Origin of the sequence: Streptomyces sp. NPDC053069, from assembly GCF_044546895.1 — a bacterium.
GTDB lineage: Bacteria > Actinomycetota > Actinomycetes > Streptomycetales > Streptomycetaceae > Streptomyces.
On sequence record NZ_JBITZN010000016.1, the window covers coordinates 113,952 to 170,395 of the forward strand.

Annotated in this window: 52 protein-coding genes and 1 tRNA gene (2 of these 53 cut by a window edge); 26 read left to right on the forward strand and 27 right to left on the reverse strand. The window is 71.5% G+C overall.

Annotated features, from left to right (window positions below; all coding sequences use genetic code 11):
- From mfd to ACIGXP_RS31455, 3 genes are all read right to left on the reverse strand, one after another.
- Positions 1-2 carry a 2-nt sliver of a transcription-repair coupling factor gene (gene mfd, locus ACIGXP_RS31445; protein WP_399774091.1) on the reverse strand. It extends 3,532 nt beyond the left edge of the window, so a 2-nt sliver of its 3,534-nt coding sequence is all that appears in the window; the start codon is cut by the window's left edge — 2 of its three bases fall inside, at positions 1-2; the stop codon falls past the left edge of the window.
- Positions 3-303: 301 nt separating this feature from the next.
- On the reverse strand, positions 304-2,886 hold the full coding sequence (locus tag ACIGXP_RS31450; protein ID WP_399774094.1) for an ABC transporter permease: 2,583 nt from the start codon (positions 2,884-2,886) through the stop codon (positions 304-306).
- Complete coding sequence (locus ACIGXP_RS31455) at positions 2,883-3,671, reverse strand: ABC transporter ATP-binding protein (RefSeq protein WP_363215462.1); 789 nt, start codon at positions 3,669-3,671, stop codon at positions 2,883-2,885. The genes ACIGXP_RS31450 and ACIGXP_RS31455 overlap by 4 nt, the downstream gene beginning before the upstream one ends.
- A 414-nt stretch (positions 3,672-4,085) precedes the next feature.
- Between ACIGXP_RS31455 and ACIGXP_RS31460 the strand changes: the two genes are divergently transcribed.
- Entirely contained in the window at positions 4,086-5,600 is a 1,515-nt protein-coding gene (locus ACIGXP_RS31460) for an MFS transporter (protein ID WP_399774097.1), read from the forward strand.
- Positions 5,601-5,806: 206 nt separating this feature from the next.
- Here the strand turns inward: ACIGXP_RS31460 and ACIGXP_RS31465 are convergent, their stop codons facing one another.
- The 4 genes from ACIGXP_RS31465 to ACIGXP_RS31480 all read right to left on the reverse strand — a co-directional run bounded on the left by ACIGXP_RS31465 (position 5,807) and on the right by ACIGXP_RS31480 (position 10,451).
- Positions 5,807-6,778: a TauD/TfdA family dioxygenase gene (locus tag ACIGXP_RS31465; protein WP_363215460.1), complete on the reverse strand. Its 972-nt coding sequence runs from the start codon at positions 6,776-6,778 to the stop codon at positions 5,807-5,809.
- Positions 6,779-6,848: 70 nt separating this feature from the next.
- Positions 6,849-8,555, reverse strand: coding sequence for an AMP-binding protein (locus ACIGXP_RS31470; protein WP_399774099.1), 1,707 nt, complete (start codon positions 8,553-8,555; stop codon positions 6,849-6,851).
- Positions 8,542-9,216: a thermostable hemolysin gene (locus ACIGXP_RS31475; RefSeq protein WP_363215458.1), complete on the reverse strand. Its 675-nt coding sequence runs from the start codon at positions 9,214-9,216 to the stop codon at positions 8,542-8,544. Before ACIGXP_RS31475 ends, ACIGXP_RS31470 begins: the two co-directional genes overlap by 14 nt.
- Before the next feature lie 227 nt (positions 9,217-9,443).
- Positions 9,444-10,451, reverse strand: a complete 1,008-nt coding sequence (locus tag ACIGXP_RS31480) for a LuxR C-terminal-related transcriptional regulator (protein WP_399774102.1) — start codon at positions 10,449-10,451, stop codon at positions 9,444-9,446.
- Between the two features lie 195 nt (positions 10,452-10,646).
- Between ACIGXP_RS31480 and ACIGXP_RS31485 the strand changes: the two genes are divergently transcribed.
- From ACIGXP_RS31485 to ACIGXP_RS31520, 8 genes are all read left to right on the forward strand, one after another.
- Entirely contained in the window at positions 10,647-10,817 is a 171-nt protein-coding gene (locus ACIGXP_RS31485) for a hypothetical protein (protein WP_363215456.1), read from the forward strand.
- Between the two features lie 55 nt (positions 10,818-10,872).
- Positions 10,873-11,106 (forward strand): helix-turn-helix transcriptional regulator, encoded by a 234-nt coding sequence (locus tag ACIGXP_RS31490; protein WP_351247724.1) that lies wholly within the window; start codon positions 10,873-10,875, stop codon positions 11,104-11,106.
- Between the two features lie 43 nt (positions 11,107-11,149).
- A complete protein-coding gene (locus ACIGXP_RS31495; RefSeq protein WP_399774106.1) occupies positions 11,150-11,497 on the forward strand; it encodes a darcynin family protein in 348 nt (115 codons plus the stop codon).
- Complete coding sequence (locus ACIGXP_RS31500; protein ID WP_363215455.1) at positions 11,478-12,398, forward strand: hypothetical protein; 921 nt, start codon at positions 11,478-11,480, stop codon at positions 12,396-12,398. The genes ACIGXP_RS31495 and ACIGXP_RS31500 overlap by 20 nt, the downstream gene beginning before the upstream one ends.
- Before the next feature lie 42 nt (positions 12,399-12,440).
- Complete coding sequence (locus ACIGXP_RS31505; RefSeq protein ID WP_399774110.1) at positions 12,441-13,742, forward strand: aminotransferase class III-fold pyridoxal phosphate-dependent enzyme; 1,302 nt, start codon at positions 12,441-12,443, stop codon at positions 13,740-13,742.
- A gap of 29 nt (positions 13,743-13,771) precedes the next feature.
- Positions 13,772-15,184: an MFS transporter gene (locus tag ACIGXP_RS31510; protein ID WP_399774112.1), complete on the forward strand. Its 1,413-nt coding sequence runs from the start codon at positions 13,772-13,774 to the stop codon at positions 15,182-15,184.
- 350 nt (positions 15,185-15,534) lie between these two features.
- Positions 15,535-16,035 (forward strand): DUF485 domain-containing protein, encoded by a 501-nt coding sequence (locus tag ACIGXP_RS31515; protein ID WP_363215452.1) that lies wholly within the window; start codon positions 15,535-15,537, stop codon positions 16,033-16,035.
- Complete coding sequence (locus ACIGXP_RS31520; RefSeq protein ID WP_399774116.1) at positions 16,032-17,678, forward strand: cation acetate symporter; 1,647 nt, start codon at positions 16,032-16,034, stop codon at positions 17,676-17,678. Before ACIGXP_RS31515 ends, ACIGXP_RS31520 begins: the two co-directional genes overlap by 4 nt.
- 78 nt (positions 17,679-17,756) lie before the next feature.
- On the opposite strand, the gene ACIGXP_RS31525 is transcribed toward ACIGXP_RS31520, so the two are convergent.
- From ACIGXP_RS31525 to ACIGXP_RS31535, 3 genes are all read right to left on the reverse strand, one after another.
- On the reverse strand, positions 17,757-18,644 hold the full coding sequence (locus ACIGXP_RS31525) for a cellulose-binding protein (protein WP_399774120.1): 888 nt from the start codon (positions 18,642-18,644) through the stop codon (positions 17,757-17,759).
- A 285-nt stretch (positions 18,645-18,929) separates the two neighbouring features.
- The gene (locus tag ACIGXP_RS31530; protein WP_399774123.1) at positions 18,930-22,139 is read right to left on the reverse strand and encodes an SUKH-4 family immunity protein; all 3,210 of its coding nucleotides are present in this window, start codon (positions 22,137-22,139) and stop codon (positions 18,930-18,932) included.
- A 10-nt stretch (positions 22,140-22,149) separates the two neighbouring features.
- Positions 22,150-23,190 (reverse strand): SMI1/KNR4 family protein, encoded by a 1,041-nt coding sequence (locus ACIGXP_RS31535; protein WP_363219559.1) that lies wholly within the window; start codon positions 23,188-23,190, stop codon positions 22,150-22,152.
- Between the two features lie 274 nt (positions 23,191-23,464).
- Here ACIGXP_RS31535 and ACIGXP_RS31540 point away from each other — a divergent pair, with 274 nt between their 5' ends.
- Positions 23,465-23,980, forward strand: a complete 516-nt coding sequence (locus tag ACIGXP_RS31540) for a YwqJ-related putative deaminase (RefSeq protein ID WP_363219560.1) — start codon at positions 23,465-23,467, stop codon at positions 23,978-23,980.
- 82 nt (positions 23,981-24,062) lie between these two features.
- On the forward strand, positions 24,063-24,596 hold the full coding sequence (locus ACIGXP_RS31545) for an SUKH-3 domain-containing protein (RefSeq protein WP_399774127.1): 534 nt from the start codon (positions 24,063-24,065) through the stop codon (positions 24,594-24,596).
- Positions 24,597-24,656: 60 nt separating this feature from the next.
- Here ACIGXP_RS31545 and ACIGXP_RS31550 read toward each other — a convergent pair whose 3' ends face one another.
- Entirely contained in the window at positions 24,657-25,958 is a 1,302-nt protein-coding gene (locus ACIGXP_RS31550) for a histidine kinase (RefSeq protein ID WP_363219562.1), read from the reverse strand.
- A 166-nt stretch (positions 25,959-26,124) separates the two neighbouring features.
- Here ACIGXP_RS31550 and ACIGXP_RS31555 point away from each other — a divergent pair, with 166 nt between their 5' ends.
- From ACIGXP_RS31555 to ACIGXP_RS31590, 8 genes are all read left to right on the forward strand, one after another.
- A complete protein-coding gene (locus tag ACIGXP_RS31555) occupies positions 26,125-26,997 on the forward strand; it encodes a hypothetical protein (protein WP_399774130.1) in 873 nt (290 codons plus the stop codon).
- 6 nt (positions 26,998-27,003) lie between these two features.
- Positions 27,004-27,077 (forward strand) — tRNA-Gln (locus ACIGXP_RS31560).
- A 130-nt stretch (positions 27,078-27,207) separates the two neighbouring features.
- Positions 27,208-28,659: a bifunctional UDP-N-acetylglucosamine diphosphorylase/glucosamine-1-phosphate N-acetyltransferase GlmU gene (gene glmU / locus ACIGXP_RS31565; protein ID WP_399774134.1), complete on the forward strand. Its 1,452-nt coding sequence runs from the start codon at positions 27,208-27,210 to the stop codon at positions 28,657-28,659.
- A 154-nt stretch (positions 28,660-28,813) separates the two neighbouring features.
- Positions 28,814-29,794: a ribose-phosphate diphosphokinase gene (locus ACIGXP_RS31570; protein WP_351247694.1), complete on the forward strand. Its 981-nt coding sequence runs from the start codon at positions 28,814-28,816 to the stop codon at positions 29,792-29,794.
- Between the two features lie 211 nt (positions 29,795-30,005).
- Positions 30,006-30,599 (forward strand): 50S ribosomal protein L25/general stress protein Ctc, encoded by a 594-nt coding sequence (locus ACIGXP_RS31575; RefSeq protein WP_363219565.1) that lies wholly within the window; start codon positions 30,006-30,008, stop codon positions 30,597-30,599.
- Between the two features lie 75 nt (positions 30,600-30,674).
- The gene (pth, locus tag ACIGXP_RS31580; RefSeq protein WP_399774138.1) at positions 30,675-31,280 is read left to right on the forward strand and encodes an aminoacyl-tRNA hydrolase; all 606 of its coding nucleotides are present in this window, start codon (positions 30,675-30,677) and stop codon (positions 31,278-31,280) included.
- A gap of 142 nt (positions 31,281-31,422) precedes the next feature.
- A complete protein-coding gene (locus ACIGXP_RS31585; protein WP_399774141.1) occupies positions 31,423-31,926 on the forward strand; it encodes a hypothetical protein in 504 nt (167 codons plus the stop codon).
- 136 nt (positions 31,927-32,062) lie between these two features.
- On the forward strand, positions 32,063-32,773 hold the full coding sequence (locus ACIGXP_RS31590; protein WP_399774144.1) for an LPXTG cell wall anchor domain-containing protein: 711 nt from the start codon (positions 32,063-32,065) through the stop codon (positions 32,771-32,773).
- A gap of 67 nt (positions 32,774-32,840) precedes the next feature.
- Here the strand turns inward: ACIGXP_RS31590 and ppc are convergent, their stop codons facing one another.
- Positions 32,841-35,573: a phosphoenolpyruvate carboxylase gene (gene ppc, locus ACIGXP_RS31595; protein ID WP_399774147.1), complete on the reverse strand. Its 2,733-nt coding sequence runs from the start codon at positions 35,571-35,573 to the stop codon at positions 32,841-32,843.
- A 302-nt stretch (positions 35,574-35,875) separates the two neighbouring features.
- Between ppc and ACIGXP_RS31600 the strand changes: the two genes are divergently transcribed.
- Positions 35,876-36,883, forward strand: coding sequence for an acyl-CoA desaturase (locus ACIGXP_RS31600; protein ID WP_399774149.1), 1,008 nt, complete (start codon positions 35,876-35,878; stop codon positions 36,881-36,883).
- Entirely contained in the window at positions 36,880-37,557 is a 678-nt protein-coding gene (locus ACIGXP_RS31605) for a TetR/AcrR family transcriptional regulator (protein WP_351206000.1), read from the forward strand. Before ACIGXP_RS31600 ends, ACIGXP_RS31605 begins: the two co-directional genes overlap by 4 nt.
- A 62-nt stretch (positions 37,558-37,619) precedes the next feature.
- Here ACIGXP_RS31605 and ACIGXP_RS31610 read toward each other — a convergent pair whose 3' ends face one another.
- Genes ACIGXP_RS31610 through ACIGXP_RS31630 form a run of 5 tightly spaced genes read right to left on the reverse strand, consistent with a single transcriptional unit; the run spans position 37,620 to position 42,232 of the window.
- Positions 37,620-38,276: an ABC transporter gene (locus ACIGXP_RS31610; RefSeq protein ID WP_399774152.1), complete on the reverse strand. Its 657-nt coding sequence runs from the start codon at positions 38,274-38,276 to the stop codon at positions 37,620-37,622.
- Positions 38,277-38,281: 5 nt separating this feature from the next.
- The gene (locus tag ACIGXP_RS31615) at positions 38,282-39,901 is read right to left on the reverse strand and encodes an ABC transporter permease (protein WP_399774155.1); all 1,620 of its coding nucleotides are present in this window, start codon (positions 39,899-39,901) and stop codon (positions 38,282-38,284) included.
- Complete coding sequence (locus ACIGXP_RS31620) at positions 39,898-40,767, reverse strand: ABC transporter ATP-binding protein (RefSeq protein ID WP_399774157.1); 870 nt, start codon at positions 40,765-40,767, stop codon at positions 39,898-39,900. Before ACIGXP_RS31620 ends, ACIGXP_RS31615 begins: the two co-directional genes overlap by 4 nt.
- A 47-nt stretch (positions 40,768-40,814) precedes the next feature.
- Positions 40,815-41,642 carry a zf-HC2 domain-containing protein gene (locus ACIGXP_RS31625; RefSeq protein ID WP_363219931.1) on the reverse strand — a complete coding sequence of 276 codons (828 nt, stop codon included), beginning with the start codon at positions 41,640-41,642 and terminating at the stop codon, positions 40,815-40,817.
- Positions 41,643-41,674: 32 nt separating this feature from the next.
- Positions 41,675-42,232 (reverse strand): RNA polymerase sigma factor, encoded by a 558-nt coding sequence (locus tag ACIGXP_RS31630; RefSeq protein ID WP_399774276.1) that lies wholly within the window; start codon positions 42,230-42,232, stop codon positions 41,675-41,677.
- Between the two features lie 318 nt (positions 42,233-42,550).
- Here ACIGXP_RS31630 and ACIGXP_RS31635 point away from each other — a divergent pair, with 318 nt between their 5' ends.
- On the forward strand, positions 42,551-42,853 hold the full coding sequence (locus tag ACIGXP_RS31635; RefSeq protein ID WP_399774161.1) for a hypothetical protein: 303 nt from the start codon (positions 42,551-42,553) through the stop codon (positions 42,851-42,853).
- A 90-nt stretch (positions 42,854-42,943) separates the two neighbouring features.
- On the opposite strand, the gene ACIGXP_RS31640 is transcribed toward ACIGXP_RS31635, so the two are convergent.
- A complete protein-coding gene (locus tag ACIGXP_RS31640) occupies positions 42,944-43,309 on the reverse strand; it encodes a VOC family protein (protein ID WP_363216747.1) in 366 nt (121 codons plus the stop codon).
- Between the two features lie 2 nt (positions 43,310-43,311).
- The gene (locus ACIGXP_RS31645) at positions 43,312-44,124 is read right to left on the reverse strand and encodes a trans-aconitate 2-methyltransferase (protein ID WP_399774163.1); all 813 of its coding nucleotides are present in this window, start codon (positions 44,122-44,124) and stop codon (positions 43,312-43,314) included.
- 89 nt (positions 44,125-44,213) lie between these two features.
- Here ACIGXP_RS31645 and tamR point away from each other — a divergent pair, with 89 nt between their 5' ends.
- Positions 44,214-44,711 carry a MarR family transcriptional regulator TamR gene (gene tamR / locus ACIGXP_RS31650; protein WP_363216749.1) on the forward strand — a complete coding sequence of 166 codons (498 nt, stop codon included), beginning with the start codon at positions 44,214-44,216 and terminating at the stop codon, positions 44,709-44,711.
- On the opposite strand, the gene ACIGXP_RS31655 is transcribed toward tamR, so the two are convergent.
- On the reverse strand, positions 44,670-45,437 hold the full coding sequence (locus ACIGXP_RS31655) for a response regulator transcription factor (RefSeq protein ID WP_363216750.1): 768 nt from the start codon (positions 45,435-45,437) through the stop codon (positions 44,670-44,672). The two genes, tamR and ACIGXP_RS31655, sit on opposite strands and share 42 nt — an antisense overlap.
- A gap of 469 nt (positions 45,438-45,906) precedes the next feature.
- Here ACIGXP_RS31655 and ACIGXP_RS31660 point away from each other — a divergent pair, with 469 nt between their 5' ends.
- Positions 45,907-46,326, forward strand: a complete 420-nt coding sequence (locus ACIGXP_RS31660) for a hypothetical protein (protein WP_399774168.1) — start codon at positions 45,907-45,909, stop codon at positions 46,324-46,326.
- 31 nt (positions 46,327-46,357) lie between these two features.
- On the opposite strand, the gene ACIGXP_RS31665 is transcribed toward ACIGXP_RS31660, so the two are convergent.
- The 4 genes from ACIGXP_RS31665 to galT form a co-directional block, all read right to left on the reverse strand.
- The gene (locus tag ACIGXP_RS31665; protein WP_399774170.1) at positions 46,358-46,618 is read right to left on the reverse strand and encodes a hypothetical protein; all 261 of its coding nucleotides are present in this window, start codon (positions 46,616-46,618) and stop codon (positions 46,358-46,360) included.
- 194 nt (positions 46,619-46,812) lie between these two features.
- Entirely contained in the window at positions 46,813-47,967 is a 1,155-nt protein-coding gene (gene galK, locus ACIGXP_RS31670) for a galactokinase (protein ID WP_399774173.1), read from the reverse strand.
- A complete protein-coding gene (gene galE / locus ACIGXP_RS31675) occupies positions 47,967-48,929 on the reverse strand; it encodes a UDP-glucose 4-epimerase GalE (RefSeq protein WP_363216754.1) in 963 nt (320 codons plus the stop codon). The genes galK and galE overlap by 1 nt, the downstream gene beginning before the upstream one ends.
- Positions 48,926-50,011: a galactose-1-phosphate uridylyltransferase gene (gene galT / locus ACIGXP_RS31680; protein ID WP_399774177.1), complete on the reverse strand. Its 1,086-nt coding sequence runs from the start codon at positions 50,009-50,011 to the stop codon at positions 48,926-48,928. The genes galE and galT overlap by 4 nt, the downstream gene beginning before the upstream one ends.
- A 180-nt stretch (positions 50,012-50,191) precedes the next feature.
- Here galT and ACIGXP_RS31685 point away from each other — a divergent pair, with 180 nt between their 5' ends.
- Both ACIGXP_RS31685 and ACIGXP_RS31690 read left to right on the forward strand, forming a co-directional pair.
- Entirely contained in the window at positions 50,192-51,883 is a 1,692-nt protein-coding gene (locus ACIGXP_RS31685) for a sodium:solute symporter family protein (protein WP_363216756.1), read from the forward strand.
- Positions 51,884-51,904: 21 nt separating this feature from the next.
- Positions 51,905-52,249 (forward strand): hypothetical protein, encoded by a 345-nt coding sequence (locus ACIGXP_RS31690; RefSeq protein WP_399774180.1) that lies wholly within the window; start codon positions 51,905-51,907, stop codon positions 52,247-52,249.
- A 249-nt stretch (positions 52,250-52,498) separates the two neighbouring features.
- Here ACIGXP_RS31690 and ACIGXP_RS31695 read toward each other — a convergent pair whose 3' ends face one another.
- The 3 genes from ACIGXP_RS31695 to ACIGXP_RS31705 all read right to left on the reverse strand — a co-directional run.
- On the reverse strand, positions 52,499-53,182 hold the full coding sequence (locus tag ACIGXP_RS31695) for a response regulator transcription factor (RefSeq protein ID WP_363216758.1): 684 nt from the start codon (positions 53,180-53,182) through the stop codon (positions 52,499-52,501).
- A 230-nt stretch (positions 53,183-53,412) separates the two neighbouring features.
- Positions 53,413-55,185 (reverse strand): PQQ-binding-like beta-propeller repeat protein, encoded by a 1,773-nt coding sequence (locus tag ACIGXP_RS31700; RefSeq protein WP_399774185.1) that lies wholly within the window; start codon positions 55,183-55,185, stop codon positions 53,413-53,415.
- 80 nt (positions 55,186-55,265) lie between these two features.
- On the reverse strand, positions 55,266-56,444 hold the 3' portion of the coding sequence (locus ACIGXP_RS31705; RefSeq protein WP_399774188.1) for a PQQ-binding-like beta-propeller repeat protein. Its footprint extends 618 nt past the window's final position; only the last 1,179 of its 1,797 coding nucleotides appear in the window; its start codon lies beyond the right edge, outside the window — the gene reads right to left on this strand; it ends in the stop codon at positions 55,266-55,268.

A 56,444-nucleotide genomic window follows, 5' to 3' on the forward strand; every position in this document is an offset into this window, starting at 1 on the left:
ATGGGGGCTTTCCGTCCGGGGTGGGCAACGCAAGTAGCCCGGCGCGGGTGGCAGCCGGGGCTGTCCAGCCTACGACGCCGGCGGCGTTGCCGTCGGGGGCTGTGGACAACCCTCCCGTTGTGCACCGGCCGAACGGCCCGGCAGAAACAACCCGGCAGAAACAACCCGGTGCCGGGAAGTCTCCAGGACTCCCCGGCACCGGGTCTTCCCCCGCAACCCCCGTATGCGGTGGTCATCGGTCCGGCCTGCGCAGCCGGTCCGTCGCACGGCCGGCCCGGCTGCACGGCCGGCCCGGCTGCGCGGCTAGTCCGTCGCGATGGCGTTCAGTACGTTCATCCGGCCCGCACGGAACGCCGGGACCAGCGCGGCGAACAGACCCACGAAGGCCGAGGCGGCGAAGACCGTGATGATCGTCGGCCAGGGGATGTCCAGGATGGTCAGGCCCTTCAGGGCGAGGAGCTTCTGGGCGGTCGCGCCCCAGCCCATGCCCAGGCCGAGGCCGAGCAGGGCGCCGAAGACGGCGATCACCACGGACTCCAGGCGGATCATGCGGCGCAGCTGGCGGCGGGAGAGACCGATGGCCCGCATGAGGCCGATCTCCCGGGTCCGCTCGACCACCGACAGCGCCAGGGTGTTCACGACACCCAGGACCGCGACGATGATCGCGAGTGCCAGCAGGCCGTAGATCATGTTCAGCAGCTGGCCGATCTGGTCCTTCAGCTCCTTCTTGTAGTCGGTCTGGTCGCGCACGGTCACGTCGGGGTTGTCGTGCAGGGCCGCCTTCAGCGCCTGGTAGGCGGCTGCCTGCTGCCCGTCCTCGGCCATGGCGAAGAGGAGCTGGTCCTGCGGCATCCTGTCGGCGGGGACGTACGTGGCCATCGTCCGGATGGACGTGTACTTCGCGCCCGCGTCGATGAGCCCGTCGCTGCTGGTGATCGCCCGTACGGTCAGGCGGCCCGTGGAACCGTCCGCGAAGGCCACGGCGATCCTGGAGCCGAGCCGGATGCCGTGCTCCTCGGCGAACTTCTCGGGTACCGACATCGAGTCGGGCCGGTAGGCGTCCTTCAGCTCGCCGGCGACCGTCTTGGTCCGCACGTCGCTCGCGAAGGCCGGGTCGGCGGCCATGATCGTGGTGTTCTTGAGGGTGTGGCCGTCCGGCATGGTGAAGTCCGCGTCGGTCCACTTGTACTCGGTGACCCGCTTGAGGCCGGCCGTCTCCTTGACGGCCTTGACCGCCTGCGGGGTGAGGAGCCCGCCCGGGGTGTCGCTCTGGATGATGAAGTCCGTGCCGACGGTCTTGTCGAGCTGGTCGGTGGCCGAGGCGACCATGGAGGAGCCGACCACCGACAGGCAGGCCACCAGGGCCAGACCGATCATCAGGGCCGCGCCGGTGGCGCCGGTGCGGCGCGGGTTGCGCAGCGCGTTGCGCTCGGCCATCCGGCCCACGGGGCCGAAGACCCGCAGGATGACGGCGCCGAGGACCCGGACCAGTCCGCCGGCGAGCAGCGGTCCGATGACGACGAAGCCGACCAGCGTGGCCACCACACCCAGGCCCAGCCATCCCGAGCCGGCCGTGGCCTTGTCGGCGGTGGCGGCGGCGTACAGGCTCCAGCCGCCGGCGGCGGTGAGGACCAGGCCGATGGCGGCCCGGACGGTGCCGGCCCTGGCGTCGGCCGGGGCACCGGCGTCGCGCAGCGCGGCCATCGGGGAGACCTTGCCGGCGCGCCGGGCGGGCAGATAGGCGGCCAGGACGGTGACCACGACGCCCAGGAGCAGGCCGACGCCGGGGGTCGTCCAGGCGACGGTGAGGTCGTCGGTGGACAGGTGCATGCCCATCCTGCCCATGAGCTTCATCAGGCCGACGGCGATGCCGATGCCCGCGCCGACACCGAGCAGGGAGCCGATCACGCCGAGCAGCAGCGCCTCGATCAGCACCGACCGGTTGACCTGCTTGCGGGAGGAGCCGATGGCGCGCATCAGGCCGATCTCGCGGGTGCGCTGGGCGACCAGCATGGAGAAGGTGTTGATGATCAGGAAGATGCCGACCAGGAAGGCGATCCCGGCGAAGCCGAGCATCGCGTACTTCATGACGTTCAGGAAGCTCTTGACGCTCTTCTGGTTGGCGTCGGCGACCTCCTTGGCGGTCTGCACCTTGTAGGCGTGACCGAGGGCCGCGCTCACGTTCTTCTTCAGCTGCGCGTCGGTCACCCCCTGGGCGGCGGTGACGTTGACGTCGGTGTAGACGCCGGTCCTTCCGACCAGGGTCTGCTGGGCGGTCCTCGTGTCCAGGTAGAAGATCGCCGCGCCCGGGTTGGTGACCTTGAAGGCGGCGATGCCGGACACGCGCGCGTGGTGGGTGCCCACGACCGAGATCACGCCGATCTCGTCACCGAGCTTCAGGTGGTGCTTGTCGGCGGTGTCCTCGTCGACCATGACCTGGTCAGGGCCCTTGGGCGCCGTACCGGTGGTGATCTCCATGGTGCGGGCGTCGTTGCCGTTCCAGCTGCCGACGATGGTGGGCGCACCGCTGCTGGGCGACAGCTTGTCCTTCTTGGCGTCGACGACGGTCACCGAGGTGGAGAACACCGTCCCCTCGGCCTTCCGCACGCCCTCGGCACCCCGGACCGTGCCGAGCACGGAGGCCGGCATGACCGGCGGCCTGCCGGTACGGGAGGTCGTCTGACCGGTGTCGGAGGAGCCCTTCGCGCTGACCGTCACGTCCGAGGCCGTGGCCTGGAAGAGCTTGTCGAAGGTGGTGTTCATCGTGTCGGTGAACACGAGGGTGCCGCACACGAAGGCGACGGACAGCAGGACCGCGACCGCCGACAGCGCCATCCGGCCCTTGTGCGCGAAGAAGTTGCGCATCGAGGTCTTGAGCACGGTCATGACGTGCGGCCCCGGGCGTCGAAGTCCTTCATGCGGTCCAGGACCTGATCGGCCGTCGGCTGGTACATCTCGTCGACGATCCGGCCGTCGGCGAGGTAGAGCACACGGTCGGCGTAGGAGGCGGCCACCGGGTCGTGGGTGACCATCACGATGGTCTGGCCGAGTTCGTCCACCGAGCGGCGCAGGAAGCCCAGGACCTCCGCGCCCGCGCGCGAGTCGAGGTTTCCGGTCGGCTCGTCCCCGAAGATGATCTCCGGGCGGGCGGCGAGCGCACGGGCCACGGCGACCCGCTGCTGCTGGCCGCCGGAGAGCTGGGCCGGCCGGTGCTTGAGGCGTCCGGCGAGCCCGACGGTCTCCACCACACGGTCCAGCCACTCCCGGTCCGGCTTGCGCCCTGCGATGTCCATGGGCAGCGTGATGTTCTCCAGCGCGTTCAGCGTCGGCAGCAGGTTGAACGCCTGGAAGATGAACCCGATCCGGTCCCGTCGCAGCTGGGTGAGCTTCTTGTCCTTCAGGCCGGTGATCTCGGTCTCGTCCAGGAAGATCTGACCGCCGGTCACGGTGTCGAGTCCGGCGAGGCAGTGCATCAGCGTGGACTTGCCGGACCCCGAGGGGCCCATGATCGCGGTGAACTGGCCGCGCATGATGTCCACGTCGACGTGATCGAGGGCGACGACACGGGTCTCCCCGGACCCGTACGCCTTCACGACCTGCCGCGCCCGCGCGGCAACGGCCGTAGGCCCTCCAGTGCCCCCGTGCCTGGGAATGGTCACAGCCGATGTCACGGTATGTCTCCTATATCGGTTGGCAAGTCGTGTGGTGCGTCAGGGATGCCCCGGTGCGCCGGGGCGTCGTTCCGGTACGCCGTCGAGTCTCGCGGCCGGCGGGGCCCTCGCGCGCTGGTGCGAAGCCCCCTGTCTTCTGGGGGAAAACCCCACCCCGCCGGTGCGGGTCGCCCCCCCAGCGGCGTAAAGCCAGGTTAAGGACCGGACCCGGCCCGTCTCGTCCTCCGCCGGAACGAACCCTCCCCGAGCCGTAGTACGGAGATACCCCTAGGGGTGCTCCACCCCCGGGCGGAGTCGTTCTCGGGGTCGTCTCCACCCTTCGGCCCGGCAAGCCTCCACCCTCCCGTTGCGTGAGGGTCAATGGGAAGCTGTCGTACCGGAGACAGGTGCAAGGGGCACGGGGAGGGGCTTCCGGTGGGGCGTACGACACCCGCGATACGCGGCGGAACGGTCCGGCGGCGGGACACCGGGCGGCGGGGCGCGGTGGTCGCCGCGCTGATGCTGGCGATGGCGCTGGCCGCGCTGGACGCCACCATCGTCTCCACGGCCGTACCGCAGATCGTCGGCGATCTCGGCGGGTTCTCCGTCTTCTCCTGGCTCTTCTCCGGCTATCTGCTCGCCGTGACCGTCACGCTCCCCGTCTACGGCAAGCTCTCCGACACCTTCGGCCGCAAGCCGGTGCTGGTGGCGGGCGCGGCCGTGTTCCTGCTGGGCTCGCTGCTGTGCGCGGGCGCCTGGAACATGGCGGCGCTGATCGCGTTCCGGATCGTGCAGGGCCTGGGCGGCGGGGCCCTGCAGGGCACCGTGCAGACGCTGGCCGCCGATCTGTATCCGCTGGCGGAACGCCCGAAGATCCAGTCCAAGCTGTCCACGGTGTGGGCGGTGTCGGCGGTGGCCGGACCGGGCCTCGGCGGGGTGCTCGCCGCGTACGCCGACTGGCGCTGGATCTTCCTGGTCAACCTGCCGATCGGTTGCGCCGCGCTCTGGCTGATCGTCCGTCATCTGCACGAGCCGGAGCGGGAGACGCCGCAGAACCCGGACAGCACGGCACGCGCGCGTGTGGACTGGGCCGGCGCGCTCGCGGTGTTCGCGTGCGGCGGGGTGCTGCTGACCGCGCTGGTGCAGGGCGGGGTGGCCTGGGCGTGGCTGTCGGCGCCCTCGCTGGCGCTGTTCGGCACGGGGCTCGCCCTGGCCGGGGTCGTGGTGTGGGTGGAGCGGCGGGCGACCGAACCGATCATCCCCGGGTGGGTGTGGCGCCGCCGTACGATCGCGGCCGTCAATCTGGCGCTCGGCGCGCTGGGGCTGCTGATGGTGGCGCCGAGCGTGTTCCTGCCGACGTACGCGCAGTCGGTGCTCGGGCTCGGTCCGGCGGCCGCCGGTCTGGTGCTGTGCGTGTGGACGTTGACCTGGTCGGGGTCGGCTGCGCTCAGCCAGCACGTGTACCGGCGCATCGGCTTCCGCGACACCGCGCTGCTCGGTATCGGGCTGGGCGCGCTGATCCTGCTCGCCTTCCCGTTGCTGCCGTATCCCGGTTCCTGGTGGCAGCCGATGCTCCTGATGCTGCTGCTCGGCGGCGCGCTGGGGCTTTTCCAGCTGCCGCTGATCATCGGGGTGCAGTCGACGGTGGGCTGGTCGGAGCGGGGCACGACGACCGCGTCGGTGCTGTTCTGCCGGCAGACCGGGCAGACCGTGGGCGCTTCCGTCTTCGGTGCCGTCGCCAACGGGGTGCTGGCGGCGCGGCTGGGCGGAGCGGGCGACCTGGAGTCCGTCACGCGCGCGTTGGCCGCCGGTACGGCCCCGGAGGCGACCCGGCGGGCGATCGCCGACGCGGTGCACGCGGTGTACCTCGGTGCGGCGGGCGCGGCGGCGCTGGCCTTCGTGGTGCTGCTGGTGGTGGCGCCGCGGCGGTTTCCGGTGCGGCAGGAGTAGCCGTACGGCGCCGCTCCCGGTACGGCGACGCGCCCCGGGCGGGACCGTGGGGGATGTCGGTCCCGCCCGGGGCGGTGTCGAGGGATACCGGAGTCAGTCCAGCCGGCCCTCCCTTCTCGCGGCCCGCGCCCGGCCCTGGTACGGGCCCGGCGGGGGCGGGTGGTGCGGGCCCGGCACGGGCGGGTGGCGCGGGCCGGGCGGCCCTGCTAGGCGGGCACGGCGGACAGGACCTCCGTGGTGCACGCGCCGAACTGGTTGCCGAGGGCGTTCAGCAGGTGCGCGGCCGCGTAGCTCTGGGAGTTGTAGATGCTGCGGTCGGTGTCCAGCACCGCCCTGCGGCCGTGCATGGCCCGGGTGTTGTCGACCAGGACGACGTCGCCGTCGACCCAGTTGATCTCCTCGGTCACCGACTCGGTGACGTCGCGCACCTCGTCCCACAGCCACTCGGGCAGCTCACTGCCGTCCGCGAAGGTGATCTTCGGCGGTTCGTAGTTGTACGACGGGCCGAGCATGCTGTTGGCGAAGGACTGGCGGCGGCCGAACAGCGTGGAGTGCACGGCCGGGGTGCGGTAGGCGTAGGTGAGGTAGCCGTCCTCGTCGACGTGGAAGGTGGTGTGGCCGGGGCCGGTGGCCAGGCTCTGCACGTCGTGAACGGTGATGTCCTCGACGTCTTTGACCCCCTCCAGCTGGAACTGGGTGAACGCCTTCCACATCGCCTCGCTGACCCTGCGGGTGTAGACGATGTCCTGCTCCTTGAAGGCACGCTTGGCCTGCGGGCTGAACCGCTCCCAGGCCGCGTACCCGTCGCACACGGTGGTCTGCGAGCCGGACTTGGCGGCCTTCTCGCACAGGAACCAGGTGAGCGTCGGCACGAACGGGCTGTTGCCGTTCTCGATGTGCAGACCGAGCGCCTCGGTTCCGGCGTCGACCTTCTGGGCGACGTTGCCGCCGAAGAAGGTGCGGGCCGGGTCGAGGGTGACCTTGTCGGAGTGGGCGCGGACGAAGTCGGAGAACTCCTCCAGGCTCGGGTCGAAGCCGCGGAAGAGCAGGAAGCCGGTCTCCGCGAGGACGTTCATCACCTGCTTGGGCTGCAGATCGGCGAGGTTCCCGCCGGGGCGGGCCATGGCGATCCTGCCGAGGCCGTTTCCGTAGCGTATGAGGTCGACGCCGGCGATCATGGTGTGGGTGTCTCCTTTGTGCACAGGCGAAGCCGGTGCTTCGCGACAGTGGTGAATCGGTCGGTGCGGTTCACACGGCCACCGGCATCCGGTCAGGCACGGCCGGCTCCGCGAGGAACGCGGCGATGACCGGGCGGCGCGGGCGGCCCGTGACGGTGAAGAACCGCAGGTACAGGTCCTCGTCGGCGACGAACACCGTGGGCTCCTGGACCCGTTCGACGATCGAGAGGTGACGCTCGCCGTGCGCGGCGATCTCCCGTTCGGCCTCGGCCGGGTCGGTGCCCGGTTCCACCAGGAACAGGCCCTGCAGGGCGGTCAGTCCGTCGCCGCTGACGGCGACCGCCCGGACGAAGGGCAGCGTGGTGTACGACGCCTCCACCCATTCCGGTGCGACATTGCGGCCGGAGGCGGTGATGATGACGTTCTTCTTGCGGCCGACGATGCGGACGAACCCGTCGTCGTCGATGGTCGCGAGGTCCCCGGTGTGCAGCCAGCCGTCCTCGTCCAGCGCGCAGCTGGAGGGGTCGGTGCGGCTGTAGCCGGCGAACAGGGAGGCGCTGCGCACCAGCAGCTCCCCGTCGTGGGCCAGGCGTACGGTCACGTGCGGCAGCGGGCGGCCGACGGTGCCGATACGGCGGGCGGTGGGGGTGTTCCAGCAGACCACCGAGCTGTTCTCGCTGAGCCCGTAGCCCTCGTGCACGGGCATGCCGTGCGCCTCCAGGCGGTGCAGCACCTGCGGGGTGACCGGGGCGCCGCCGCAGCAGATCAGCGGGGCCGGTGAGCGGCCGAACAGGGCCTCGGCGGCGGCCCGTTGTCCGGCTCCCTGGTCCACGGCGAGCCGTTCGGCCTCCGCGGCGAGCACCTCGGCCAGGGCGGGGGTGACCACCAGGGCGCTGGGCGCGGCGGCCGCCAGGTAGGGCAGGACGCGCTGAGGTGCGGTCGCGGAGGTGCCGACCAGGGGTGCCGACGGGGGCAGCAGGACCACCGTGCCGCGGTCGGCGAGGACCAGGTAGACGGCGGTGACCTGCTCGATCAGCAGACTGAAGGGGACCAGGGAGAGATAGCGGGTGTAGGAGCCGGCGGGCATCTCCTGGTGCAGCGAGTCCACCAGGGCGTTCACCCCGGCCGAGCGGATCCGCACGCCCTTGGGGCGGGAGGTGGTGCCGGAGGTGTGGATGACCTTGCAGATCCAGTCCGGCCGGGCGGCCGGGGGCGCGGCGTGCGCGGGCACGGCGGACTCGGGTGCCGGGGACGCGGGTGCCGCGGGTGCCGCGGGTGCCGCGGGCAGGAAGTGCGCCGGTGCCGGGGCGTCCAGCAACTCCTCGATGTCGACCAGGAGATGACCGCAGTCGGCAGGGATGACGGGCGTCTCTGCGGACCACTGGGCGAGCCGCTCCCAGCCGGCCTGGTCGGTCAGGACGACGTCGATGTCCTCCAGCAGCCCGGCGGCCTGCTCGGGCGAGAAGGCCAGCGGTACGGGCACCTCGGTGGCCCGGTGCTGCAACAGCGCCAGGTCGGCGACGAGGAACTCGGGGGTGTTGCCCATGGCCACGCCCACCTTGAGGCGTTCGCCGCGGGCCGGCCAGCGGTCCAGCAGGGAGCGCAGCGCGGCTGTGGCGCAGCCCATCTGGCGGTAGGTGTAGCGGGCCGCGGTCCGCCCGTCCTCACCGAGCACCTCCACCAGGGGCAGGTCCTGTGCGGCGGGGTCGGCCAGCGCGGCGGCGGTGCGCTCCTCCAGCAGAGCGCCGTACTTGTCGTGGGCGTCAGGCAGCGGCATCGGCGAGCACCTTCTCCCGGCGGTCGGCGGTGAGTTCGATGTCCAGGCCGCTGAAGCGGTAGCGGCCGGTGGTGGAGGACAGCAGGGCGCCGATGGCGTGCAGGGGGATGACGCCGGTGCGCGGGGTCTGCTGGTAGTACGTCCCCCAGCGCTCCCGCTCGAAGTCGTCCAGGGTGGAGGCGTCGGCGGAGACGATCGGCTTGAAGGGGATGCCGAGCCGGTCCAGAGTGCGGGCGAGCTGGCCGGTGGCCGTGCACAGGATGTAGCGCAGGCCCTGGCACCAGGCGATGATCGGGGTGAGCCGGATCAGTTCCAGGCCGGAGCGGTCGCCGCCGCCGGCGAGGGAGCCGATCTCCACGATGGAGTCACGGGTGCAGGTGGCGCCGGTGACCCGGGCGACGGCCTCCTCGACGGGTTCGCCGCCGAGATAGCGCTCGGAGAAGAAGCCCCGCTCCGAGTCGAACGTCATGCCGACGCAGGCGAGAATGCGATCGGCCGGGTCCGTGCCGTCGTACTCCTCCTGCTGTGGGCCGGAGGCGACGATGAAATAGTCCGGGGCGGGTATGACATCGGCACCGAATGCCTTCGAATACCGTTCCCTGGCGAAGTCGCTGGCGTTGCTCCAGCTGGGCGTCAGACGATTGGCGACAGTAATGCGCACGATTGTCTCCTCACATTTCCGGTTCCCTGGGAACACCGTTCGCTGCGGTGTCCGCCGAGGGACCTCGACGTGATCCATCTTCGGGATCCGGAAAGCCGGGAAAAAGTCGCGAGAAACAGTGTCTTGACCGTGGCCGGGACGGCTGATATTCGCGCGTACCGCGCGCGCCCCGCCACTGAGGAGAACAGCGGCGGGGCGGAGGAAAGGACGCGTTGTTCGGCGCAGGTTCAGTCGGGCGTCGACTCGTATTCGGTCAGTCCGGCCCGGGCGGCCAGAACCCCGGCCTGGAACCTGCTTTCGGCGCCGAGGGTCTGGGTGATCTCCGAGATGTGCTTGCGCACGGTGCGCACCGACATCGCCAGCCGGCGGGCGATGACCTCGTCCTTCGCCCCTTCGGCGAGAAGTCGCACGATGCGTTTCTTCACGAGGTCGCTGATGGTCGTGGTGACGGCGGCTCCGCCTTCGAAGGGAAGGGCCACGTCCCAGAGATGGTCGAAAACACCGCACAGGTACTGAACCGCGCTGGGTTCGTGGACGACGGCCGCGCCGCCCCGGTTTCCCGGAGTGGGCAGGAAGACCGTCTCCCGGTCGAAGATGATCATCCGGTCGGGAAGTTCCTCCAGCGTCCGCATTTCGGCGCGATATCCCGCGACCTGTTCCACATAGCTCTGGTATTCCAGGTCGTAGCGTGCGGTGTGCTGGACGAGTGAGCGCATGGTGACACCGCGTTCCAGCATGGCGAGGTCGCGCGGCAGGACGTCGCTGAGCAAAGTGCCGGTGCGCCGCCGGGCCGGCTGGATGGCGGAGATCTCCGTGCACCGGGCGGTGGCGTTGCGCAGCAGCGAGAGCACCTCGCCGACCTCGGGCACCACGCTGACCGCGGCGTCGCGGCCGCGCTCGCGACGGGCCGCCCGGTAGACCGAGGTGAGCGCGGCGAGGTCGACACGGATTCCGTCGATCGCCTGCTGCCTGCGGCGTTGCGCGAGTTCGACCGGTGCGAGCAGCTCGCCGGCCGCCGCGTCGGGGCTGACCGCCACCAGCGCCGAGGGGTCGCCCGGCTTGGGGCGCAGCAGATGGAGCACCTTCAGCTTCTCCGCGGCGGCCTCCACCTGCTCCCTGGTCAGCCCGAGTACGGCGACGACCTGGTCGACGTCCAGGCTGTCCTGGCGCAACGCGCACTCGTAGACGGCGGTGGCGTCGCCGTCCAGCCGGGGAAGCCCTACCCAGCCATCCATGATGTCCACATCTACCCCACTTTGTTCACGCTTCCTGTTGATGCGTGCATGCTCATGATCCCTTGTCGGGCTGGCTTGGCCGAATCAAATCCAGGCAAGATCGTGGCCAGGGAAAGTGCCCGCAGCGGGCGGTCCCGAAAACCACTGCAACGCGATAGTCGGCTTCATGCCGCGCTTCAATCAATGGGGGATGAAATGAAGTTCGCCAGCACCGCTCTCGTCGTCATCGCGACCCTGACTTCCGGCTTCGGCACGCTCGGCCAGGCCGTCGCCCACGCCGGTAACTCCAGATCCGCGACGGCGGTTTCCGCGGCCGCCTCGCCGGGCGGCACCACGGAATGGGGCGTCGTGAAGCCCACCGCGTAACGGCCGGCATAACGGCCGTTGTAACGGAATATTCAATTCCGCACGGAGGACACGCATGCCCACCACCGCCCCGCCGGCGCGTCGCGTGGAGTTGCAGGCGCCGGAGCTGGCGCCCCGGGAGCAGGAGGCGCTGGGCTACATAGCCCGCGGTTACACCGACTCCCAGACCGCGAAGCGCATGGGCATCAGCCCGTACACCGTCCACACGTACCTGCGGCGGATCAGGGCCAAATACGGCCTCGACAATCGCGCCCAGCTGGTACGGCTCGCCTTCGAACTGCGGCTGTGACGAGCACGGTCCGCGCCCACCCACGAACACCCAGGAAAAGGCTGTGAAGTACGGCATCTTCATCGGCTACACCTTCAGCCCCGCCTGGCTCGCCAAGAGCTGGGACGAGCGCGAGCAGTTCCAGCAGGAGCACCTCGCGCCCCTCTACGCCAAATACACCGGCCGGCTGAGCATCCAGCAGTACGACGCCGAGGCGTTCTCGGCGTCGCCGACGGACTTCGCGTTCATCGAGACCGAGGACCTGACCGCCTACTACTTCTTCATCGAGGAACTGCGCGACACCCCGCTCTTCGCCCAGGGGCTGGCCCGCATCGATGTCATCCACGTCGGACTCGCCGACGGCTACCGGCACTTCGCCCAGGAGGTTCTCCATGCTGACGACGACCGCTGACGACGCCCGGGGCAGGCTGCGGGACATCTACGCCGACGCCCACGAGCAGACCCTGCACCCCAACCTGCTGGGCTGGCCGGGCCGTCCCGACGAGACGGAGCTGGACTTCCTCTCCCGGGTCGTCTACGACCGCCCCGGCAAAGGGGTCGAGGCCAGCGCCTACCTGGTCAAGGAGCTGGCCCAGCTCGCCGAGATCGAGCGGCACGTGTCCGCCGTGTTCGGCATCATCACCGCCCAGCTCGGTGCCGACGACTCGCCGCTGAGCGCCGGCTACGACCTCCACCACGCCCTCAACCTGTTCGCGGCCGAGGAGTATCTGCACTCCGACTTCTTCTACCGCTACGTACGCGAACTGGCAGGCAAGGACGTGAAGCTGGCCGACTCCCTCTTCATGGAGCGGCTCGCGCTGTACCAGGGCGACGACTCGCCGTACGTGAAGCTCGCCGCGATGTGCATGTCGGCGTACATCGGCGAGTCGGTCATCACCGTGTTCGAGAAGCGCACCGCGCACCTCGACCCGGGGCAGAAGCACTTCCTGACCCGGCTGCTGTGGGCACACGGCATGGACGAGGCCCGGCACGTGCAGGTCGACCACGTCGTCCTGGAGCATGTGATCCCCTCCCTCACCGAGGCCGAGCGGGATCGCGCCTACGAGCTGTTCCGGGGCACCGAGGAGCTCGACCGCGAACTGGCCAACCGCTTCCAGGACCTGGTCCGCGAGCTGTTCGGCCTCGACCACCAGCCCGGCAACCGGGCCTGGCAGATCCAGCAGCAGCTCACCGGCGCCTTCCGCGCGGCCCTGGCCGAGTCCTGGCCGCCGGTCCCGGTGGACGAGCACATCGACGCCGCGACGCGTGCGCTGCTGGTGGAGTTCTCGGGCAGCGACCACGTCCACGCCTGACGCCGCATCCCGCCCGCCCCCTTTGACGAAAGCCGACCCCACGTGACCGCCAGCGCCCCGCCCCGCTACCTGGACCTGACCGACGACCCCGAGCCCTTCCTGACCGGCCCGCGCCCTCCGAGCCCGGACGGCAGCGCGGCCGGGCAGGCGTGGGGGGCGGCCCCTGGTACGGGGCGGGCGTTGTCCGCGAGTTCCTACGGCGTGACGGGAGACGGTCGCGCCGGCGGGCGCGGGGACAGGACCGAGGCATCCCGCCGCCGGCGCGACGGCGCGCCGGAAGGCGTGGGCCGGCCGGTGCACGACCGGCGGGGCGGTGCGCACGAGGGCGCTGCCTCCGGCGCTGTCGCCGACCTGTTCGGTCTGCTGCGCTCCGTGCTCCCCGACGGGCTCGACCAGTACGTCCTCGGGAGTTCCGCGGCCGAGGTCTGTGACGTCGCCCTGCGTGCCGTGCGGCGCGCGCGGCCCGCCCGGCGGCAGGTGGCCGTGGCCGCGGGCGGGCATCACGGTGTGACCCTCGGCCGCGTCGACGGGATGGTCGAAGTGCCGTACGGGGACGCGGAGGCGATGGGCCGGGCGCTGGCTGACCGGTCGGTCGCGGCGGTGTTCCTGGAGCCGGTGCTCGACGGCCCCGGGCTGACCGTGCCGCCGCGCGGCTATGTCGGCCGGGTCGCCGAGGCCTGCGCCCGCACGGGCACGCTGCTCGTCGCGGACGAGTTCCAGACCTGTCTCGGCCGCACGGGCAGGATGTTCGCCGTGGACCACGACGCCGTGGTCCCTGATGTCATGCTCCTGTCCAAAGCGGGGGCCGGTTTTCCCCGCGTCGGCGTCTGCGCGCTCGGCACGGCCCTCGCCGGGGCCGTCGAGGACCACCCGCTCCCCCACGGCGGCCCCTCCGCGCTGTCGCTGGCCGCCGCCTGCGCCGCGGTCCGGGAAACCGCCGACCTCGACCTGCCGGCCCACGCCGCCCGGCTCGGCCCCCGGCTGCTGGCCGGATTAGAGGACGCCTGCCGGCGTCACCCCGCCCATCTGCTCGGCGCCGTCGGCACCGGCCTGATGACCGGTCTGCGCACCCGCGACTCCTCCGCCGAGTTCCAGATCTCGATGATGCTCGCCGGCCACGGCCTGCGCACCGGCCACTCCCGGCACCACCCCGGCGGCCGTACCGCTCACCCCGTGCTGCCGTTCTGCCCACCGCTCACCGTCACCGAACGACAGATCGACCACGTGCTGGCCGCCCTGGAGGCCACCCTCACCTGGCTGGACGGCCGGCCCCGCCCCCGTACCGGTGGACTCGGCCACCTCCTGCGCGGACTCGGCCCCTTCCGGACACCCACCGACTGGTGAACCCCACGCCACGACCCTCAAGGACCGACATGTCACACACGACAGCCCCCCGGCCGGCCACCACGGCCCCGCCCGCCCCCGAGCCGCCCGCGGCCCCCGCCGGCCGCACCGCGCTGCTCGCGGGTGTCCTGCTCTCCCTGTTCCTCGCCGCGGCCGACTCCACCGTCGTCGGCTCGCTGCTGCCGACCATCGCCGGCCAGCTCGGCCGCCAGGATCTGTACTCCTGGCTGATCTCCGCGTTCCTGCTGGCCAGTGTGCTCGTCACACCGGTCGCCGGGGCGGCCGCCGACCGCTGGGGCGGGCGCCGGGCGATGCTGGCCGCCCTCACCGTGTTCGCCGCCGCCTCCGCGGGCGTCGCCGCCGCGCACACCATGCCCCTGCTGATCATCGCCCGCGCGGCCCAGGGCATCGGCGCCGGCGCCGTCGCCGCGCTGACCTACGTGCTGATCGGCCAGGCCTTCGACGCCAGTGAACGCGGCCGTATGCAGGGCATGCTGTCCTCGGTGTGGGGCCTGGCCGCCGTCGCCGGACCCGCACTGGGCACGGCCGCCCAGGCCACCGTCGGCTGGCGCTGGATCTTCCTGCTCAACCTGCCGCTGGCAGCCGTCGCCGCCGTACTGGTCCGCAAGGTGCCCGCCGCCCCGGCCACCGCCCCGCGCGTGATCAGCCCCGGCGCACTGCTGTCCTTCGCGGCCGGCCTGGGGGGTCTGCTCCTGCTCATCCAGGCGCCCGCCCTGCACGTGCGCGCCCCCTACGTCGTCGCACTCGCCCTGGTGACCTTCCTCGGCCTCGCCGCGCACATCGTCCTGGTCCGGCGCCGCCCCGCCGCGGCCCTGGTCCCGTCCGCCTTCGCCACCCAGGGCGACCAGCGCGTCTCCGGGCTGCTCGCGGTCGGCGCCGCCGCCGTGCTGTACGCCTCGGTGACCCTGCTGCCGCTGGCCCTCACCGCGGGCGGCGCGGCCGGCGCGACCGAGAGCGGACTGTTCGTCATCACCGGCGCGCTCGGCTGGGTGGTCGGCTCGGCCGTGTGCGGCGGCCTGCTGCAGCGCCTCGGCCCGCGCGCCACCGCCGCCATCGGCGGTCTGCTGCTGGCGGCCGGCCCCGCGCTGCTCGCCGCGGGCGCCGCCCACTCGCTGCCGCTGGCCGTCGCCGGCGAGTCCCTGGCCGGTCTCGGCACCGGGTTCGTCGCCACCACCAGCCTGGTCCACACCCAGAACACCGCCCCGGCCCAGTGGCTCGGCGCCTACACCGCCGCCGTCACCCTGTGCCGGAACATCGGTGCCGCCGTCGGCGTCAACCTGCTCGCCTCCATCCAGCTCAGCGCCGCCGGCCACGGCTCCCACGGCGCCTCGACGGGCTCCTACACCACCGCCTTCGCGGCCCTCGCCGTGATCGGACTGCTCACCCTCGCCGGAGCCCTGCGTCTGCCCCGCCGCCACTGACCACCGGTCGGCCACGGTCCGGCCCGGCGGGCAGCCACCCTCCCGCCGGGCCGGCGACGACAGCTTCGAGGAGGACGGCAGCTTCAAGGAGACGGACATGCCGACCGACAGCCCGCCGGCCCAGGTGCTGTCCCCCTTCACCGGTGCCGCGCCCGCCCACCCGACGGGCTCGGCCCCTGCGGGTGACACCCGAGGACAGACGCGTTTTTGCGCAGTAAGCGCATACCGACCGGCCAGTTCGGTGAAAAGCCCGCGCGGCCCCGGACCGCGCGGGTAGCGTGCGTGGCTCCGCTCCCCCCACCTCCCTGCGGTCCGCCGCCACGGACCCGAGCCACGCAAGGAGCCCCGGGATGTCCTACGACCCGCCGCACACCCCACCCCAACAGCCCTACGCCCAACAGCCCTACGCCCACCCGTCGTACGCCCCGCCCCCGCCGTCCTACGCCCAGCCGTCGTACGCCCCGTCCCCGCCGTCCTACACCTACCCCTGGCAGCCCGCGCCGCCCGAGCCGCCCCGCCCGGGTCACCGCCCGCCCCGCGAACCCCTCGGCCACCACAGCGATCTGCGCGTGCTGCGCAGCGCCTACCGCTGGCAGCGGCGCACCGCCACGCTCACCGCGCTGGGCTACTTCACGCTGTTCCTGGTCCTGTCCGCGTGCGCGCCGGGCGTCATGACGCGCACCTTCGCCGACGGCATCCCCACCGGCCTGCTGCTCGCCCTGGTCCAACTCCCCGTCACCTGGCTGGCGATCGCCCTGTACGAGCACACCGCGCGCCGGCACGTCGATCCGCTCGCGGACCGCATCCGCAAGGAGACCGAACTGGACGCACGCCGAGGAGCGACCCGATGACCGCCGCCACGGGCACCCCGGCCGTCGGAGGCTTCACCGGTTTCAGCGGCTCGGGCCAGGCCATGTCCCTGGTCGCCTTCTCCACCGTCGCCACGGTGACCCTGCTGCTCTGTGTGATGACCGGCCCCGACCGGGACGACCTCGACGAGTTCTACACCGGCTACGGCTCCCTGTCCCCGCTGCGCAACGGCCTCGCCATCGCCGGCGACTACATCTCCGCGGCCACCGTCCTCGGCACCGGCGGAGTGATCGCCCTGTGCGGCTACGACGGCGTCGTCCTCGCGCTCAGTACGGCGCTGTCGCTGATGCTGCTGATGTTCCTGCTGGCCGAACCGCTGCGCAACGCCGGCCGGTTCACCATGGGCGACGCGCTGGCCCGCCGGCTGCCGGGCCGCTGTGTGCGCATCACGGCCTGCGCGGTGACCATCGCCGCCCTGCTGCCGCTGATGCTGGTCCAACTCGCCGGATGCGGGCAGCTCATGGCGTTCATCCTGGGCTTTTCCAACGAGTCGCTGAAGACCGGATGCGTCATGGGACTCGGCGCCCTGATGATCGCCTACGCGGCGATCGGCGGCATGAAGGGCACCGCGCTCATCCAGATCCTGAAGATCGTGATGCTGGTCGGTTCGGGCGCCGTGGTCGCCGTACTGATCCTGCACCGCTTCGACTGGGACCCGGGCGCCCTGTTCACCGCGGCCTCACGGCAGAGCGGCGCCGGACCGGCCTTCCTGCACTCGGGGCTGGAGTTCGGCACCTCCGGCAGGTCCCGCCTCGACATGATCGCCTCGCAGCTGACCGTGGTGCTGGGCGGCGGCGTCCTGCCGCACATCACCATGCGCATGTACACCGCCTCCAGCGCCCGCCAGGTACGCCGCTCGATGTCCTGGGCGGTGTCGATCGTCGCCCTGTTCGTACTGATCATCATGGTGGTGGGATTCGGCGCCACGGCACTGGTCGGCCGCGCCGTGATCTCCGGGGCCGACCCGCAGGGCAACACCGCCTATCTGCTGGGCTCCCGGGCGGCGTTCGGCGCGGACGTGTCGAACGCGGAGACCTTCCTGTTCACCATGGTGACCACAGCGATCTTCCTGACCCTGCTCGCATCGGTGGCCGGGATGATCCTCGCCTGCGCCAACTCCCTCGCACACGACGTGTTCGCGGCCCGCGTGCAGGAGATGCCGGCCCGGCGCGAGATGGCCCTGGCCCGCATCTCGGCGCTCGCCACAGGCGTGCCGACGATCCTGCTGGCCACGCTGGTGCAGCACCACAGCCTGCAGCCCCTCGTGACGCTCTCCTTCTGCCTGGGCGCCTCGGCCATCGCACCCGCCCTGGTCTACGGGCTCTTCTGGCGCCGCTACACCCGCAGCGGGCTGCTGAGCACGCTGATCGGGGGCTCGCTGACCGTGCTGCTGCTGATGCCGGGCACCAATCTGGTCTCCGGCTCACCCGTCTCGGCCTTCCCGCACGCCGACTTCAACTGGTTCCCGTTCACCACGACCGGCATCGTCTCCATCCCGGCCGGCTTCCTCTTCGGCTGGCTGGGCACGGTGCTCTCCGGCCGCGCCGAGGCGGAACAGCAACGCCACCAGTACGAGGCGGTGGAAGGCCGCATTCTGGCGGGCGCGGTGCGGGAGGGAGGGTGACCGCGCCGCGCCCGGCCCGCTGGGCGCGGCAGCCACGGCGGTGACCGGCGACGACGGCCAGGGCGCGGGCCCGGGTGGTCATTCCATCGCCGTTCTTCCCGTCAGGGAGATCAGGTTGCTGCGGGCCTCGTCCATGTGGGCGCGCACGTCGTCCCAGGCATCACCGTGCTCCCGCAACACCCGTTCGGTCTCCCGGGCGATGCGCTCCTCGTGCACGCGCGCGTCGGCGATGATGTCGGCGGCGCGCGCGCACGCGTCCTCCTGGGTGCGGCGCGCGAACTCCTCGGCCTCGGCGAAGACCCGCTCGGCGTCGGCCAGCGCCGCCTCGGCCCGGCTCATCCGCTCGGCATACCGGGCATCCAGGGCTGCGATCCGCTCGGCCTCCTCACGCTCGACCTCGGCCCACCGCTCGGCCTGCTCCCGGGACAGCTGGGCGGTCAAGCCGGTCGAGCGCTGCCGCACTTCACGCAACGCGGCGAGCACCTCCGCGCGTCTTCTCCTCACCTCGCGCCGCGTCCTGACGCGGATGCCGTCGGCCTCGGCGCGCGCGGAGAGCAGCCGCCGGCGGGCGTGTTCGTCCGCTTGCGCGCGGAGCGCGTCCGCCGCTTCGTGCGCCTTCCGGCGTGCGCTGTCGGCGCGCGCTTCGGCCTGCGCGATCTGCCGCTGCGATTCCCGCCGCGTGCGCTCGCGGAGGTCCGCCGCCTCCTCCTGCACGAGCTGGAACAAGCGCCGTGCGCGCCCCCCGAGCGACTCGTATGTCTGCGGCGGAAGCTGGGCGACGACCTCGCGCATCCGCGCGGCCTCCGCCTCCATGTCCTTGGCGAGCACGGTCAGCCGCGCGGCACGTTCCCACGCGGCATCGCGGTCGTACGACAACGCCTCCAGGTAGGCGTCGACCTGATCGGTGCGGTAGCCGCGCCCCCGGACGGTCACAAAGCCGTGCGGCGACTCCGATGCACTGCTCACCCTGGGAACCCCTCTCCACCGGACATACACGACAGAATGATTTCGCGCATATCTTGATGGATGGGACGTAACCGTACATAACGCGACACTCCGCGGTCGCATCAGGCTCACGCTCGCGCATCTCACGCCCGGAGTGCAGCGAATCCGCCGCCCCGGAACGACCGGAGAGCACGGCCGCGGCCACCCGTTCGGCCGACCGGCACGACCAGAAGCACGACCGGAAAAGCGTCGTGCCCTTCACGCACGCGTGAAGGGCACGACTGTGTTCCCGTGCGGTGGGCGTCCCTACAGCAGCCCGTCCCACATCTGTTCCAGCAGCACCGACCACCAGCTCTCCGGCGAACCGAGCGCCGCCGGGTCCAGGGCGGCCAGCTGCGCCTGGAAGTCGACGGTCCAACGGCCCGCCTGCTCCTGGTTCAGCCCGTACCGCAGCCGCCACATCCGGCCCAGCAGGGCCAGGCAGCGGACGAACTCCGGCAGCCCCGTGTTCACGAACTGCGGCGGCACCGGAGCCCCGCCCGGCCCCGCCTCGACCGGCACGGCCACGATGTTCGCCGTCCCGTACTGCACACAGACCGCCTTGCCGAAGTCGGTGCCCATGACGAGATACGAACCCGCGTCCGCCGCCGGCTGCACCCCGCGCTCGGCCGCCAGCTCCGCCAGCGTGGGCACCGGGCGGCCCGGCTGGGCCTGCGCCCAGAAGAACGGGCCCATGTCCACCGGCAGACCGGCCACCACCAGCGTGTGCGCCACCACCGGCGGCACCCCCTGCCGCGACACCGCCTGCTGCTCGAACCGGAACACCCCCGGCCCGAACACCGCCGCCAGCTCCTGCCCGATGGCCTCCGGCGGGATCGGCGGCGCCGCCTGCACCGGCGGCAGCGGAGCCCGCACCGGCGCCGGCCGCGCGGGGCCGTCCGCCACCTGGTGCAACTCGCCCTGGTGGGCCAGCAACTGCTGCATGCCCTGCTGCCGGCTCGCATGGTCCGTGCCGTACGGCGCGATGCTCGTGATCCGCGCCTGCGGCCACTGCTCCCGGATCATCCGCGCACAGTAGGCGCCCGGCAGCTCGCACGACTCCAGCTCCGTGTGCAGCTCCAGCACCTGGTCCGGCGGCACGTTCATCGCCCGCAGCTCGTGGAAGATCTGCCACTCCGGGTGCGGGGTGCCCGGCGCCGAACGCCGGATCAGCTGTTGCTCCGAACCGTCCTGCGCGCGGTAGCGCAGCACCGCCTGATAGCCCGGCCCGACCGTCGGCTGCCCCTGCTGCGGATACCCGTACGCGGGCGGCTGCCCCGGAACCGGCGCGCCCGGCGGCGGCATCGCACCCGGCGCCATCGGCTGCGGCGCACCCGGACCGCCCGGAACACCCGGAGGCATGCCGGGAGCACCTTGAGCACTTGGAGGCATGCCGGGAGCGCCCGGCGCACCGGGTGCGCCGGGGGCGGGCGGCGGCGGGGGTGCGCCCGGACCTGCCACGGGCGGTGCCGCCAGCACCGTCTCCGCGTGATGCACGGTCCCGCGCCCGCCTCCGGGAGCGCCGGGCGCGCCCGGACCACCAGGGGCGCTCGGCGGCGGCGGTGTGCCGGGGGCACCGGGGCCTGCGGGAGCGCCCGGAGGTTGCGGCGCGCCAGGCGCGGGCGGCATGCCCGGAGCGCCCGGAGCCGCAGGAGCGCCGGGCGGATTCGGCATGCCCGGAGCGCCAGGACCACCCTGCGCGCCCGGCGCACCCGGAACACCCGGGGCACCCGGCGGCTGCGGCGCGCCCCCGCCCAACTGGCTGGGGTCGGCCAGCATCGTGGCCGCATGGTGCACGCTGCCGGGAGGGGCGGCCGGCGGCTGCGGGGCGCCCGGAGCCTGCACCCCTTCCGCGCCACCCGGGCCGTCGGGTCCCTCCGGTCCGAGCGCCGACACCAGCTGCGTCGGCACATATCCACCGGCAGGCGCACCCGGCGCGGGCGGCGTCGCCGCACCCCCCGGGCGCGCGCCCGGCGTGCCAGGAGCGCTCGGCGGCGGAGGCGGCGCACCCACTCCACCGCGCGCCTTCTTCGGCGGCGGCGCGGCCTTGCTCGTCGCGGCATCCGCGATGTCCCCTGCGTTCGGCGCGAGATGACGCGCGGACGCACCCGTGTCGGCCGGCGGCTGCGGCGCGCCCGCCGCACCACCCGGCGCCTGCGGGTAGCCGTAACCAGGGGCAGCCTGCGGGGCGCCGGGACCCTGCGGATAGCCGTACGTCGGGACGCCCGGGGACGGCGGCGGGGGCGTGTTGCCCTGCGGCGTGCCCGGCGCACCTGGAGCGGCGGGGGGCGGGAACGGAGCTCCGGGCGCCGGCGGGTACGCGGGTACGCCCGGCGCAGGCGTGCCGGGAGCCGCCGGCGGCTGCGGGTGGCCGTACGGCGGCGTGCCGGGCGGCGGCGGGGGCGTACTGCCCTGCGGAACAGCCGGCGCACCGGGAGCAGCGGGCGCCCCGGGTGCACCGGGCGCGCCCGGCGTGTACGTGATGCCAGGCGCCCCGGGCGCACCACCGGGAGCGGGCGGGCCGCCCTGAGCGCCCGGCGGGAAGCCCTGCGCGCCCGGCGCGTTCGTGGAGTCGAGCGCCGGAGCGACCGCCGTCGGCGGCAGCTGGCTGCCCCCCGACATGAGCGCCGTCTTCGCATCCGGTGCGCTCACCGGCGGCGTCGGCGCCTCGTCGGCGGAGTCGCTCAGCGGCGGCGCGAACACCGTCGCGGGCAACGGCACCGAACGGTCGTCCTCACCGGAACCCGCGTTCGTGTCGGTGCCGGCCCAGGGCGTGGCCCCCACCGGCACATCCGCGGAAGGCGCACCGTGCGGAGCAGGCGCCCCGGGCCCACCGGAGGCGCCCGGCGCACCCGGCCCGCCCTGCGCCCCACCCGTCGCCCCGGACACCCCGGAGGCGACCGCCGGCACCCCGCCCTGCGTCTCCGCCAACCCCGCCCCACCGGACGAAGCCCCGCCACCGGCACCGGACGCCTCCGAACCGGCACCGTCCCCGGAACCCGCGCCCGCGCCCGCGCCCGAAGCACCGGACCCCGCGCCCGAAGCGCCGACACCCGCACCAGCCCCGGCCCCAGCCCCGGTCCCGGCCCCCCGATCCCCGAGACCCAGCTTGTCCGCCGCCTCCTGCAGCCACTCCGGAGGAGTCAGCAGGAACGACGTCTGATTGAGGTCCACCCGGGCGGCCGCCGGCGCCGGAACCGCGTCCTGCGGCCCATCGGCACGGCCGTACTCCTCCTCGTACCGGCGGATCACCTCACCCACCGGCAGCGCCGGCCACAGCGTGGCCTCACCGCTGTCCCGGGCGATCACCAGCCGCTGCGCACCCGCGTCCGCCCGCGGCCCCTCCGCCCGGTCCTCACCCCACACCACGAAACCCAGCTCGAACTCCCGCACCCGCACCTCACGATGCTGGTACGCGGGCACGTCACCGTTGATCCACTCCTCGGCGCGCTCCTGCGCCTGCGCATAGGTCACCATCGCCTGAAACTCACTCCCCCACCGGGCCGGACGACGCCGCACCGGAAGACACCGGAACAACACGGGCGAAGCCGCCGTCGACCATCAGATTCGCCACCGTCTCCAACTCCGGCGGACTGCCCGCCAGCCGCGACAGAAAGGCGTCGAAGTCGTCACCGCACGGCAGCAGCAGACGCTCCACCCGCTCCGCCGGCGACCACGACGGATCCACATCACGCACGTCGTCGTACGCGCAGAACCACACCGAACCGGGCCGCTCGCCCTTCACCTTCACCGCGAGCAACCCGCCCTGCACGAACGTCACCCCGAGGTAATCCTTCGTCAGATGGTCACGCAGGCACTTGTTCACGTACACCAGGTCGTTGACCGCCGCCTCGTCGCGCACCGTGAAGAACGGCTGGTCCAGCAGCAGACCCAACTCGGCGTCCAGCGCCGTACCCACCGGCGCACACCCGCCCGCCGCCTTCAGGAACGAGCGGTAGGCGCCCGGAAGCCGGTACCCCAGATCCTCCTCGACGCCCTGCACCTGCGCCTCCGACACCGCCACACCCGACTTCGGCAGCCCGAAATGCGCCGGCCGCGTCTCCTGCAACGGCCGCGTCCCCCGCTTGCCGTGGTCCACCGACGCCGTCGCCACCCCACCGTGATGCCGCAACAACGCCTTCACCTCGACCGGAACCAGCTCCAGCCGCCGCGTACCCGGAACGTGATGCCACGTCCAGCCGTGCGGCGTCGCCACATCCGGCACCGTGTCCCACAACTCGTGCTCCGCCGCCGCCAGTGCCGCGTTCGCCGACACATAGTCCGTCAGCCGCAACTCGTCGACACCGAAACCCTCCGGCGGCTCGGCGATCTCCACCGCCACGCGCGCGTACGGAGAGAAATCCGGGTAACCACGCTCATCGACCCGTACCCCTCTCGGGTGACGCGCCGCCCGCACCGGATCCGGGAAATGCACGACCTGCCCGGCATAGGCCGCGTTCGGCGGCACGGCTTGTCCCCCGGCCTGGCCGCTGGGCGGTGTCCCCAGCCCGAGCCGACCTGTCGTCATGGCGGTAGCCCCCTGCGGCGTTCTCTCTGGCCTCAATCGGCGGTGTCGATCGCGAACGGCGACAGCCTATGCGGTACACGAACCCCGGTCACCGGCCCACCGCATCCCGGAGGAAACCAGCCCTCCGCTTCCGTGACCAGCCGTCACCCCACCGTGACCACCCACCCCCGACCCGGGCGTGTCGCGCCGCCCCAGCTTCCGCACCCGCCACGGCATTTGGCACCCTGTGTCCTTCGGGGGATGCCGGGGAACACCCGGGGAGGGGAAAAAGATCATGAGCACCTTGCGAACCGGAGGTACCGACGTGCGGGCCGGCGACCCACGCATCGACTGGAGCGGCACCGACACACCCCCCACCCCCACCCTCCGCCACCGTCGCGACGGCATCCTGCCCACCGTCGCCGCCGCCCTCTCCGTCCGCGGCGCCACCCTCACCGGCACCGCCGCCCGCAGCGACCAGCCACCCGCCCTGCACCCCCTCGTCCAGGACTTCCTCGACGCGCTCACCAGCAGCGAACGCGACCGCTTCACCGGCCGCTGCGCCGAAACCATCCTCATCTCCCGGCACCTCACCGCCGCCGACGCCACCCGCAGCAAACGCGCCGCCCGCAAACCCATGACCAACAGCGAAGCACGCAAAGCACTCAAACACGCCAAACTCACCGCCCGCCGCATACGCGAGGACGGCGACCCCCTCCACGGCAGCTTCGCCACCCCCTGCCGCGCCTGCACCGCCCTCAGCGCCCACTTCGGCGTCCGCATCGTCGACCCCACGGCAACCGACGGCTGACCACCACCGTCAATCCCGATACACCGCACCACACCGCCGGCACGACGAACCACGCACGACGCACGAGACGAACGAAGGGCAGATGCACCCCGACCACGCCACCACCCCCAAGCCCGCCACCCGCCACGAGCACGGAACCGGCCCGGCCCGCTTCCCCGTACTCGTCGACGCCGCCCTGCGCGCCGCCGGCTGGCAACCCGGACGCTGGGACATAAAGCAGGCCGAAATCTGGGCCGACGCCCTGCGCGACCACACCTCACCCGCCGGACACCGGCACACCGTCTTCCCCGCCGCCGTCGAAGCCTGGGCCGAATTCGGCGGCCTGACCATCACCCCCAACGGCCCCGGCCGCCAGATCGCCCCCGCCACCCTCCACCTCGACCCCCTCCACGGCCTCCACCACGCCCGCACCCTCGGCGACCTCGGCCGCGCCCTCGGCACCGAACTCTGCCCCCTCGGCGAAGAAACCGACACCGCCGCCACCCTCGCCATCGACACCGAAGGCCGCGTCTACACCCTCGACCACACCGGCGACTGGTACGTCGGCCCCGACATCGACCACGCCCTCGCCACCCTCATCACCGGCATCGAACCCGTACGCCTCACCGCCGGCTGAGACACCGCACCGAGACCGCCGGCTGAGACACCTCGCTCAGCCCCGGCTCAGACACCGCACTCACGCCGCCGGAATCACCGCCGACACCCGGAAACCCCCCGCATCCGTGGGCCCCGACACAAACACCCCGCCCAGCGCCACGACCCGCTCCCGCATCCCCACCAGACCGTTCCCACCCGACGGCAACCCCGCCGCCGACGCCGACCCCGGCTCCGGCGGCGGCTCGTTCTCCACCTGCATCGCGATCTCCGACACCCGATGCGCCAACCGCACATGCGTCTTCGCGCCCGCCGCATGCTTGTGCACGTTCGTCAACGCCTCCTGCACCACCCGGTACGCCGTCTGCTCCACCCGAGCCGCATACGACCGCACCTCCCCCTCCACCGACAGATCCACGACCATCCCCGCCGCCGCCGACTGCCCGATCAACTCCTCCAGCTCCGACAGACACGGCCCCTCCTCCACCGCCACCCGAGAAGCCGCAGCCGCAGCCGCCTCCCCCACCCCCGCCAACGGCACCGCCTGCGCACGCCGCCCCGCATCCTCCCCCGCCCGCAACACCCCGAGCATCTCCCGCAACTCCGTCAACGCCTGCCGCCCCATGTCCCCCACCAGCGCCGCATTCCTCACAGCCTTCTCCGGGTCCTTCCGCGCCACCGCCTGAAGCGCCGCCGCATGCACGACCATCAGGCTCACCCGATGCGCCACCACGTCATGCATCTCCCGCGCGATCCGCGTCCGCTCCTCGTTCCTGGCCCACTCGGCCCGCTCCTCCGCCCGCTCCGCGAGCAACTGAAGCTCCCGCTCCAGACTGTCCGCCCGCTCCCGCAGACTCTCCATCAACCGCCGCCGAGCCCCCACGTACAACCCCAGCAGCAGCGGCGGAGCCGTCAGCCCCAACGCCGTCGTCACCGCCGCGAACGGCACGAACCAGTCACCCAGCGTCAGGTCCCCCCGCGCCATGTCCTGGCGCACCCGCACGAACGTCACCACCGCCGTCCCCACCAGCGACATCCCCGCCAGCGCCCCGATGATCCGCCGCGGCAGCTCACACGCGGCGAGGGTGTACAGGCCGACGACACCCAGCAGAAACCCCATCTGCGCGGGCGTGATCGCAATGGCCACGAGAACGACGGCGATCGGCCACTTTCGCCGCACGAGCAGCACAGAACCGGCGATCAGACCGAAAACGATCCCCACCGACACCGGAATCCCGGCATCCCTGGCGAACGGGATCCCCTCCGCACCGCACTCCACGGCCGACACCAGCGCGAGACCCCCGTCCAGCACCGCACTGCGCCACCTGGCCCACCACCAGGGCCCGGTCAGGGCCCCGGTCCGCTCTTCCCCCGTCGTGGTCATACCTCCAGCCTACGGGCGACAGCCAGGCCTATTCCGGTGACTTTCCCCTACCGCCACACACCACACTCCGTAACCGAACGACCTCGAAACCCACCGGTATCCCTCGAACTGGTGAACCCCTCCCGTTCGACCCCGGAACGCCCCATTCCGGCCGGACGGTATGCGTATGACACATGCACCGGGCAAGTACGCCGACTTCGAGAGCCTGCGGGACCGGGCGGTCGCCCTGCGCCGGGCGGGCCACAGCCTCCGGCAGATCCGGGACGAGCTGAAGATCTTCAACAACGACATCCTCAACCAGCTGGTGAAGGGGGAACCGCCGCCGGAATGGACCAAGCGCCCGAGGGCGAAGGACGACCTCCGGACCAAGGCCCGGGAGCTACGGCTCCAGGGCTGGACCTACGACCGGATCCAGGTCGAGCTGGGATGCTCGAAGAGTTCGATTTCCCTCTGGGTGCGGGACCTGCCCAAGCCGGAGCGGCGCGACCCGGTAGAACAGGCGAAGCTGGCCGCGAGGAAGCGCTGGGAGCGCGAGCTGGCCGTACGGGACGAGAGGCGACAGGCGACCAAAGCCGCCGCCACGAGCGAGATCGGCGCAATGACCGACCGCGACCTCTTCATGGCGGGCGTGGCCCTCTACTGGGCCGAGGGCGCCAAGGACAAGCCGTACGCCCGGCGCGAGAACGTGCAGTTCGTCAACAGCGACCCCGGCGTGATCAGGGTCTACCTCGCCTGGCTGGATCTCCTCGGGGTGGAGCGCGAACGCCTCCGCTTCCGTGTCATGATCCACGAAACCGGCGATCTCGATGGAGCCATGCGCTACTGGGCCGATCTCGCGGGCGTCGCGACCTCCGCGTTCCAGCGAACGACCATCAAAAAGCACAACCCCAAAACCCTGCGCAAGAACGTGGGCGAGAGCTACCGGGGCTGTCTCGTGATCAGCGTCTTGCAGGGAGCGGAGCTATACCGTCGCATCGAAGGCTGGTGGTACGGCATAGTAGGGGCTGTCGCTGCAACCGATCTTCCAAATCGGACATAGCGATAATCCCGGGTCGTCTAAGGGCAAGACGGTGGTTTTTGGTGCCACTTATAGGGGTTCGAATCCTCTCCCGGGAGCCACAGCACACAAAACCTAGGTTCGGGTCCTGACCGGCGAAAGCCCGACAGGGCCCGCTCCCATGTCCCCCCGGAAACACCCCGGTATCCTGCGGCTGTCACCCCCACTCACCCACAGCCGAAGGGCAACCCCGTGAGCAGCGCCATTCGCCCGGCAGCCGTCGTCGTTCTCGCAGCGGGTGAGGGCACCCGTATGAAGTCGGCCACACCGAAGGTCCTGCACGAGATCTGCGGCCGCTCCCTCGTGGGCCATGTGCTGGCCGCCGCCCGTGAGTTGGACCCGCAGAATCTCGTGGTCGTCGTGGGGCATGCCCGTGAGCAGGTCACCGCGCACCTGAACGAGATCGACCCGGCCACCCGGACCGCCGTACAGGCGGAGCAGAACGGGACCGGGCACGCCGTGCGGATGGGCCTGGAGGAGCTGGGCGGGGCCGTCGACGGGACCGTGGTGGTCGTGTGCGGGGACACGCCGCTCCTGACCGCCGACACGCTCAAGCAGCTCGCCGGGACGCACGCCGCCGACGGCAACGCCGTGACCGTGCTGACCGCCGAGGTTCCGGACGCCACCGGGTACGGGCGGATCGTGCGGGACGAGGCGACGGGTGCGGTGACGGCCATCGTGGAGCACAAGGACGCCACCGACGTCCAGCGGGCGATCCGGGAGATCAACAGCGGGGTGTTCGCGTTCGACGGGCAGTTGCTGGCGGACGCGCTGAAGAAGGTGCGAACGGACAACAGCCAGGGTGAGGAGTACCTGACGGACGTGCTCGGCATCCTGCGGGCGGCCGGGCATCGCGTCGGTGCCTCCGTGGCGGCCGATCACCGGGAGATCGCCGGGATCAACAACCGGGTGCAGCTGGCCGAGGCGCGCCGGATTCTGAACGACCGGCTGCTGACGGCCGCGATGCTGGACGGGGTCACCGTCGTGGATCCTGCCTCCACGTGGGTCGACGTGACCGTCTCCTTCGAGCGGGACGCGGTCGTTCATCCGGGCACGCAGCTGATCGGGTCCACGCACATCGGTGAGGGTGCCGAGGTCGGGCCGAACAGCCGGCTGAAGGACACGCAGGTCGGTGCGGGGGCGCGGGTGGACAACACGGTGTCCGACGGGGCCGTGGTGGGTGCGCAGGCGAGTGTGGGGCCGTACGCGTATCTGCGTCCGGGTACGCGGCTGGGGGTCAAGGGCAAGATCGGGACGTACGTCGAGACGAAGAACGCCCGGATCGGTGAGGGCACCAAGGTGCCGCATCTGTCGTATGTCGGTGACGCGACGATCGGTGAGTACACGAACATCGGGGCGGCGAGTGTGTTCGTGAACTACGACGGTCAGGAGAAGCACCACACGACGGTGGGGTCGCATTGCCGGACGGGTTCGGACAACATGTTTGTGGCTCCTGTCACGGTCGGGGACGGTGCCTACACCGCTGCCGGGTCCGTGATCACGAAGGATGTGCCACCCGGTTCGCTGGCCGTGGCCCGCGGTCAGCAGCGGAATATCGAGGGTTGGGTGGCTCGGAAGCGTCCGGGGAGTTCGGCGGCGAAGGCGGCCGAGGCGGCGTCCCGGAGGGGCCAGGACGAGGACTGAGCGGAATCGTGTGCGCCAAAGTCGGCGTACCGTGATAAGTGCACATCCGCACGCGTGCACCCGCACCCCTACCAGCTGGTTCGGCCTCTCATGCCCAGACGGGAGGTCGCAGACGGAGCCGGCTGGCTGAGACAACCTCTGAGGAGACTGTGCTGTGACCGGGATCAAGACGACCGGCGAGAAGAAGTTGATGTTCTTCTCCGGCCGCGCCCACCCCGAGCTTGCCGAGGAGGTCGCCCAGCAGCTGGGTGTCGGGGTCGTCCCGACGAAGGCCTTCGACTTCGCGAACGGTGAGATCTACGTCCGTTACCAGGAGTCGGCGCGTGGTGCGGACTGCTTTGTGATCCAGAGCCACACGGCTCCGATCAACCAGTGGATCATGGAGCAGCTGATCATGATCGACGCGCTGAAGCGTGCGTCGGCCCGCTCCATCACGGTGATCGTGCCGTTCTACGGTTACGCGCGGCAGGACAAGAAGCACCGGGGTCGTGAACCGATTTCGGCGCGTCTGATCGCGGATCTGATGAAGACGGCGGGGGCGGACCGCATCCTGACGGTGGATCTGCACACGGATCAGATCCAGGGGTTCTTCGACGGTCCGGTGGATCACCTGTTCGCGCTGCCGCTGCTCGCCGACTATGTGGGTGACAAGGTGGACCGGAACAAGCTGACGGTCGTGTCGCCGGACGCGGGTCGCGTGCGGGTGGCGGACCGGTGGTGTGACCGGCTCGGTGCGCCGCTGGCGATCGTGCACAAGCGGCGTGACAAGGACGTGGCGAACCAGGTGACCGTCCACGAGGTCGTGGGTGAGGTCAAGGGCCGGGTGTGTGTGCTGGTCGACGACATGATCGACACGGGTGGGACCATCTGTGCCGCGGCCGATGCGCTGTTTGCGCACGGTGCGGAGGATGTCATCGTGACGGCCACGCACGGTGTGCTGTCGGGTCCGGCTGCGGACCGGCTGAAGAACTCGCGGGTGAGTGAGTTCGTGTTCACGAACACGCTGCCGACGCCGGCGGAGCTGGGCCGGGATCTGGACAAGATCACGGTGCTGTCGATCGCTCCGACGATTGCGAGTGCGGTGCGTGAGGTGTTCGAGGACGGGTCGGTGACCAGTCTCTTCGACGAGCAGTGAGGTTTCTGCAGGCGCGTGACGCGGGCTAGCTGAAGATCCTTTTGGGTACGGCCTCCTCCTCCGAGTAAACTGACGAAGTTGCTCGGCGAGGGAGGCCGTACTCCGTTTCTGGACGGGGACACGGCGGTCCGTTATCGACGCGCTCTTCGTAGCAGGCCGTTCGTGGCCGGGTGACCACGTCCGTTCCGATTTTCTACGAGGAGTGATCCGCATGTCCGAGGTGAAGCTCGCCGCCGAGACCCGTACCGAGTTCGGCAAGGGTGCCGCCCGTCGCATCCGCCGTGACAACAAGGTCCCGGTTGTTCTGTACGGCCACGGCTCCGACCCGGTGCACCTGACCCTGCCGGGTCACGACCTGCTGCTGGCGCTGCGTACGCCGAACGTCCTGATCTCCCTGGACATCGACGGCAAGACCAACGAGCTGGCGATCCCGAAGGCCGTGCAGCGCGACCCGCTGAAGGGCTTCCTGGAGCACGTCGACCTGCTGCTGGTCAAGCGTGGCGAGAAGGTCACGGTCGAGGTTCCGGTGCACGCCGAGGGCGAGCTGGCCCCGGGTGGCAACCTGCTGGAGCACGTCCTGAACGCGCTGCCGGTCGAGGCCGAGGCCACGCACATCCCCGAGGCCGTCACGGTCTCCGTCGAGGGCCTGGAGGCCGGTGCCTCCGTCCACGCCAAGGACATCACCCTGCCCAGCGGTGTGACCCTGGCCGTCGAGGAGGACGCGGTCGTCCTGCAGGTCCTGGCCGCGCAGGCCGAGGAGACCGAGGGTGAGGCCGCCGAGGGCGAGGAGTCGGCCGAGGTCTGATCCTCGCCGTCGTCGTCAACTGTTCAGCCGCTGCTTCCCTCGCCGGGAGCGGCGGCTGGCGCGTATCAAGGAGAGATGGACGTGACCACCCCCGCCAGTACTGACCCCTGGCTGATCGTCGGGCTCGGGAATCCCGGGCCGGAGTACGCCATGAACCGGCACAATGTCGGGTTCATGGTGGTGGACCTGCTCGCGGAGCGGATCGGGGGGAAGTTCAAGCGGGCGGGCAAGGCGCAGGCGCAGGTGCTGGAGGGGCGGATCGGTCCGGCGGGGCCGGGGAGCCGGCGGGTGGTTGTGGCGAAGCCGATGTCGTACATGAACCTGTCGGGTGGTCCGGTGAACGCGTTGAAGGACTTCTACAAGGTGCCGGTGGCGCATGTCGTGGCGGTGCACGACGAGCTGGACATCGACTACGGGGTGCTGCGGCTGAAGCTGGGCGGCGGGGACAACGGGCACAACGGTCTGAAGTCGATGACGAAGGCGATGGGGCCGGACTATCACCGGGTGCGGTTCGGGATCGGGCGTCCGCCGGGTCGTATGCAGGTGGCGGACTTCGTGCTGAAGGACTTCTCGTCGGCGGAGCGCAAGGAGCTGGACTACTTCGTGGACCGTGCGGCGGATGCGGTGGAGTGTCTGGTGACGGAGGGGCTGGAGCGGGCGCAGAGCGCGTACAACTCCTGACGCCGGTCACCGCTGACGAGGTCCCGTACTCCTGATGTCCCGTACTCCTGACGTCCCGTACTCCTGACGCACGGGACGTACAACTGCCGACTTGTACGGCTTTGCCTCCCGGACGAGTTGACCGGTCGTACGGTGATGGCCAATGATCCCGGCCATGCCTGCCACTGCCGCCACCGCTCTCCGGGCCTCCGTGACCGCGTTGCGGTTCGGGCGGGTCGCGGCGATGGGTGCGCTCGCCGCGCTGATCCTGTTCTGCGGGGTGTGGGGTTCCTGGGGGACCGCGCAGCACGTGATGCTGACCAAGGGCCGGGAGACCGGCACGGTGCGGGTGACGGGGTGTGCGGGGGACGTCTGCGCGGGGCCGTTCACGCCGGCGTCGCAGGGGGCGCGGGCACGCGCGCGTGTGGAGCTCGGGCAGTCGGTGGCGGTGCGCAAGGGGCGGACGTACGACGTGGTGCTGAAGCCGGGTACGGCGGTGGCGGTGCGCTCGGGTCCGGCGGGGATCCTGTACGCGTGGGTGCCGTTCGGCGGGGCGTTGCTGCTGGCGTCGGTGGTGGTGGCGGGCGGGATGCGGCTGACGCGGGCCGGGTGGGTGCTGGCGGGGGCGGGGATGGCGCTGCTGACGGCTGTTTTCGTGACTCTGTGAGGGGTTGGGCGTTCTTCACGTCTGTGGGGGGTCTGTTCGTGGCCTGTTCGTGCTTGACCGGCTGTCGGGCGTGGCTGGAAGCTGTACCGCCCCCTCCACATCTTCCCCGTTCACCACTCGAAGATGGATCAGTCCCATGCGTACCCTCATTCCCGTCGGCGCGCTGAGCGCCGGTGTTGCGGTGGCGCTCGTGTGCGCCCCGGCCGCCCACGCAAGTGCCCCCGGTGACAATGGCACCGTCAAGATCCACGACGCCCGGACCGGCGAGGAGCTGCGCCGTAACGAGCCGCACGTGTGCACGTTCTATCTGGACGCCTTCGGCTTCGACGGTGGTCAGAAGGTCGACTGGCACATCGAGGCCTGGGCGCCGACGGCCGCCGCGAAGGGCGCGACCGTGAAGACCGGCGCGATCACGCTGGGCGCGGACGGTCACGGCCGTACGGGCGACCTGTCGCTGCCGGACGGGCACTACAAGCTGTTCTGGAACTTCGAGGGCGAGAAGGGCGCGGCCAAGCACAAGGTGTTCTGGACGGACTGCACGGGCTCCGCGGGGGGTGGCGGGAAGCCGTCCGGCTCGGCGGCGCCGTCGTCCTCCTCGCACCCGTCTTCGCCGGCTTCCTCGTCGTCCTCTTCCTCGTCCTCGTCCTCGTCGTCCGGTACGGCCCCGAGCGCGTCCGCGTCCGGATCGCCCGCCGCGGCGGCTCCGTCCTCCTCCCCGTCCGCCGGCGGCGACCTCGCCGAGACGGGTAACGGTGCTCCGGTGGGCCTGCTGTCGGCCGGTGCCGCGGCGCTGGTCGGCCTGGGCGGCTACCTGGTGACCCGCCGCCGGACGGCCCGGCGGGGCTGAGACCTCCCTGCACAGGGGTGCCCCCGGGGTCGTACGACCTCGGGGGCACCCCTGTGTGCCGTGGCTGTCAGCCGGTGTTGCGCAGGCCGGCTGCCACGCCGTTGACGGTGAGGAGCAGGGCGCGGGAGAGCAGCGGGTCGGGGTCGGTGCCCGCGGCTGCCGCGTCGCGCTGGCGCTTGAGCAGGGTGACCTGGAGGTAGGAGATCGGGTCCAGGTAGGCGTCGCGGATGGCGAAGGTCTGCTTGAGGACCGGCTGGGCGTCGAGGAGTTCGTTCTCGCCGGTGACCCGGAGCACCTCGGCGACGGTCAGCTCGTGTTCGGCCTTGATGGTGTCGAAGACGTGCTTGAGCTCGTCGGGGACGAGGGTGTCGACGTAGTGCTGGGCGATGCGCAGGTCGGTCTTGGCGAGGGTCATCTCGACGTTGGAGATGAAGTTGCGGAAGAAATGCCACTGTTCGTGCATCTCGCCGAGCACGGTGTCCAGACCGGTTTCCCGCAGCGCCTTGAGGCCGGAGCCGACGCCGAACCAGCCGGGCACGATCTGCCGGGACTGGGTCCAGCCGAACACCCACGGGATGGCGCGCAGACCGTCGAGCGAGACGCCCGAGCCGGGGCGGCGGGAGGGCCGCGAGCCCAGGTGCAGCTCGGCGAGCTGGTCGACGGGCGTGGAGGCGAGGAAGTAGGCCGGGAGGTCGGGGTCCTCGACGAGCCGGCGGTAGGCGGCGTGCGCGGCGTCGGAGACCACGTCCATCGCCGCGTCCCAGCGGGCCAGGGCCTCGTCGGACTGGCGGGGGGCGGTGTGCAGCGCGGAGGCCTGGAGGGTGGCCGCGACGGTCAGTTCCAGGTTCTCCCTGGCCAGGGACGGGATCAGGTACTTGTCGGAGATGACCTCGCCCTGTTCGGTGACCTTGATCTCGCCTTCCAGGGTGCCCCAGGGCTGGGCGAGGATCGCGTCGTGGGAGGGGCCGCCGCCGCGGCCGACGGTGCCGCCGCGGCCGTGGAAGAGGCGGAGGCGGACGCCGTAGCGGTGGGCGACGTCGCGCAGCCGGCGCTGGGCGCGGTGGATCTCCCACTGGCTGGTGGTGATGCCGCCGAACTTGGAGGAGTCGGAGTAGCCGAGCATGACCTCCTGGACGTCGCCGCGCAGCGCGACCAGGCGCCGGTAGGACGGGTCGGAGAGCATGTCCTCCAGGATGGTGTCGGCGGCCTTCAGCTCGTCGGTGGTCTCCAGGAGGGGGACGATGCCGATCCTGGCCCAGCCGGCGTGCAGGTCGAGGAGGCCGGCCTCGCGGGCGAGGACGGCGGCGGCGAAGACGTCGTCGGCGCCCTGGCACATGGAGATGATGTAGGACTCGACGACCTCGGGGCCGAAGACCTCCAGGGCCTTCTTGACGGTCTCGAAGACGCCGAGGGTCTTCTGTCCGGCGGCGTCGAGGGGTGCCGGGGTGGGGGCGAGCGGCCGACGGGAGCGGAGTTCCTTGGCGAGGAGCTTGGCGCGGTACTCGCGGGGCATGTCGGCGTAGCGCCAGGACTCCTCGCCGAGGCGGTCGAAGAGCTGGCCGAGGGCGTGGTGGTGGGCGTCGGCGTGTTCGCGGACGTCCATGGTGGCGAGCTGGAGGCCGAAGGCGGCCAGGGTGCGGATGGTGCGGGCCAGGCGGCCGTCGGCGAGGAGGCCGCCGCGGTGTTCGCGCAGCGAGGCCTGGATGATCCGCAGGTCGCTGAGCAGCTCGCCGGTGCCGAGGTAGTCGCGGCCCGCTTCGTGCGGGGTGCCCTTGGCGAGGCGCTGCTTGGTGTTCTCCAGCTTCTGCCGGATGCAGGTCGCCTTGAGCCGGTAGGGCTCCTCGGCGTTGAGGCGCTTGTAGCGGGGGCTGATCTCGGGCAGCAGGTCGAGGTCGGTCTTCAGGGACTGCAGGAGCTCTTCCGTGGCGCCGGTGTAGCGGATCGAGTTGGAGAGCAGTCCGCGCAGTTCGTCGATCATCTCCAGGGCGTCGTTGATGCCGTGTTCGTGCTGGAGGATGAGGATGTCCCAGGTGACCTGGGGGGTGACGTTGGGGTTGCCGTCGCGGTCGCCGCCGATCCAGGTGCCGAAGGTGAGCGGCCGGGTGTCGTCGGGGAGCTTCACGCCCACCCGCTCCAGCTCCGCCGTCAGGTCCTCCAGGACGTCGCCGACGGCGTTCGCGTGCAGCTCGTCGAGGTAGTAGATGGCGTTGCGGGCCTCGTCGGCGGGCTCGGGGCGGACGACGCGCAGCTCGTCGGTCTGCCAGACGAGGTCGATGTTCTCGGCGAGGCGGACGTCGTGGCGGCGGCGGTCGGAGCCCTGGACGGGGGTGTCCAGGAGCGCGGCGATGCGCCGGAGCTTGTTGAGGACCGAGCGGCGTGCGGCCTCGGTGGGGTGGGCCGTGAAGACCGGACGGACGTTGAGGTTCTGGACGGTCTGCCTGAGGTGCTCGGGGTCGGCGTCCTTGAGCCGGTCGGCGGTGCGGGAGAGGAGGCCGCCCTCGGCGGCGCGCCGGGCGCGCAGCTCGCGGCCCCGGTGCACCTGCTCGGTGACGTTGGCGAGGTGGAAGTAGGTGGAGAAGGCGCGCACCAGCTTGGCGGCGGTCTCCAGTTCGGTGCCGCGCAGCAGCTCGGCGGCGGCCTCGCCGTCCTCGCGGGTGAGGCGGCGGACCTTCTCGACCAGGTCGAGGAGCTCGGGGCCCTCCTGCCGGACGAGGGTCTCGCCCAGGAGATCACCCAGCCGGCGGATGTCGGCGCGCAGCTCGCTGCTGGTCGTGGTGGTCTGGTCGTCGGCACTGCTCACAGGTGCGGCTCCTTGCAGTGTTGAAGCTCGTCTGGGAGGGAACCCGGGCGGCTGCCGGGCGGCGTGCGCCGCATACGGGCCGGAGCGTCCGGGAAGGAAACGTCAGCGGACCGCGCTGTCCGACCGGTTCCAAGGATAGGTGTCCCTGCGGACGCGCAGGCCGTGGGGCTCTTGCCGCCGCACGACACGCTGCCATACTTACGAAGCCGTAGGTTACGGAACCGTAGGGAAGTACCGTCGAGTCCCGTCCGGTCCCGGCGGCCCGGTATCCGTCTCGACCCTCGACCCCACAGGGGACGCGCATGACCTCAAGTTCCGATGTGATCGAAGAAGCCCGTAAGGCCGACGACACTCCTCCCCCGTCCGCCACGCTGGGTGGCGAGCAGAAGCGTTCGATCGAGCAGATCACGCTGCTTTTGTTCATCACCGTGCCGTTCCTGGCACTCGTGGCGGCTGTGCCGCTGGCCTGGGGCTGGGGGGTGAGCTGGCTCGACATGGGCCTGCTGGTGTTCTTCTACTACCTGGGGTGCCACGGCATCACGATCGGTTTCCACCGGTACTTCACCCACGGTTCGTTCAAGGCCAGACGGCCCCTGCGGATCGCGCTCGCGATCATGGGCTCGATGGCGGTCGAGGGCCCGCTGGTGCGCTGGGTGGCCGATCACCGCAAGCACCACAAGTTCTCCGACGCGGAGGGTGACCCGCACTCTCCGTGGCGGTTCGGGGAGACGATTCCGGCGCTGATGAAGGGCCTGTGGTGGGCGCACATCGGCTGGATGTTCGACGAGGAGCAGACTCCGCAGGACAAGTACGCGCCGGATCTGATCAAGGACCCGGCGATCCGGGCGGTCTCCCGGCAGTTCGTGCTGTGGACGGCCGTGTCGCTGCTGGCGCCGGCGCTGATCGGCGGTCTGGTGACGATGTCCTGGTGGGGCGCGTTCACCGCGTTCTTCTGGGGTTCACTCGTACGGGTGGCTCTGCTGCACCATGTGACGTGGTCGATCAACTCGATCTGTCACGCGGTGGGCAAGCGGCCGTTCAAGTCGCGGGACCGCTCGGGCAACGTGTGGTGGCTGGCGGTGCTGTCGTGCGGTGAGTCCTGGCACAACCTGCACCACGCCGACCCGACCTCGGCGCGGCACGGTGTGATGCGCGGCCAGATCGACTCCTCGGCCCGGATCATCCGCATCTTCGAGCTGCTCGGCTGGGCGTACGACGTGCGCTGGCCGTCACGCTCGCGTATCGATTCGCGCCGGAACACCGGCCAGGACGGCTCCGGGCGCCGGAAGGAGACCGCGAAGGCGGCATGATTGACGCCGTGGCGACCGACTCCAGCAGCACCTCCAGCAACGACAAACCCCGGCGGACCCGCCGGACCCGTATGACCGGTGCCGAGCGCCGCCAGCAGCTGCTGGAGATCGGTCGCACCCTTTTCGCGGCGAAGGGTTTCGAGGGCACCTCGGTGGAGGAGATCGCGGCGAAGGCCGGGGTGTCCAAGCCGGTGGTGTACGAGCACTTCGGCGGCAAGGAGGGCCTGTACGCGGTGGTGGTGGACCGCGAGATGCGGCGCCTGCTGGACATGGTGACCAGCTCGCTGACGGCGGGGCATCCCCGGGAGCTGTGCGAGCAGGCGGCGTTCGCGCTGCTGGACTACATCGAGGAGTACACGGACGGCTTCCGCATCCTGGTCCGTGACTCGCCCATCCCCCAGTCGACCGGTTCCTTCGCCTCTCTCATCTCGGACATCGCCACGCAGGTGGAGGACATCCTGGGCCGCGAGTTCAAGAGCCGCGGCTTCGATCCGAAGCTGGCGCCGCTGTACGCGCAGGCGCTGGTCGGCATGGTGGCCCTGACCGGGCAGTGGTGGCTGGACGTGCGCCGCCCGAAGAAGGCGGAGGTCGCGGCGCATCTGGTGAACCTGGCGTGGCACGGTCTGGACGGGCTGGAGCCGAAGCCGCGTCTGATAGGCCACCGGAAGAGCTGAGCGGGCCCGCGCCCCCGAGGACGCGCACTGCGCGTGCGCTGTCCGAAGGGGCGCGGGCGGCGTCAGGCCCGGGGTCCCGGTTCCCGGCACAGGGCCACGGCCGTGCCGGCGGCCGCGCACAGCGCCACGGCCCAGGTCCAGCGCGAGGTGTCCCAGGCCTGCGACAGGGGCTGCGCGAACGGCCGGGCGGCGTCCGGCAGCGGCAGCAGGACCGCGACCAGGACGCACAGCACCGTGCCCGGCGCGGCCAGCGCCCCGCCGCCGCCCGGGGTCAGGCGCACGCCGAGCGCCGCCAGGGCGAGGACCAGGCTGAACAGCGCCACGGCTTCGAGGGTCAGCCCGCCCGCGGGCAGCAGCGGGCGTTCGTCCGGGTTCGTCGCGAAGGTGCCGCATACGACGACACCGGCCCAGGCACAGCCCGCGCACAGCACGGCGAGTGCGCCGCGCACGGCCCGGGGCAGCCAGCGCGGCACCGGCACGACCTCGGTGGTGCGGGCCGCCGGGTCGTCGAGGACGAACGCGGCGCCGACGGCGATCAGCACCGCCGCGGCCCGCATGAGCAGGACGACGTCGGTCATCCGCATCCCGCCGGCCAGCGCGGGGCCGCCGGTCAGCAGCAGCGCGGCGGCGGCCGCGATGGCCAGCGGGGCGATCCTGGTGGCGCGCACCGCGTAGGGGATCAGCGGTCGCAGGCAGGCGTACCGGTTCGGGGTGCTCACGGGTGTCATCGGCACGTCCGCTCGCCGGCCGGGACCTGCGGGGGCGCGGGCACGCCGAGGAGTGTGGCGGCGCGGTCGGTCGTGGTGTCCGGCGCGGTCAGTTCGCTCCAGGCGGCGCGGACCTTGGCGCCGATGTCGTCGGCGGGCCGTTTGAGCAGGTCGACGGCGTAGGTGGACTCGCGGGCGTCGAAGGCGAGACCGGTGGAGGAGTCCAGGACGAGCAGGCTCAGGCCGCCGGTCGTCCGGGAGGCCAGGTCGCGCAGGGCGGCGCGGGTCTCGTCGGTGGCCTGCCCCGCCAGCCACAGCGTGAGGACGGCGCGGGAGCCGCACACCGTGTCGATGCGGGGCTCGTGCGGGGGCGCTCCGGTGACGGTGCGGTAGGCGAACAGGGCGGAGAACTCGGCCACGGCGTCGCTCTCGGCGTCCGCTCCGGCGCTGCCCGCGCTCCACCAGGTGCCGACGGGTACGGCGCCGGGCGTGTGGGCGCGGCGGTCGTCGGCGTCCCAGGCGGCCTGGGGCAGCGGCTGCCCGGAGGAGGCCTGGGATCCGGGGTGGAAGAGGCGCTGGCGCACGGCGTAGCGGGCGTCGGCGGTCTGTGCGGGGGTGCGGTGCAGGATGCCGCGTACGACGCCGTCCCACTGCCGGATGCGCCCGGTGAACTCCGGGAAGGCGCAGTAGGTGACATGGCCGCGGGTGCTGCAGTCCTGTTCCCGCGCCGGGTGCTCGGTGGCCAGGGTGCGTGCGCGGGCGATGTCGTCCGGCACGGGCCGCAGTTGCAGGGCGCCGGCCAGGGCGGCGAGCACGGCGGCGAGTGCGGCGCAGGTCCACAGGGCGCCGGTGGTCCGGCTCGGTGCGCCGGGCGCCGTGTCACGCTCGTCGCGCAGCAGCGCGAACGCGGCGCACACGGCGCTGAGGGCGGCGAGCCACAGCAGGTGCCAGCCGGCGGGCCGGGCCAGCAGCACGGACGGCAGTGGCTGGGCGAACTCGTCCTCGATGGCGACGAGGGTCAGCCACCGCCAGCCCGAGGTGTTCTGCACGGCGGCGACGAAGGTGAGCACCGCGAGCCCGGCCACCGTCAGTGACGCGGTGGCCAGCGAGCCGCTCAGGCGGGCGAGCAGCACCCCGAGCACCCCGGCGAAGAGCACCGCCGCGGGCCCGGTCGCGACCTCCGCCCAGTCGATGGTGCCGACGGCGCCGGGCAGCGCCGCCAGGTGCAGGATCCGGGCGACGGCGAGGGCCGCGGCGAGGGCGACGGCGGGCAGCAGGGCGAGCAGATGCGCGGCGGCGCGGGCGCGCCGGCCGAGCACGAGGACGGCGTACACCGGCTCCACTCCGTGCCGTCGCCCGCGCAGCACCCCGAAGTCGGCGGCGAGCAGGGTGCCGGCGGCGATCAGCAGCAGGGGCGGCTGGCCGGTGCGGGAGCTGTCCTGGAGCACGGGGTAGCGCTGGGCGTCGGCGCCGAGGGTGAGGTCGTACGCCCACAGGGCGAGGTAGGCGGCGACGGAGGCGAGGAACGCGGGGTGGCGCAGCAGCCGCAGTGCCTCGGTGCGGGCGAGGGCGGCGACGGCGCCCCGGGTCCGCACCGTGGGCCGCGGGCCCGGCCGGGCGGCGGTCAGGGTGCTCACAGAACCGGCTCCCGCTGCGTGGTGGCGTCGAGGAGCAGCAGGTAGCCGTCCTCCAGGGTGGGTTCGAGCAGGGGGGCGCCCGGTGGCGGTGTGCCGATGTTGCGTACGGTGCCGGCACCCGTGCGCCAGCCCGCCAGGGCCCGCGGGTCGCGTTCGGTGCTCGCCCAGACGCGGCCGGCGGCGACGGCGGCGAGGGCGGGCGGTTCGCCGTCGAACTTGACGGTGCCGTGGTCGAGGACGATGACACGCCGGCACAGCGCGGCGACGTCCTCGGTCTGGTGCGTGGACAGCAGGACGGTGCGGCCGGCGCCGAGGTCGGCGATCAGCTCCCGGAACCGCAGCCGCTGTTCGGGGTCGAGACCCACGGTGGGCTCGTCGAGGATGAGGAAGCCGGGGTCACCGACGAGCGCTGCGGCGAGCGCCACCCGCTGGCGCATGCCGCCGGACAGCTGCTTGATCTTCTTGCCGCGCCGCTCGGGCAGGCCCACGGCGTCGAGGACCCGCTGCACCTCGCGGTGGCGGGCGGCGCGGTCGGTCATCTCCTTGAGGATCGCCACGTAGTCGACGAACTCGAAGGCGGTGAACGACGGGTGAAAGCCGGGGTCCTGCGGCAGATAGCCGAGGCTGCGCCGGATGGCGAGGCGGCCCTGCGGGGTGCGCGGGTCGTGCCCGAGGACGCGGACGTCGCCGCCGCCCGGTGGTGCCGCGGTCGCCAGGGTGCGCAGCAGGGTGGTCTTGCCCGCGCCGTTGGGTCCGAGCAGTCCGGTGACACCGGGGGCGAGCCGGAAGCTGACGCCGGCCAGGGCGCGCACGCTGCGGTAGTCGACGGTGAGGTCGCTCACCGCCACGGCGGTGGAGACGGTCATGGATTCCCCCTGGTGGGTGCCTGGTTCGAGGTCTTCGGTGAGGTCGGTCAGTGCGCGGGCTGCGGTGCGCCGCGGTCGTAGGAGGTGCGGGTCAGCGCGATGGAGACGGCGGCCCCGCACAGCACGGCGGCCGCGCCGAGCTGTCCGCCCGCCGAGAGCACGAGATCGCGGACGGGGTCGAAGAGCACCAGCAGGCCCAGGGCCCAGGTCCCGGCCACCGCGCCCGCGGCCACGACGGGTTCGACACGGGCCGACAGGGCGAGGGTGAGCGAGGTGAGGGCGAGCGAGGGCAACAGCCAGCCGAGCGTCCGGGAGGCGGGTCCGGGCAGGGCGACGGCGATCGCGGCGGCGGGCACGAGGGCGGTGGTGACGACGGTGACGGTGCGCAGGAGCAGCAGCCGCAGCCCGTGGAACGGTGCGACGACCGTCATCTCGTACATCGGGTCGGTGCGCGGCCCGAACGACAGGGCGACGCCCGCCACGGGCAGCGCCGGCGCGACCACGAAGAACGGCAGCGTGGCGGAGACGGCGTGCCCCAGGCGCGCCACGACGAGCGTGAGCAGCAGCGTGACGGTGGCCCCGGCGATCCAGGAGCGGCGCAGCGCCGGGGTCGCGGTGATCAGCCGCGCGGTGTGCCCGGGGATCCTCAGGGCGAGCAGCACCCGCTCCACGGCACCGGGCCTCGGCACGTCGCGGGCCCGGGTCAGCCTGGCCCAGGTGGCGGCGGTGCGGTCCTGGTCGGCGTACCGGGCGAGACCGGCGCGGCAGGCGGCGCAGCCGGCGAGGTGGGTGTCGGCGCGCAGCAGGGCGGCGCCGCGCAACTGCCCGCCCTGGTAGTCGCGCAGTGCCTGCGTACCGAGATGCTCCACTGCCACCTGGTCTCCGTTCCTGTGCTGGTGCGGCCCGCTCACGCCAGTTCCTCCCGCAGTCGTCTGCGGGCCCGCATCGCCCGGGTCTTGACGGTGCCCGCCGGGATCCGCAGCGCCTTCGCGGCCTCGGCGGTGCTCAGCCCGTCGACGACGGTGGCCTGCAGGACGTCGCGGAGTTCGGCCGGCAACCGGGCGAGTGCGTCGGCGAGTTCGCCGTACGGCAGCCCGTGCAGCGCCTCGTCCTCGGCGGACGGATGAGCGGGGCGCTGGCGCAGCCGGCCGAGCAGCTGGGCGAGCCGCTCACGCGCTCCGTGCCCGCGTTGTACGTCGACGAGCCTGCGCGCCCCGATGCGCCACAGCCAGCCCGCGGCGCTGCCGTCCGACCCCGGCGTCTCGCGGAAGCGGGCCGTGCCGTGCCACACCGCGAGGAAGGTCTCCTGCACCACGTCGTCGACGATCGCGGGGTCCGGGCACCGGTAGGAGAGCCGGGCGACCAACCACGGCTCGTACCGCCGGTAGAGCAGTTCGAAGGCATGGCTGTCGCCCGCCTCGATCGCGCGCAACAGCATGCTGTCGCTGCGCCGCTCCCCGCCCATGTCCGTCACACCTCCTCATCGGACGAGGGGTCGCGAGCGGTTCACGGTTCCCGGGATTTTTCTCAACTCCCTTGCCGGACAGAGGATTTCGGCCACGTCGACAGATGAGTTCGGCCAAATCCGGGTGACCACGCCACCACTTTTCGAACATTGGCCACAGAACTACCCATAGTCAATTCGGAAGCGTTCCCTCCCCCGCCGCCCTGGCGTAGCTTCGCCAGCACTCGGGCCCGACCGACCCGAGACGGGTCCGACCAACCCGGATAAGAGAAAAGGGGGAACTTTCTCATGTCGGAGACAACGGCAGCAGGAAGAAAGATGCGCGCCCGCGCGGCCACGGTCGTCCTGGCCACGGGAGCGCTCACGGGGATGCTCGGCGCCGTGCCGGCGTCCGCCGCGACGGCACGGCCCGCGGCCGTGCCGTCGTGCATCACCATCAAGAACACGTCGAGCTGGGTGACCACGACGACGCGGGTCACCAACAACTGTTCGCAGACGTACCGCTACTACTTCAAGTGGGACCGGCACGTCGACGGCTCGTGCGAGACCTATGCGCCGGGCCACTGGCACTCCGAGACGGTGGCCATCACGGCCCGTTTCGCGGGTCTGGGCAGCTGCTGACCGGCGGTCACTGAGCACCAGGCGTGAGGCGCCGGGTCTTCCCCGACTGCAATTCGGGGAAGACCCGGCGCCGTCTTCCATGATGCCCCGTCACGGACCCTGCGGCTCCAGGAACTCCAGCCGATTGCCGACGGGGTCCTCCGTGTAGAAACGCCGGTGACCGGGGAGGTTGTCGTCCCAGGTCACCTGCGCGCCCTTGGCGGTGAGCCGGGCCGCGTACGCCTCGATCCCCGCGACCCTGAGCCCCGGGTGGGCCTTGCGCGCGGGCCGGAAATCCGTCTCGACGCCCAGGTGGAGCTGTACGGCCCCGGCCCGGAACCAGCAGCCGCCGCGTGCGGCGAGCACCGGAGGTTTGGGGATCTCCGTCATCCCCAGGACGTCGACGTAGTAGGCGCGCAGCGCGTCCTCCGACCCGGGCGGGGCCGCCAGCTGCACGTGATCGACGGCGACGAGCACGCTCAGGCCTCCTTCACGGCGACGGCGAACAGACGGCGGAAGGGCAGGACGGTGCCGTACGGCGCGGCGGGGTAGGCCTGCCGCAGCAGATCGCGGTACTCGGCCAGGAACGCGTCCCGCGCCTCGGGATCGTCCGCGAGCGCGGTCAGGACGGGCCGCAGGCCGGTTCCCTTCACCCAGTCCAGGACCGGGTCCGCACCGGTGAGGACGTGGAAGTACGTCGTCTGCCACACGTCGGCGGCGCAGCCGAGGCGGGCCAGGCGGTCCAGATAGACGCCGGGGGTGTGCACGGAGTCGGTGTGCCGCAGGACGCCGGCGAGGCGGGACTCCCAGCGGGGGCTGCCGGCGAGTTCACGCATCAGGGCGTGCAGCGGGGCGTCGATGTTGTCGGGCACCTGGAAGGCGAAGGTGCCGCCGGGACGCAGGCCGGCGATCCAGTCGGCGAAGCGCTCGGCGTGCCCCGGCACCCAGTGGAGCGTGGCGTTGGAGACGATCAGGTCGTACGGCTCCTCGGGCGTCCAGGTGCGGACATCGGCGTGGGCGAAGTCCAGCCGGCCGCCTCCCGCTGTGGGCCCCTCGTGGCCGGTGTGGGCCGCGTCGAGCATCGCGGGCGAGTTGTCGTAGCCGGTGACATGGGCGGCGGGCCAGCGCCGGGTGAGCAGGACGGTGACATTGCCGGGGCCGCAGCCGAGGTCGGCGATGCGGGGCCGCTCGCCGCGCGGGTCCGGGATCTGGGCGAGGAGGTCGGTGAAGGGACGGGCCCGGTGACCGGCGTGCCGCAGGTACTGGCCGGGGTCCCAGCTGGGAGTCGTCATGCCGGTCACTCTCCCCGTCCAAGTATCTCGATGTCAAGAGACTCGACTTCAAGAGACTTCATGTCGACACAACCACTACACTGATCTCCATGGAGGACGAGGTCGATCGGCTGGTCGCAGCGTGGCGCCGGGAACGTCCGGACCTCGACGTGGAGCCGCTGGAAGTGCTCAGCCGGGTGAGCCGACTCGCCCGGCATCTGGACCGTGCGCGCCGGCTCGCCTTCGCCGAGCATCAGCTGGAGCCCTGGGAGTTCGATGTGCTGACCGCGCTGCGGCGCGCGGGCACGCCGTACCAGCTCTCCCCCGGCCAGCTGCTGACCCAGACGTTGGTCACGTCGGGCACGATGACCAACCGCATCGACCGGCTGGCCAAGAAGGGCCTGGTGGAGCGGCTGCCCGACCCGAGCGACCGGCGGGGCGTGCTGGTCCGGCTCACCGACACCGGCCGGGACCGCGCGGACCAGGCGCTCGCGGGTCTGCTGGAGCAGGAGCGGGCGATCCTCGGCGAACTCTCCCGCGCCCAGCGCCTGGAACTCGCCGGTCTGCTACGCCAGCTGACCGCCCCGTTCGACAACATCCCCGGCTAGGTCGGCCGGTCCGACCCCCGCGCGGCGGGCGAGCGCGACGGCGGCCAGCGTCGAGTGGACACCCAGCTTGCCGAGGACGTTCTGCATATGGGTGCGCACGGTGTGCGGGGAGAGGAACAGCCGCTCGGCGACGGCTTTGCGGCCCAGCCCCGCGACCATGCAGCGCAGCACCTCCCGCTCGCGCGGGGTGAGCGCCTCCACGAGCCGCTCGCTCTCGGTGCGGTGCCGGCGCGCGGCCGTCAGCTCCCTGAGCACGCCGGTGAGCAGGGCGGGCGGCAGATGGGTCTCGTCGCGCAGCACGCCCCGGATCACCGTCAGCAGCCGGGACAGCGAGCAGTCCTTGGCGACCCAGCCCGAGGCCCCGGCCTGCAGCGCGAGCGCCGCCCGCCGGGGATCGTCCTTCTCGGCGAGCACCACGATCCGTACGGCAGGCTGGGCGGCGCGCACGCCCGCGACCAGCGAGATGCCGTCGACCAGCCCTTCCTCGTCGCCCTCCTGCACGGGCACCGCCGGCCGGCTGGCGGGCATGTTGCCGCCCAGATCGGCGTCGACCAGGAGGACGTCGTAGCGGCGGCCCTCCCCGGCCGCCCGGTCCAGACAGCGCAGCGCGGCGGGGCCGCTGCCGGCGGCGAAGACGTCGACGTCGGGCTCGGCGGCCAGCGCGGCGGCGAGCGACTCGGCGAAGATGCGGTGGTCGTCCACGACCAGGACTCGGATACGAACCACGAAACCCCCTTCCCCAGGCTCCGCACGGAGCAGGGGACAACCAAGGTCCGGAAAGGGCCCGGCCGCCATCAGCCGGTCCGCAAGGACCGGAACGGCCCGGAGAACGACGACCCGCACGGGTACGACAGCCCACGGAAAGGACACGCGCCGCGCGGCCGCCGCCGTCGCGGAAACTGCTACCCCCACCGCGGGTGCCGTACCCGCCTGTCTCGCCCCCTGATCAGCACCGGCCCCCACCGGTGCTGTTCCACAGAGTACGGACGAGAGCACGCTGCGGAAGCAGATTTGCAGAACTGGCCGACCGATGTGTGTCTCGTGTGCTGCCTGTTTCGTCCTGGGACAGAAATCGACAAAGCCCGACGCCATCTGCCGCACGCCACCCTGCCCATCCCGCCGGAAAACGGCATGGACATGACTCACATACGATGTACGGTGGCGTGTTTCCGATCTTGACTCAGGAGTGAAACCCTTGAAGAAGAAGCTCAGCCGCATGCTCACCGTGGGTGCCGCCGCCGTCGGCGCCGTCGCCCTCGCCACGGGCCCCGCCTTCGCCGGCAACGTCGGCGCGAACGTCTTCGGGGCGCAGGGCTCCGGGACCTTCCGCTACGACGGCCACTACATCGCCCCGCAGATCTACGTGACGGTGGCCGACACGGGCAAGGACGGGCACTCCGTCGGGGTCCGCGTGCAGTCCCTGACGCCGGACCGCAAGGTGACCAGCTACAGCTGGCACAAGGTCTACACCGGCGCCGGCACCGAGAAGACGTGGCCGACCTCCCTGCAGGACAACCGCGGTATCTGGGCCCTGCGCATCCAGGTCTGTGTCTTCGAGGGCGACAAGGCCCTCGGCTGCGACGAGTCCAGCTGGGACGGCAACCCCAACTACTGATCCCGAACGGCACCGGGACGCGGGTGTCGGTTCAGTCGCTGCGCTCCCGCCGAGGCACCGGCGGGGGCGGTGCCGGGAGTTCGTCGTCCGCGAGCACGGGGCCGCCCGTCCGCAGCCGCTCGACGGTCCGCTCGGCCCGCCGGCGGGCCCGGGGATCGTCGTCGCGCCGGAAGAGCAACCGCACGCTGAGCGGGGTGCGACACCCGAACGCCAGGCCGGCGCCGCGCGACTCCTCCGTGGCGATCAGCCGGTACCCGAGCGCCTGCGCGATCCCCTCGGCCCGGGCCTTCATCCTCCATCAGCGGTCCCCGCAGCGCGGCAGCTGTGCCGGGAAGTCACGCGAACCCCCGGGCACGGACGCGGCGCCTTCCCCTTCCCTCGCATCCTTCGGCTCACAGGGCACGTACACGGAAGCGACGCCCCGTGCCTCCCCGCGCGGTCGGGCCAAGTGCACTGCAGGACAAGGCCGGTACGGGAGGGGCGGTGTCAGTTCAGTCGCCGTGCTCCCGCCGACGGCACCGCCTCGAACGTGCGCGGGGCCGTGAAGTCCGCTGCTGCGAAGGCCCCGTCGATGGCCTTCGTGAGTGTGTCGACGTCCGTGGCCTCCGCCAGGACGATCGCCGAGCCGCCGAAGCCGCCGCCGGTCATCCGGGCGCCGAGCGCGCCGGCGGACAGGGCCGTGTCGACGACCAGGTCCAGCTCGGGGCAGGAGATGCGGAAGTCGTCGCGCAGCGAGGCATGGCCCTCGGTGAGGACGGGCCCGATCGCCCGGGTCTCGCCCGCGCGGAGGAGTTCCACCACCCGCTCGACCCGCCGGTTCTCCGTCACGATGTGCCGGACCAGGCGGACGACCTCCTCCTCGTCGCCGAGCCGGGCCAGCGCCGCGTCCAGGCCGGCGTACGGGATGTCCCGCAGGGCGTCGACGCCGAGCAGGGCCGCGCCCTTCTCGCAGCCGGCCCGGCGCTTGCCGTACTCGCCGCCGCTGTGCGCGTGCTCGACCCGGGTGTCCACGACGAGCAGGCGCAGGCCCTCGGCCGCGAGGTCGAAGGGGATCTGCTGCTGGGACAGGTCGCGGGTGTCCAGGAAGAGGGCGTGGCCCTGCTCGCAGCAGGCCGACGCCGTCTGGTCCATGATGCCGGTCGGCGCGCCGACGTAGACGTTCTCGGCGCGCTGGCACAGCCGGGCCAGCTTCCAGCCCGGAAGGCCCAGTGCGTAGAGGTCGTTGAGCGCGAGTGCGATCACCACCTCCAGGGCCGCCGACGACGACAGGCCCGCACCCGTCGGGACCGTGGAGGACAGGTGGACGTCCGCGCCGGTGACCTCGTGACCCGCCTCGCGCAGCGCCCAGACCACGCCCGCCGGGTACGCCGTCCAGCCGTCGTCGCCCTGCGGGGTGAGCGCGTCCGGCGACAGTTCCACGATCCCGCCCTCGACGTCCGCCGAGTGCAGGCGCAGGACGCCGTCGGTGCGGCGGGAGACCGCCGCGACCGCCCGGTGCGGCAGCGCGAACGGCATGACGAAACCGTCGTTGTAGTCGGTGTGCTCGCCGATCAGGTTGACCCGGCCCGGGGCCGCCCAGACGCCCTCGGGCTGCGTGCCGTACAGCTCGGTGAAGCGCTCCGCGACCTGCTGTGCCCCCACTAGTGCTCCCTTGTGATGCTCTGCGCGAACTGCCACGCGTCCGCGACGATGCCCGCGAGATCCGCGCGGGTCGGGTTCCAGCCCAGTTTCTCGCGGGCGGTGTCCGCCGAGGCGACCAGGACCGCCGGGTCGCCGCCCCGGCGCGGGGCCACGGTCTCGGGGACCGGGTGGCCGGTGACCTGCCGGACGGTCTCGATGACCTGGCGGACGGAGAAGCCGTTGCCGTTGCCGAGGTTGCAGATCAGGTGCTCGCCCGGCCGCGCGGCCGTCAGGGCCAGCAGGTGGGCCTCGGCCAGGTCGGCGACGTGGATGTAGTCGCGCACACAGGTGCCGTCGGGGGTCGCGTAGTCGTCGCCGTAGACCGAGATCGTGTCGCGGCGGCCCTGGGCGACCTGGAGGACCAGCGGGATGAGGTGCGACTCGGGGTCGTGGCGCTCGCCGTACGCGCCGTAGGCACCGGCCACGTTGAAGTAACGCAGCGAGACCGCCGCCAGGCCGTGGGCGTTCGCCTCGCTGGTGATCATGTGGTCGACGGCCAGCTTGGTGGCGCCGTAGGGGTTCGTCGGCCTCGTGGGGGCGCTCTCCACGATCGGGACCTGCTCCGGCTCGCCGTACGTGGCCGCGGTGGAGGAGAAGACCAGCGTGCGGACGTTCGCCTCGCGCATCGCGCCGAGCAGCGCCATGGAGCCGGCGACGTTGTTGTCCCAGTACTTCTCCGGCTTCACCACCGACTCGCCGACCTGCGAGGACGCGGCGAAGTGCAGCACGCCGCCGTAGGAGGGGTCGAGCCACTTGGCGGCGTCGCGGATGTCGCCCTCGATGAACGCGGCACCCGCCGGGACGCCCTCGCGGAAGCCGGTGGAGAGGTTGTCGAGGACGGTGACCTCGTGGCCGGCCTCCAGCAGATGCTGGGCCACGACACTGCCGACGTAACCCGCGCCACCCGTCACCAGGTACTTCATGAACTCGCTACCTCTCGCAGTCGCTCGGCCGCGCGCTCCGGCGGCACGTCGTTGATGAACACGCTCATGCCGGACTCGGAACCCGCGAGAAACTTCAGCTTGCCGGAAGTGCGGCGGATGGTGAAAAGCTCGAGGTGCAGCGCGAAGTCGTCCCGCGTGATCCCGTCGAACTCCTCCAGCGCACCGAACGGGGCCTGGTGCCAGGCCGCGATGTACGGCGTCGGAAGCTCACCCGCAGCGTTCTCCCCTCCGTCCCGCCCGTCGAAGATCCGGTCGAAGCGCCTCAAGAGTTCCAGATACACCTGGGGAAACTCTGTGCGCGCCGCCTCGTCGAGGGCGAGCAGGTCGGGGACGCGGCGCTTGGGGTACAGGTGGACCTCGTACGGCCAGTGCGCCGCGTACGGCACGAACGCGGCCCAGTGTTCACCCTCAAGGACGACCCGCTCCCCGGCGCGTTCCCGCTCCAGCACGGCGTCGAAGAGGTTCTCGCCGCCGGTGGCCTCCTTGTGCGCGGCGAGCGAGCGGAGCATCAGCGCGGTGCGCGGCGTGGTGAACGGGTAGGCGTAGATCTGCCCGTGCGGGTGGCCCAGGGTCACACCGATCTCGGCACCGCGGTTCTCGAAACAGAAGACCTGCTCGACGGCGGGCAGATGCGACAGCTCCGACGTGCGGTCCGTCCACGCGTCGAGCACCAGCCGCGCCTGCTCGGCGCTCAGGTCCGCGAAGGAGGCGTCGTGGTCGGACGTGAAGCAGACGACCTCGCAGCGGCCCGAGTCGCCGGCGAGGGAGGGGAACCGGTTCTCGAAGACGACGACGTCGTACGACGCGTCCGGGATCTCACTGAGCCGCTCGCCCCGGGTCGGGCACAGCGGGCACTCGTCGGCGGGCGGGTGGTACGTGCGCCCCTGCCGGTGCGAGGCGACGGCGACCGCGTCGCCGAGCAGCAGATCGCGGCGGATCTCGGAGGTGGTGACCGTGCGGTCCAGGGGACGGCGGTCGACGGCGTCGCGCACGGTGTCGTCGCGCAGGTCGTAGTAGATCAGCTCACGACCGTCGGCCAGCCGTGTCGAGGTCTTCTTCAACGCCGGACTCCTCTACGCCCCGCACCCAATCAGCCAACACAATCAAACATAACAGATCACAACCCACCACCGACAGGGATCATCACAATCAAACAAAGAACATCAACAGAAGTGTTCAATTGCTGAACGCGGAGACGTAGGTTCCGCTCTGGATCAGTTCGCGCAACGAAGCGAGTTCTCATGCAAACCCCCACAGACAGCCCCCTGTATCTGGCGGCGGAGCTACGGCTCCCCACCAACTGGCTGGACTACACGATCCTGGCGATCTACTTCGTCGTCGTCCTCGGCATCGGCTTCGCGGCCCGCCGCTCGGTGAAGACCAGCCTCGACTTCTTCCTCTCCGGACGCTCGCTGCCCGCCTGGATCACCGGCCTCGCCTTCATCTCGGCGAACCTGGCGGCCACCGAGATCCTGGGCATGGCCGCGAACAGCGCCCAGTACGGCGCCTACACCGTGCACTGGTACTGGATCGGCGCCATCCCGGCCATGGTCTTCCTGGGCCTGGTGATGATGCCCTTCTACTACGGCAGCAAGGTCCGCTCGGTCCCCGAGTTCCTGCTGCTGCGCTTCGACCGGGCCGCCCACCTGCTCAGTTCGATCCTGTTCGCGTTCGCCGCCATCCTGATCGCGGGCGTCAACCTCTACGCCCTCGCGATCGTCGTCGAGGCGCTGCTCGGCTGGCCCCAGTGGGTCGCCATCGTCGTCGCCGGCGCCTTCGTCCTCGCGTACATCACCCTCGGCGGCCTGTCCTCGGCGATCTACAACGAGGTGCTCCAGTTCTTCGTGATCCTGGCCGCCCTCATCCCGATCACCATCCTCGGCCTGAAGAAGGCCGGCGGCTGGAACGGCCTGACCGACAAGCTCACCGCGAGCCACGGCACGAACTTCACCACCGCGTGGGGCGGCACCGGCATCGGCAGCGCCAACCCGCTGGGCGCCAACTGGCTGACCATCGTCCTGGGCCTGGGCTTCGTCCTCTCCTTCGGCTACTGGACGACCAACTTCGCCGAGGTGCAGCGCGCCCTGTCCGCGAAGAACCTCTCGGCGGGCCGGCGGACCCCGCTGATCGCCGCCTACCCGAAGATCTTCATCGTCTTCCTGGTGATGATCCCCGGCCTGGTCGCGGCGGCCCTCATCCCGAAGTTCGGCACCCCCGGCTCCGGCTACCAGTACAACGACGCCATCCCCTTCCTGATGCAGGAGCTGCTGCCCAACGGCGTACTCGGCATCGCGGTCACCGGACTGCTCGCGGCCTTCATGGCGGGCATGGCGGCGAACGTGTCGTCCTTCAACACGGTGTTCACGACCGACATCTGGGAGAAGTACGTGGTGCCCGGCCGCGAGGACACGTACTACGTCCGCTTCGGCCGCCTGATCACCGTGATCGGCGTCTGCGCGTCCATCGGCACGGCGTTCCTGGCGTCCTCGTTCTCGAACATCATGGCCTACCTGCAGACGCTGTTCTCCTTCTTCAACGTGCCGATGTTCGTCGTGTTCATCGTCGGCATGTTCTGGAAGCGCGCGTCCGCCAAGTCCGGCTTCTGGGGCCTGCTCGCGGGCACCGTGACCGCGATGATCAACTACTTCGTGTTCTACAAGAAGGGGATCATCTCCATCCCCTCCGACCAGGGCGCCAACTTCGTCTCCGCGATCGCGGGCTTCGTCGCCGGTGCGGTCGTGATGGTCGCGGTGTCCCTGTTCACCGAGCCGAAGCCGGCGCAGGAGCTGCAGGGGCTGGTCTACGGCACCCGCTCCCCCGGCATGTCCGAGCCGCCCGCCGCCGGCGACGACGCCTGGTACCGCAAGCCGGCCCTGCTGGGCTGGGGCGCGGTCGTCCTGGCCGCCGCCTGCTACATCCCGTTCTCGTTCTGACGCGGGAGGACCGAGGAAACCATGTCTGAACACCCCGAGCACCCCGACCGTCGCCACCACTACACCGAGGAGGAGGTGGCGCACGAGGTCGCCGAGCTGGAGACCAAGTCGGCGACCGCCGCCCGCATCTTCGACCTGCGCCGCATCATCGGCGGCCTGTTCGTGGTGTACGGCGTCATCGTCACGATCACCGGCATCACCGACTCCCGGTCCGCGATCGACAAGGCCCAGGGCGTCAACATCAACCTCTGGACCGGGATCGGCATGCTCCTGCTGGGCCTCTTCTTCCTGGCCTGGCTGAAGCTGCGGCCCACTCCGCCGCCGCTTCCTCCGGAGGGTCTGCCGGAGGAGAGGCAGGGGGGCTGAAGCAGCCTTCCCGTCCGCGGGTGCGTGGGGGCTGGTCGCGCGGTTCCCCGCGCCCCTTGCGGGGCGCCCCGCCGCCGTGACCTGCGGGCAGTCGCGCCTCCCCCAGTGCGTCAAGGGCCTGGGAGGTACCCCCAGGGGCGGCACGGGTGGACGCCGGGGGTACCCCCAGAGGGGGGCACCCCTCTGGGGGAGGCACCCCGAAAGCGCGGGCAAGCGACTCGACCCCCGGCCGGGACCAGCGCAGGGCGCCTACTCGGGGCCGGACCCCAAAGCCCCCGCCCGGTCCAGCAACCCCGTCCGCGCGGCCAGGGCCGCCGCCTCCAGGCGGGACCCGACACCCAGCTTCATCAGCACCCGCTGGACATGCGTACGGGCCGTACTCGGCGCGATCCCCATCCCCGCCGCGATCAGCCGCGTGTCCTCCCCGTCGGCCACCCGCACCAGCACCTCCACCTCCCGCGGTGTCAGCACCGACAGCAACCGCTGAGCCTCGTCATCGGGCTGCGCGGCAGGATTGAGCAGTTCCCCGAACGCCCCCTGCAGCAACTGCGGGGCCACCGCCGCCTCCCCCGCCCGCGCCTTCATGATCGCCCGCTCGACCCCCTCGATGCGCTCGTCGTGCCGCACGTACCCCGACGCCCCGGCCGCGAACGCCGCCGCGATCCCGCGCGGCGACGGCACCGGGCCGAGCACCAGCACCGCCACCTGCGGCCGCTCCCGCTTGATCTTCACCACCGGGTCGAACACGCCCGGTTCGGCCGGCGCCGCCGTACCCAGCAGGCACACCTCGGGCGCCCGCGCGATCACCAGATCCGCCGCGCCCGCGGCCGGTGCCGCCGCGGCGAGCACCCGGTGCCCGCGCAGCTTGAGCGCCGACGCCAGCGCCTCCGCGAGCAGGCGATGGTCGTCGACGACCATGAGCCGCACTCCCATAGAGCAACCCCCCAGTCCCCCCCATGGATGCCCCACTATGGACGCCCACCGGTCCGCAAGGACAGAGGGCCCCCCGGCACCTCCGCCCTCCATATGCCCCCCGGAAGCTACACGCTTGTTCGACGTCGCGCTGCCCCTCTTGATGAGAAGTGCCCCGGATCGATGAAATCCGGGGCACTTCTCGGTATGTCACCCATTCGGGCGAGACCTGCTGCGGCAGCGGCTCGGCGTCAGCCGCCCGCGCCGAAGACCAGCACCAGGTCCTCCTTGCCGATCGACGACATGCCCTTCCGTTTGGCGAAGACCTGCGCCATGTAGAGGCGGCCGTCGCGGAAGAGCATCTCGTCGCTGTCGGGCAGCAGGTTGCTCTCCGTCTCCCGCACGCTCCTCGTGTCGGGGTTCGCCAGCAGCTTGGTCGCCTTGAAGCTGCCGCCGTCGAGGCTGACGACCTGACCGCCCTGCTTGTACGTCGGCGGCTTGTAGGCGAGCAGATTGCTCCCGTCCATGCGCAGCGGGAAGAGCGTGGTGTCCTCGCCGGCCTCGGCGCGCTGGCCGGTCGGCTTCCCGGTGGTCAGGTCGAAGGAAACGATCTCGTTGGTCTCGCTGAGGGCGTCGCCGGAGCCTTCGTGCTCCTCGGTCGGCAGATACAGCTTGCCGTTTCCGACGACGATGCCGTGGCAGTCCTCGAAGCGGGTGATGCCGTCGCATTTGCCGGCGTAGTTGTCGGACGGCGCGGAGATGTGAGCGAGCAGCCTGCCCGTCTTGTTGTCGATGGAGAAGTAGTCCGAGACCTGGGTGCTGTCGCCCACGGCGGCGGCCACCACCAGCGGGTCGGTGGAGACGACGGAGGCTTCGTCGATGCCCGGGTCCATCTTGTACTCGGAGATCACCTTCCCCGTCTTCGGATCGAGGTTCTGGATGAGCAGCCGCGGGTTGTCGACGTCTCCGCAGCTGCGCACCGCGACCAGTTTGGCGCCACCGCCGTATCCCTCGTCGTTGCAGTCGTCGCCCTGCTTCGGCAGCCACAGCGGCTTGCCGGAGTCGATGTCGAAGGCGGCACCGCCTTCGCTGTCGCCGACCGCGACGGTGCGCTGACCGACCGTCACGTTCTGGTAGTTGACCGGGTAGTCGCCGGCCTTGACCGTCTTCGTCCACAGCTTGGTGCCGGCGTCGAGATCGAGCGCGGCGATCTGCGTGCATCCCGCGAAGTGGTTCTTCGTGTCCCACTTCGGCTGGTAGGTGATCGCGGTCCGGCCGTCCGAGGTGACCTGCTTGCTGGCCGCGCAGACCGGACCGGGCAGCTTGATCGTCCACAGCTTGGTGCCCTTGACCGGGTCGTAACCGGCGATCTCGGCGACGCCGCTCTTGGCGTACACCTTGTCGGTCAGCCATGAACCCACGGTGCTCACCGTGTCGTTCGTGACGGGCAGCGGAACCTCGAACAGCACCTTGGCGGCGGGGTCGGCCGGCACCTTCTCCTTGCCGCCGCCCGTGCCGCCGCTGCCGCCCTTGCCGCCGCTGGAGGAGGCGGTGCCGTGCGTCTTGCCGTCGTCGCCGGAGGAGTGGGCGTACCAGATGCCGCCGGTCACGATCAGCGCGATGGCGACGACGGCCGCGACGACGATGAACAGCACCGTGTTGTTCCGCCCGCCGCCGCTCTGCCCCGGCTGCGTCTGAACCGGCACGGTCGGCGGCTGACCCGGATAGCCGTAACCCGGCTGCCCTGGCTGCGCGTACGGGTTCTGCGGCTGGCCGTAGGCAGAAGGCTGCTGGCCGTGGGCCGGAGGCTGCTGGCCGTACGGGTTCTGCTGAGCGCCGGGGTAGCCGTACCCGGGCTGGGGCGGCTGCGGCTGCGGGGCCGGAGCGGCCTGCGGGTAGCCGTAGCCGGGCTGCGGCTGAGGGGGCTGCGGAGGCTGCTGCGGCGGCTGCGGCGGTGGGCTCGGGGGGCCGAAACCGGGCTGCTGCGGGGGCTGGTTCGGCGGCGGAGGGGGCGGCTGCGTCATGGGGTGGGCACCTCGGTGAGGCCGGAAAAGCCGTATGGCATCGGGGACTTGGGACGGGCGGCGGAAGCCGGAACGGCGGCTCAGTTGCCGAAAGCCATGATCAGCTTCTCCTTCGCCTGGTCGCTGCCGGACAGCCGGCCGGTGGAGATGAAGAACCGCCCGTCGGCCCAGTCCACGACGGCGTCGAAGAAGGTGTCCTCGATCTGGGCCGTGCCCTGCGGGTTCTGCAGCAGCCTCGTGGTCCGGGGGGAGGAGCCGGTGGCCGGGATCGACACCACCTGGCCGCCCGCGTCGTACGACGGCTGCACATACGCGACGAGCTTGCCGCCCTCGGTCTTCACCGGGTACATCGGCTCGTCGGCCGGGGACTTGACCCGCCACCTCGCCCTGCCGTCGGCCAGGCTGATCGCGACGATCTCGTTGGCACTGCTGGTGGCGTCCGTCGGCAGGTACAGCGTGTCGGCGCCCACGGCGACGCCCTGGCAGCCCTGCAGATCGCGTTCGAGGACCGCCCAGCCGCAGCGGGGGGCGAACTTCTCGTCGACCTTGACCTCCGAACGGAACTTGCCGTCCTTGGTGAACGTGGAGATGTTCCACGCCTTCTTGTCCTCGTTGGTCAGATACAGCACCAGCGGGTCGACGGAGAACGCCCGGGTGACCTGCCAGCCCTTCTTGACCGGCTGCGACCAGCGCACCTTGCCGGTGGCCGGGTCCAGTTCCTGGATCTCGTCGTGCTCGTTGCTGCCGCCCGCGCCGCAGGAGGACACCTGGATCAGCCGGCCGGTGCCGCCCGCGTACGCGGCCGGGAAGCAGGCCGCGCCGTACTTCTCCTTGTCGTACAGCTTCTTGCCGCTGTCGATGTCGTACGCCGTGCCCGACTCCGAACGTCCCACCATGAGCGTCTTGCCGCTCACGGTCAGCTCGACGTTGAGCGCGCTGTCGAACAGCCCGCCGTCGGCGACCTTCGTGCTCCAGCCCTTCTCACCGGTGGCCAGGTCGATCTGCTGCAGCTGGTTGCACTTGGCGTGGTCGCTGACACCGCTCATGTACGCCACGACGACCTTGTCGTCGGCCGACTTCTGCGGGGTGACCGCGCAGATCTTCTGCGGGAAGGAGACCGGGGACCACGCCGGCTTGCCGTCACCGACGCCGTAGGCGAAGACCTGCTTGTACGCCGCCTTCACCACCGCCTTGTCCGTGACCCACATGCCGGGCGCCTCGGCGCCGGTACGAGGGGCGTCCGGCGCCGACTGGTACCA

Bases quoted from the DNA above. Each gene is read 5' to 3' on its own strand.
- ACIGXP_RS31485 (WP_363215456.1), top strand. From the start codon at position 10,647: ATGAAGTTCGCCAGCACCGCTCTCGTCGTCATCGCGACCCTGACTTCC.
- ACIGXP_RS31695 (WP_363216758.1), bottom strand. From the start codon at position 53,182: ATGGGAGTGCGGCTCATGGTCGTCGACGACCATCGCCTGCTCGCGGAG.
- ACIGXP_RS31530 (WP_399774123.1), bottom strand. From the start codon at position 22,139: ATGGTGACCTATGCGCAGGCGCAGGAGCGCGCCGAGGAGTGGATCAAC.
- ACIGXP_RS31510 (WP_399774112.1), top strand. From the start codon at position 13,772: ATGTCACACACGACAGCCCCCCGGCCGGCCACCACGGCCCCGCCCGCC.
- ACIGXP_RS31535 (WP_363219559.1), bottom strand. From the start codon at position 23,190: ATGACGACAGGTCGGCTCGGGCTGGGGACACCGCCCAGCGGCCAGGCC.
- tamR (WP_363216749.1), top strand. From the start codon at position 44,214: ATGGAGGACGAGGTCGATCGGCTGGTCGCAGCGTGGCGCCGGGAACGT.
- ACIGXP_RS31635 (WP_399774161.1), top strand. From the start codon at position 42,551: ATGCGCGCCCGCGCGGCCACGGTCGTCCTGGCCACGGGAGCGCTCACG.
- ACIGXP_RS31645 (WP_399774163.1), bottom strand. From the start codon at position 44,124: ATGACGACTCCCAGCTGGGACCCCGGCCAGTACCTGCGGCACGCCGGT.
- ACIGXP_RS31480 (WP_399774102.1), bottom strand. From the start codon at position 10,451: ATGGATGGCTGGGTAGGGCTTCCCCGGCTGGACGGCGACGCCACCGCC.
- ACIGXP_RS31550 (WP_363219562.1), bottom strand. From the start codon at position 25,958: ATGACCACGACGGGGGAAGAGCGGACCGGGGCCCTGACCGGGCCCTGG.
- ACIGXP_RS31700 (WP_399774185.1), bottom strand. From the start codon at position 55,185: ATGACGCAGCCGCCCCCTCCGCCGCCGAACCAGCCCCCGCAGCAGCCC.
- ACIGXP_RS31545 (WP_399774127.1), top strand. From the start codon at position 24,063: ATGCACCCCGACCACGCCACCACCCCCAAGCCCGCCACCCGCCACGAG.
- ACIGXP_RS31490 (WP_351247724.1), top strand. From the start codon at position 10,873: ATGCCCACCACCGCCCCGCCGGCGCGTCGCGTGGAGTTGCAGGCGCCG.
- ACIGXP_RS31520 (WP_399774116.1), top strand. From the start codon at position 16,032: ATGACCGCCGCCACGGGCACCCCGGCCGTCGGAGGCTTCACCGGTTTC.
- ACIGXP_RS31620 (WP_399774157.1), bottom strand. From the start codon at position 40,767: ATGACCGTCTCCACCGCCGTGGCGGTGAGCGACCTCACCGTCGACTAC.
- ACIGXP_RS31600 (WP_399774149.1), top strand. From the start codon at position 35,876: ATGACCTCAAGTTCCGATGTGATCGAAGAAGCCCGTAAGGCCGACGAC.
- ACIGXP_RS31470 (WP_399774099.1), bottom strand. From the start codon at position 8,555: ATGCCGCTGCCTGACGCCCACGACAAGTACGGCGCTCTGCTGGAGGAG.
- ACIGXP_RS31665 (WP_399774170.1), bottom strand. From the start codon at position 46,618: ATGAAGGCCCGGGCCGAGGGGATCGCGCAGGCGCTCGGGTACCGGCTG.
- ACIGXP_RS31585 (WP_399774141.1), top strand. From the start codon at position 31,423: ATGATCCCGGCCATGCCTGCCACTGCCGCCACCGCTCTCCGGGCCTCC.
- ACIGXP_RS31540 (WP_363219560.1), top strand. From the start codon at position 23,465: ATGAGCACCTTGCGAACCGGAGGTACCGACGTGCGGGCCGGCGACCCA.
- ACIGXP_RS31630 (WP_399774276.1), bottom strand. From the start codon at position 42,232: ATGGGCGGGGAGCGGCGCAGCGACAGCATGCTGTTGCGCGCGATCGAG.
- ACIGXP_RS31685 (WP_363216756.1), top strand. From the start codon at position 50,192: ATGCAAACCCCCACAGACAGCCCCCTGTATCTGGCGGCGGAGCTACGG.
- ACIGXP_RS31465 (WP_363215460.1), bottom strand. From the start codon at position 6,778: ATGATCGCCGGCGTCGACCTCATACGCTACGGAAACGGCCTCGGCAGG.
- ACIGXP_RS31555 (WP_399774130.1), top strand. From the start codon at position 26,125: ATGACACATGCACCGGGCAAGTACGCCGACTTCGAGAGCCTGCGGGAC.
- ACIGXP_RS31500 (WP_363215455.1), top strand. From the start codon at position 11,478: ATGCTGACGACGACCGCTGACGACGCCCGGGGCAGGCTGCGGGACATC.
- ACIGXP_RS31590 (WP_399774144.1), top strand. From the start codon at position 32,063: ATGCGTACCCTCATTCCCGTCGGCGCGCTGAGCGCCGGTGTTGCGGTG.
- galE (WP_363216754.1), bottom strand. From the start codon at position 48,929: ATGAAGTACCTGGTGACGGGTGGCGCGGGTTACGTCGGCAGTGTCGTG.
- ACIGXP_RS31605 (WP_351206000.1), top strand. From the start codon at position 36,880: ATGATTGACGCCGTGGCGACCGACTCCAGCAGCACCTCCAGCAACGAC.
- ACIGXP_RS31515 (WP_363215452.1), top strand. From the start codon at position 15,535: ATGTCCTACGACCCGCCGCACACCCCACCCCAACAGCCCTACGCCCAA.
- ACIGXP_RS31575 (WP_363219565.1), top strand. From the start codon at position 30,006: ATGTCCGAGGTGAAGCTCGCCGCCGAGACCCGTACCGAGTTCGGCAAG.
- pth (WP_399774138.1), top strand. From the start codon at position 30,675: ATGGACGTGACCACCCCCGCCAGTACTGACCCCTGGCTGATCGTCGGG.
- ACIGXP_RS31450 (WP_399774094.1), bottom strand. From the start codon at position 2,886: ATGACCGTGCTCAAGACCTCGATGCGCAACTTCTTCGCGCACAAGGGC.
- ACIGXP_RS31690 (WP_399774180.1), top strand. From the start codon at position 51,905: ATGTCTGAACACCCCGAGCACCCCGACCGTCGCCACCACTACACCGAG.